This window comes from Microbacterium sp. (assembly GCF_029263575.1).
GTDB lineage: Bacteria > Actinomycetota > Actinomycetes > Actinomycetales > Microbacteriaceae > Microbacterium.
On record NZ_JAJUFV010000001.1, the window covers coordinates 1 to 57,671 of the forward strand.

Consider the following 57,671-nt stretch of genomic DNA (forward strand, 5'->3'; position numbering starts at 1 on the left):
CGAATGCGAAGCTCCTGGGCTTTGCTACAGGGGGCGAGGTACGTTCCCTCAGTCAAAGGAATGTGAGTCACATGTACTCCGACTATGGAACAGCTTATGCAGGGATGCTGGCGTTGTTCGCCCTGTTCGGCTTCCTCCTGATCGCCGTCGTCTACGTCCTCGGCTCCCTCTTCTACATGAAGATCTTCGAGAAGGCCGGCGTGCAGGGAAAATGGCGCGCCTGGGTCCCGATCTACAACAACATGATCTTCCTCAAGCTCGGCGACATGAGCCCCTGGCTGATCCTGTATGCCATGGGTGCGACGATCCTGCTGAGCTGGTTGCCGGTCATCGGTCAGCTCTTGGGGCTCGCCTCTGCCGTGCTGATGGTCCTCGCTGCGTACCGCGTCGGGCAGAAGCTGCAGAAGGAGGGCGCATGGGTCGTTCTCTACATCTTCCTCTCGCTCGTCTGGCTCGGTATCAACGCCTTCGACAAGTCGCGTTGGAACCCGCAGATCGCTCCCGCTCCGTGGGCGGGTAACGCCTTCTTCGGCGACCGCACCGTCTGGGATGGCGTTCCCTCGCAGCCGTCCGCTGCGCCGCCCGCCCCCGGCTACGGCGCCGCCCCGCAGGGCTACGCGCCTCCGCAGGGCTACGCGCCGCCGCAGGGTCAGCAGCCCGGCTACCAGCCCCCGGCAGCGCCCGGCTACCAGCCCCCGGCAGCGCCCGGCTACCAGCCCCCGGCAGCCGCTCCGGCCACGCCTCCGGCGGCACCGAACCCGCCCGCAGCTCCGACGACTCCGCCGGCAGCTCCCGCGAACCCGCCGGCCGCTCCTCCGGTCACTCCGCCGGCACCGCCTGCGCCTCCGGCGAACCAACCGCCTGCTGACCCGAATCAGCCTCCGGCGTGATGATGTGAACGATGGGCCCTCTGACTTCGGTCGGGGGCCCATCGTCTGTCATGGCCTCGATCTCCGATAGCGTGGAGGTATGGTCATGTCGCAGCGCCGTGTCGGAGCATCAGGTCTCGTCGTATCGGCAACCGGACTCGGTTGCAATAATTTCGGTCGCTCATCGACAGCGACCGAGTCGCTGGAGGGCACGCGCGAGGTCATCGACGCGGCACTCGCGCACGATGTCTTCTTCTTCGACACGGCTGACATGTACGGCATGGATCCCGGCCTGAGCGAGAGCCTGATGGGCGAAGTGCTGAGGAACCGCCGTGATCGGGTCGTGCTGGCGACGAAGTTCGGTCACACGCGTGACATGGGATACGACTTTCCCGCTGGGCTCGGGTCGCGTCGCTATGTTCGCCACGCGGTGGAGGAGTCGCTTGCACGGCTGCAGACCGACTGGATCGATCTCTACCAGCTGCACCTGCCCGATGCCGAGACGCCGATCGCTGAGACGATCGACGCGCTCGATGAGCTGGTGCGTGAAGGAAAGATCCGTTACTACGGTCATTCGAATCTGTCGGCCTGGCAAGTTGCCGAAGCAGATCTCACCGCCCAGCTGCGCGGCACGGGTCGCTTCGTCTCCGCTCAGCATCAATATTCGCTGCTCGCTCGGGCTGCTGAGCGAGAGGTGCTTCCCGCTGTCGAACACTTCGGCCTGGGCTTTTTCCCCTATTTCCCGCTCCATAATGGCCTGCTGACCGGCAAGTTCTCCCGCGAGGGCGGGCCGAGCGACAGCCGGATCATGGCTACGCGGCGCCACGTGTGGGAGAACGCGCCCTGGGATGCTGTCGACGCGTATGCGCGCTTCTGCGACGAGCGCGGTATCACCATGCTTGAGGCCACGTTCGGCTGGCTGCTTTCTCGTCCGTCGGTCTCCAGCGTGATCGCGGGGGCGACGTCCGCCGCTCAGGTCGAAGCCAACGCGCGGGCAGCGACAGCGTGGACGCCGACGGCGGATGACCTGAGCGCTCTCGACGCGATCTTCCCGCTTCCCGCCGATCCTGGCGCGCAGGTGTGATCGGGTTCTACTACGATGTGTGAGAATCCTGTGGCCGATCGAGCGGACGCAGTCAATCCGGAGGCCGCATTTGTCTGAGACGACCACGCAGACCCATCGCGTCGCCGTCGCCGAGGGTGACGACATCACTCTTTCCTGGGCAGGTATCACAGACACCGGGCTCCGGCGTGACAACAACCAGGACGCCTTCCTCGCCGAATACCCGCTTTTCGTCGTGGCGGATGGCATGGGCGGACACGCGGGCGGTGAGATCGCGAGTCAGAGCACGATCGCACGGCTGCATGAGGCCGTCGGCACCGGAGGTATTACCACGAGCGCGATCGAGAGTGCGCTCGAACAGGCCGTCAGCGACATCGCAGCGCATCCGGAGACGACAGACGAGGGAACAGGCACGACGCTCACCGGTGTGTTGTTCGACGTCGCCGAAGACGGACCGCGATGGATCTCGTTGAACATCGGCGACTCTCGCGTCTATCTGCTGCGTGATGATCGGCTCGTCCAGGTCACCACGGACCATTCGGTGGTGCAAGAGCTGATCAGCTCGGGGCGTCTGAGCCCCGAGGAGGCGGAAGGCCACCCGTACAGCAATGTGATCACACGGGCTGTGGGCGCCAGTGAGCTCACCCCGCCCGACTACCTCGGCATCGAGGTGCAAGACGGCGACCGATTCGTGATCTGCTCAGACGGGCTGACCAAGGAACTCACCGACTACGGCATTCAGCATTTCCTTCGCGAACACGCGGATCCGGCCACCGCCGTCGATGCCATGCTCGCGGCGGCGTTGGAGAACGGCGGTCGTGACAACGTCACGCTCATCGTGGTGAAGGTCGAGCGGACCAGTGGTGCTCCCGAGGTAGACAACGCGCCGACCGCAGAGATCGCGGTGGTCGATGACTCTTCCTCCACAACAGACAAGACCGTCGAATAGCCGCCGCCGGCTGTGGATAACTGCCGGTGACACGCGTGTATGGCGTGAGATGGGGGCATGGATCTTGAGCCTCTGACGCTTCCAGCGATTCCGGCCGCCCCGCGTCGGCAACCCGTTCCGGTGCTGGCGGCCGTCGTTCCGATCGGAGCCGGCCTGGTTCTCTGGCTCGTGACAGGGTCGATCTTCTCGCTCTGTTTCGCAGCGCTCGGCCCGCTGATGATCGGGGCGTCGTTGCTCGACGGCGTTCGAACACGCCGCCGCGACAGACGAGCGGCGGCCGAAGAGGAATCAGCCGGCTGGGCACGAGTCGAGCACGATCTCACGAGCCGCCATGAGCGTGAGCGTCGGGAGCTGCGCCGTATGCACCCAGACGCCGCGAGCTGTGTGCAGGATCCGCCATTGCGCGATCTGCGACCCATTGACGAGACGACGCCGCTGGTCATCGGATCCGGCGTGCGTCGCAGCGCGCTTCGCGTGACCGGAGCGGATGGTGAGCGAGAGCGGGCGTTTCGCGAGCGAGCGGCCGAACTGAGGGATGTGCCGATCGTTGTGCCAATGGGGCGCGGTATCTGTCTGCGCGGTCCGGCTCCGGTGACCGCCGCCATCGCACGAGCGCTCATCGTGCAGCTGTGCCTGCGGCATGCACCCAGCCAGCTCTCCCTCGTCGGGGACGAGCTCGAACATCTCGGTCTCGCTGGGTTCGCTCACAGCGGGCGTCCACGCCGTGGGGCGTGGAAACTCGCGGTCACGATCGGTGACGGCGAATCCGTCGACGCGGCGACCGAGCTGAGGCTGTGCGGTGCCGACGGTGAGGTGCCCGAAGGGGTGACGACGGTGATCGACTGTACAGATCCCTCGCGGGCGCGCCTTCGGACGACGAGCGGCGTCGAGCAGGTGAGCGCTGAATGCCTGTCGCTGCACCAGGCACTCGCGGTCGCCGCTGACAGCAGGGAACGAGAAGGAGAGGTGGCGCAGTTGCCCGACGGTGTCGCGCTGTCAGAGCTCAACACATCGGCGGAGAGCACGCGCAACGGGCTGTGTGCGGCGATCGGGCGCACCGAGAGTTCTGAGGTGGTGCTCGATCTTGTCGAGGACGGGCCGCATGCGATCGTCACCGGCACGACCGGATCTGGGAAGAGCGAGTTGCTGGTCACCTGGGTCACGGCGATGGCGGCAGCGCACGCACCCGCCGAGGTCAGCTTCGTGCTGGCTGATTTCAAGGGCGGCACGGCGTTCGATCCGCTCCGTGATCTGCCGCATGTCGCGGCGGTCATCACCGATCTCGATGACGAGGGTGCGCGGCGTGGCGTGCTCACGCTCACCGCTGAGCTGCGCCGCAGAGAAGCCGTGCTTCAAGAACTGGGTGCCCGCAGCATCGCCGAGAGCGCGGGGCGCCTGGGCCGTCTCGTCATTGTGGTCGATGAGTTCGCGGCGCTGCTGCAGGAGCATCCTGATCTGGGTGCCGTGTTCACCGACGTCGCGGCACGCGGAAGAGCACTGGGGATGCACCTCATTCTGGGCACGCAGCGTGCGGCCGGAGTGATTCGCGAGGCACTGGCTGCCAACTGCCCCCTGCGACTCAGCCTGCGCGTGACAGAGGCCGCCGACAGCCGGCTGGTCATCGGCTCTGACGACGCGGCGGAGCTGCCGGGCGGAGCAGGTTCGCGCGGGCTTGCGTTCGTGCGACGCCCGCAGGATGCGGCGGCGGCCGCCGTGCGGGTAGCTCTGACGGGGACGGCCGATCTGCGCGCCGTGGGAACCCGCTGGTCAGGAGCGATCCCACCGGAGAGTCCCTGGCTGCCTCCGCTGCCACGTCGGCTCCCACTGGCCGATGCGCAGCTCACGTACGCCGCCGCAGACGCGATAGTGCTGGGACTTGCTGATGAACCCGAGCTGCAGCGGCAGCGGCCCGTGCTGCTTCGCCCAGGAGAAGATCGCGGGCTCGCCATCATCGGCGGAAGCGGCTCCGGACGTTCCACGGCGTTACGCGCGCTGGCAGCGCAGAGCGATGACCTCGTCATGATCGAGCCCGACCCTGAGCGAGCCTGGGACGCTCTCGCGGCGCTCTCAGCCCCGGGAGCGCGGGCACCGCGGCTCGTGGTGTGCGACGACCTGGATCAGCTCGCAGCGGCGTTTCCGACGGAGCACGCCCAGGTGTTCCTGGAGCGTATGGAGAAGCTGGCACGCGCGGCGTCAGCGCGTGGCTGCACGGTGGCTGTCGCGACCGGTCGACTCTCGGGGCAGATCTCACGCGTCATCGAGGCTCTGCCGACGCGGGTGCTGCTGCGGATGGGGACGAAGATCGAATACATCGCCGCCGGCGGTGAGAACGACGGATACCGTCGCGACCGGGCGCCGGGACGAGGCCGGATCGACGATCGCGAGATGCAGATCGTCTGGACCGAGCCGCAGGCGCCGGGGAGAGACGATGCACGCACGACGCAGTGGCAGCCGGGCGCACGCGTCGTCGGTGTCGTGGCTCCCGGCGTGCGGCACACGATGGATGCCCTGCGGTCGGGGTACCCATCGTGCGATGTGCTGCGCGTCGGCGAGCAGCCGAGCGATGCCAGCGAAGCAGAGCCGAACGCTGCACCGTCGATCCTGGTCGGCGATGCGGAATCCTGGCAGCGGCACTGGGCGCTGTGGCAGCGCATCAAAGCGGAAGGCGAGATGCTCGTTCTCGCTGAAAGCGCGGGAGAGCTGCGTGCCTTCACCGGCTCGCGGGAGCTGCCGCCTTATGCCGAACCGCACGTGGGTCGTGCCTGGAGCATGCGCGACGGGCGCGCGGCGCAGCGGGTCGTGATTCCGCAGCTCGATCCGCGGGCCGGGTGAGGAGACCGCGTCAGATGCCGGCGCCCGGACGAATCGAGCCGACGGGTCTGCCACCGCCGAGCACACCGAGATTGAGCGCATCGGCCAGCTTTGCCACCACGGCGTCGTCGAGGGCGCCCGCACGCGCGAGCAGCGTCGCTGCGACGATCGTCGCAGCGCGTCCGGAACCGTCGAGCATTTTCAGCGCCGCGGTCGTGCCGTCGGGGGCGACCATGACCATGATGCCCTCGGCGCCGCCCTTGGCGAAGACGCCGAGCGTCTCGATCGCGACCGTGTCGGGCTGATCAGGTCCCTCGATCGTCCAGGGGTTCTCTCTGACCGTGCGCACGAGGGTGCCCGCGACGCGGTGCAATGCGAAGGGCGACCGCTCCGAGGCAGATCCGATGCGGTGGATACCGCGGGCGAGGCCGCTCAGCGTGATGGCGTGCACGGGGGCGCCGCATCCGTCGACGGCGGTGTGCGCGATCTTCTCGCCGGTGAGGCGCTCGACAACGTCGCGAATGTGCTGCTGCAGCGGATGCGACGGATCCAAGTAGCCGTCTGTCGGCCAGCCGGTCGCGACGCATGCGCGGAGCATCGCGGCGTGCTTGCCCGAACAGTTCATGCGGATGCGGGCCTTCTGGCTGTGCTCACGCACCATCTCGTCGCGCGTGGCCGAGTCGCTCGGCCATGCGGGCGGGCAGGCGAGGTGATCTTCTGTGAGCGAGCCGGCGGTGAGGATCTCGCGCACCACGTCGGCATGGCGGTCGGTTCCGACATGACTCGCCGTGGCCAGGGCGAGCTGCTCGCCGGCGAGTTCGGCACCCGCTGTGACACAGGCCACAGCCTGAAGCGGCTTCAGACTCGAGCGGGGAAGGATGAGCGCGTCGGCATTGCCCAGGCGCGTGACGACGTCGCCGTCGGGGGAGAGCACGGTCGCGGCGCCAGCGTGGCGGGATTCGATGAACCCGCTTCGCTCGACGACGGCAAGTTCAACAGCATCCGAGGCAGTGAAAGTCTCCAGCACCACTCCACCCTAACGCCGCGTGCCAGACTGGCCATATGAAGCTCGGCGAACACCACTATGCGCTCACGGCGACCTGGACCGGCAATCTCGGCACCGGCACGAGCGGGTATCGCCAGTACTCCCGGGACGTCACGATCCAGATAGACGGGAAGAGCGACCTGCTGGCGTCGGCCGATAAGCCCTTTCGTGGTGACCCGGCACGGTGGAACCCCGAAGACCTCTTGATCGCGGCGCTCGCCGAGTGCCACCTGCTGTCATATCTGCACGCGTGCGTGACGCGCGGGGTCATCGTGGTGTCATACCGCGACAGCGCGACGGGCGTCATGACCGAGCGCGGGGCTGGGTCGGGAGCATTCACCGAGGTGCGGCTGCGCCCCGCGGTCGTCGTCGCGGATGCCTCGATGATCGAGGCTGCGCAGCAGGCACACCATGACGCGCACGAGATGTGCTTCATAGCGAACTCGGTGAACTTTCCCGTCTATCACACGGCCACCGTCTCAGCGGCGTGACACCGGGGGCGCGGGTCAACGCCGTTCGTGCGGCAGCGCCTGTTTGATCTTCTCGATCGGTCCCTGCGGCGCGGGCTCGTTGTAGACACCGGCGAGTTCCTGCCCGCTGAGCGCATGGATGGACGCCATGATCTGGTCTGTCGCCAGGCGCCGTGCCTTGCCGCTGTTCGGGGCTCCGTGCACCGACACGTCGATCGGCTCGCCGAAGCGCACGGTGATGCGCTCTCGCATCGAGGGCATCTTCGCGCCCTTCGGCATGGCCTTATCGGTTCCGATCAGACCGACCGGCACTACCGGCGCTCCCGTCTGCAGCGCGAGAAACGCCACACCGGTTCGCCCTTTGTACAGGCGTCCATCCGTCGAGCGGGTTCCCTCCGGATAAAGCGCGACGGCGAGCCCGTCATCGAGAAGCTGGCGTTGCTGGTCGAGCGCGTCAAGAGCGGCCTGGCCGGCGCCCCGGCGCACGGGGATCGCCCCGATCGACTGAAAGAACGTCCGCATCACGGCCCCGGTGAATCCCGTTCCTTCGAAATACGATGACTTGGCCAGAAAATGCACCGGCCGGGGAGCCGCCACGGGAATGGCAACCGAGTCGATGAACGACAGGTGGTTGCTCGCGAAGATCACCGGACCGTCGAGGGGGACGTTGTCGCGCCCTTCGACCCGTGGGCGATAGATTGTGCGGGTCAGGGCGCCGATCACGGCCCGGCCGAACGCGTAGGTCGCGCCAGCGCGTCGGGGAGTGATGGAAGTCTCTGACTGCTGCTGTGCGTCTGAATCGGAGGATGCTTTCGGCGCCGCGGACTCGTCAGAGGTCATCAGACCAGGTTACTGCGCTTTCTATGCTCCTGACGGCATGCGGCCATCGGCCGCCGGTCACAGACACAGCGTGTCTCTCCCAGCGAGGGCAAAGGCGAATGCGAGATGATGGTGTGTCCGCTTCACGATTCCGAGGTCTCACTGTGCGCACCCGCCCACTCATCGCTCTGTCCGCATTCGCTGCTACCGCTGTGCTGCTGTCTGGGTGCGCTGCCGCTGACGATCCCGACGCCGATTCCGGCGACACGGCCGGAAGCGATCTCTGCTCCGCCACGGTCGAGTCCGGGGCGGCGTCCGACGAGGTCACCGTTGACGGCGAGTTCGGCGAGGCCTCGACCGCGACCTTCGAGCTCGGCCAGACGGTCGACGAGGCCGAGCGCTCGGTGCTCAGCGACGGCGACGGCGACGCCATCAGCGATGGCGACTACGTCAGCTACGCGTTGAGCGCCTTCGACGGTGACAGCGGTGAGCGCCTGGGCGATGCCGGCTACGCCGAGGGCGAGCTCCTGCCGACGGCACTGACGGCGGATGCACCGCTCGGTCAGCTGATCGGCTGCGCGAGCGTCGGCTCGCGTCTGTCGATCGTCTTCCCGACGACGGAGGAGGCCGCGGCGCAGTTCTACATCCTCGATGTGCTTGACGTCGTGCCGACGGCCGCCTGGGGCGAGGAGCAGGAACCTGTCGAGGGCATGCCGGCGGTCACTCTCGGTGACGACGGTGCGCCGTCCATCGAGATCCCTGACGCGGAGGCGCCGACCGAGGTGCAGATCTCGGTGCTCAAAGAGGGCGATGGCATCCTCGTCGAGGCGGGTGACACTTCGCTGCTGCAGTATCACGGTGTGAGCTGGGATGACGGCGAGACGTTCGACTCGTCCTGGGAGAACGGCGCGCCGATCTCGATCGACGGCAACACCTATGTGCCCGGCTTCGTCGAGGCGCTCGAAGGTCAGAAGGTCGGCTCGCAGATTCTCGTCGTGATTCCGCCGGCACAGGCGTACGGCGAAGAGGGCGAGAGCGATCACGAGCTGGCTGGCAAGACGCTCGTCTTCACGATCGACATTCTCGCGACGATGCATCCGGCGGTCGCCGCGCAGTAGCTTATGCCCGCCTCCGGCCGGGCATAAGCTGGTGGCATGCGGCGCATCATCGTTCTCGGCTCCACCGGCTCCATCGGCACGCAGGCGCTCGAGGTCATCCGAGCGAACCCGCGCAGCTTCGAGCTCGTCGCTCTTGCGGCCGGCAGCAATGCCGAGCTTCTCGGCGAGCAGGCTGCGCAATTCCGCATCGATGACACGGCGCTGGGTGCTCAGCAGGCGGAGCAGCTCGTGCGCGATGTCGATGCTGACGTGGTGCTCAATGCGATCACGGGCTCGATCGGACTCGGTCCGACGCTCGCCGCGCTGAAAGCGGGCCGTACGCTCGCACTGGCGAACAAGGAATCGCTCATCGTCGGCGGTGAGCTCGTCACACAGGCCGCGGCCGAGGGGCAGATCGTCCCGGTCGACTCCGAGCACTCCGCCCTCGCGCAGGCGCTGCGCTCGGGCACCCAGGCAGAGGTGCGACGTCTCGTGGTGACGGCATCCGGCGGGCCGTTCCGCGGCCGCTCACGCAAGGAGCTCACATCCGTCACACCAGCCGAGGCGCTTGCCCACCCGACGTGGGATATGGGACGGGTCGTGACCACGAACTCGGCGACGCTGGTCAACAAGGGCCTTGAGGTGATCGAAGCCCACCTGCTGTTCGACGTCGATTACGACGACATCGAGGTGGTCGTGCATCCGCAGTCGATCGTGCACTCCATGGTCGAGTTCGTCGACGGCTCCACGATCGCCCAAGCATCTCCGCCCGATATGCGCCTGCCGATCTCGCTCGGCCTGGATTGGCCGCACCGCACGGCCGGTGTCGGCGTGCCGCTCGACTGGACGAAGGCCTCCAGCTGGGACTTCGAGCCGCTCGATGACGACGCCTTTCCTGCCGTGGCGCTGGCGAAGAGCGTCGGCCGCGCCGGGAGAACCTTCCCTGCGGTGTTCAACGCAGCCAATGAGCAGGCTGTCGACGCGTTCCACGAGGGGCGGCTGCCGTTCCTCGGCATCGTCGACACGGTCGCGCGCGTCGTCGAGGCGCACGACTCACCGGATCAGCTGAGCGTGGAGTCTCTCAGCGAAGCAGAGGCCTGGGCACGCGCGACGGCGGATCAGTTCATCGCAGCCGGCTGAGACCGGAAGCAACTCCGAGACAACGTCAGTCGGGGTAGGGAACGGGCCAGTGCGGCTCGGGAACCGGCCACCCGGCATCGCGGAGAGCCCGCCGCGCCAACTCCCGTGCCGAGTACGGGGTGCGCACGCCGCGGATGTCACGGTAGTCCTGGTGTCCTGGCCCGGCCCAGAGGATCGCGTCGCCCTCGCCGACCATGCCGACGGCGGCCACGATGGCAGCCTCTGGGGGGGAGTGCTCGTGGATCTCGGCATCCGGCTGCGCTCTTCTGGCGCTGCCCACGAGTGTCGCGCGGATCGATGCCGGATCCTCTAGCCGCGGGTGGTGGTCGGTGACGACGAGGATGTCACTGCCCTCGACGGCTGTGCGCGCCATGTCGGGCCGTTTGGTGGCATCACGGTCGCCGTCAGCGCCGAAGAGCATGAGGGTCTTCCCCGGGGTGACGTGGCGGATCGCGGCGAGCGTCTTCTCGAACGCATCGGGGGTGTGACCGAAGTCGACATAGACGGCAGGGCCCTCGTCGCCGGAGACGAGCTCCGTTCGCCCTGGCAGGTACGCGTTGATCCTGCCGTCGCGGTCAAGGGATGCGGTGATGCGCTCCCACGTGTAACCGCCCTCGAGGATCATGACGATGGCGAGCGCGGCATTGGCTGCCATGTGCGCGCCGATGACCGGGACGGTCGTGGTGAGTGTCTTGCCCTCGGGCCCGGTCATGGTGAACAGGGTGCCGCGCTGGTGCTCCTCATCGATCGTGACAACCCAGTCGGCGGTCTCAGCGACGGACGGATCGGCGGCGATCTCCGGCGTTCCGACCGTGACCACCGGCACCTCGGATGCCGCGACGACGTCGACCCCGGAGGCGGAATCGAGACAGATGACCGCGCGACGTGCGCGGTCGGGGCGGAACAGCGGCAGCTTCGCTGCGAAGTACTCCGCCATGTCCGCGTAGTCGTCGAGGTGATCGTGCGAGAGATTCGTGAAGCCGGCGACATCGAAAACGATGCCGTCGACGCGTTTGCGTGACAGCGCCTGTGCGCTGACTTCGACGGCGACAGCTTCGACATCGCGTTCGCGCATGAGCGCGAGCAGCGCGTGCATCTCGGAGGCCTCGGGCGTCGTGAGCCGGGAGACGATCACTTCGCCGGCGATGTGGCGTTCGGCGGTGGATGACAGCCCCGTCACGACATCGAGCTGCGTGAGGATGCCCTCCAGCAGGTGAGAGACGCTGGTCTTGCCGTTCGTGCCGGTCGTCGCCAGCAGCAGCGGCAGCGTGTCATCGGCACCCGTGCCGTACACCCAGGCGCTCAGGGCGCCCAAGACACCGCGCGGGTCGTCGACGACCACGATCGGAAGGCCCGTATTGCCGGCGATATCGGCCCCGGCCTCGTCGGTGATGATCGCGACGGCGCCCTTCTCCGCGGCTGTGGATGCGAAGACGGCGCCGTGCTGATTCACGCCCTGGATAGCGACGAACGCCTCACCGGCTCGGAGATCGGCGGTGGCGAGAGTGATGCCTGTCACCGTGACGTTCGCGGTGTCGCCACGGGTGGCGGTGGCGAAACGTGCGGCGAGATCGGCGAGCGATCGCTGTGGCGGATGCTGCGGACGAAGCACGGGAGGAAGGCTGGGCTGAGTGGTCGACATGTCCCTTTCATGATCTCACGGGCAGCTCTCTGGAGCGTGCCTCCCGACTCGTGTTGTATGCGTGTCGGGGCACGCCCCAGAGAACGCCGTCAGCCGTGCCGGCCGGATGCGGTTACGCTGATCGGCGGTACGCCACGATGGCGACGATCAGAGCGGCCACGGCGGCGACGAGCCCCGCCGCACCGAGTGTCGTGCCGAGCGGGTCGATTGTTGCCGCGGTGTCGGCGGTTGACTGCTGGTCTGCCGGGTCGTGCTGGTCTGCATGGTCGCCGTGCGCGGCATCCGACGAGGTATCGGCGTCACCCGTGACGGTCACGACCGGAGCGGGAGAGTCGAGATCGTGCGGGTCGGCGCCGTCCTCCGCCACCTCGACCCATTCGTTCACCCCGCTCTCGCACTGCTGCACGACGGGGAACACGAGACTCTCCGGTGCGTCTTCGCCGAGACGCACTGACATGCTTGCCGTTGCTTGCAGTCCGCTCGGTACGGGTGTCACCGCCGTATAGGTGACAGCCGAGACCAGTCCGTTGTCGGCATGCTCGACGGCGATCTCCCAGTTGCTGTCGACCGTCGGGGCGACCGACGCCAGTCCCTCGGGCATCGTGATGCGCAGCGACGTGGTGGGCGATTCCTCGCACCCGTGTGTGAACGCGAAGGTGAGATCGGCCGAGCCGTCCGGCTCGACGGTGTCGGGGGAGACACCGACGTGTGCTGATGCGGCGGCGGGGGCGGCCAGCACGAGGCCGGCAGCCAGGGCGGCGGTGATGATGCCGCGGCGGGTGAATCGGGTAGAGGTCGTGCGAGAGGACATGTTTTTCTCCTGTGTTCGTGTGCAGCGCGCGACTGCGTGCGGGCGCACCGATCGGGGCCCGCGAATGGATGCCGTGTGACGGCGGTGATCACATGCGGCTGATCAGCCGCGGAGAGACAGCGGTGGGCCCCGCAATGAGAGATCGCCCACGCGCAGCACCGAGACGAAGCGTCGTGCGGTGGCTTCCAGTGCGGCAGGGCGGGGAAAGTCCGCGAGCGGCCGGGGTGTCCACCGGCGCAGCGTTGTGCGCACCCACTGCGCGATGGTGCGCGCCAGCTGCTCACCGCGCCAGAGCATCGCGATCGTCGCGACCGCAGCGACCAGGTGGGCGGTGAGCATTCCGGCGTCGGGTGCGACGGCCGTCAGTGTCTGACCGTTCAGCGCGAGAGGAAGGCTGTGATGGTGGTGGTGCCCGGTGACCGTCCCGCTGGATGTCAGCGTCGCGCCCAGGGCTGAGAACAACACGTGGAACACGGTCTGCGACAGCAGCACGGCAGCGCTCAGCTTGCCGAGGTGGAGCGTGCGCCCGACCAGGACAGCCGCAACAGGCGTCAGGAACACGCACAGCGCGATCACGAGCAGCGGATGCGGGGGAGCACCTCCGCCGAGCGTGTGCGAAACGGCCGCCGTGACAGTGGCGATCGACGACGCCGCGGCTCCCCGCAGGAGTCGCAGCTGCCGAGAAGTCACCACTCCAGCCTATGCGGCGGATTCCTAGTTCGCGCACAGTAGCGTTGGCATGTGGAAATCCTGCTCTACGTCGTCGGCATCGTTTTCATGCTGATCGGCCTCGGACTATCGATCGGGTTGCACGAGATCGGCCATCTCGTCCCGGCGAAGCTGTTCGGTGTGCGCGTGGGGCAGTACATGATCGGCTTCGGTCCGCGGCTGTGGTCCAGACGCATCGGCGAGACCGAGTACGGCTTCAAGGCGCTGCCGCTGGGCGGATTCATCTCGATGTCGGGGATGTACCCGGCATCCGACGGCAAGCGCGCCAAGGGGATCTTCAGCACGCTGGTGCAGGATGCCCGCTCCGCCAACGACGAGACGATCGCCCAGGGCGATGAAGACCGTGTCTTCTACCGGCTCTCGATGTGGAAGCGCATCGTGGTGATGCTGGGCGGTCCGGTCATGAACCTGATCCTGGCTGTTGTGATCTTCACCGTGCTGGCCTCGGGAATCGGCATCCAGCAGGGCACCACGACGATCGCGAGCGTGAACGAGTGCGTACTGCCGGCAGGGACCGCGCAGACCGAATGCGAGCCGGATGATCCGGCGACTCCCGCGGCGGAGGCTGGTGTGCTGCCCGGTGACGTGCTGGTCTCGATCGGCGGTACGCCCGTGTCGAACTTCGCGGAGGCGACGGCGCTCGTGCAGGCCGCTCCCGGTCAGCGGCTGGACATGGTCGTCGAACGCGACGGTCGGCAGGAGACTCTCATGGTCACCCCGATCGCCGCGGAGCGTGTGCTGACGGACGCATCGGGGCGACCGGAACTCGACGCAGACGGTGAGCAGATCGTCGCCGAGGTCGGCTACGTCGGTATGAGGTCGCAGTTGGCGTTCACGCCGCAGCCAATCGGCACGGGCGCTGTGATGGCAGCAGAGAACGTGGGCCGGGTCTCGAGCATCATCGCGACGTTGCCGGTGCGGCTGTGGGATGTCGGCGTCTCGCTGTTCACCGGGTCGGAACGCGACCCGGACAGCCCGCTCAGCGTCGTCGGCGTGGGCCGACTCGCCGGTGAGGTCGCCGCCACGGATGCGCCCGTGCTGGAGCGTTTCGTGGTGCTGTTGAGCCTGCTCGGCTCGCTCAACATCGCGCTGTTCGTGTTCAACCTGATCCCGTTGCTGCCGTTGGACGGCGGTCACATCATCGTGGCGATCTGGGACGGCGTGCGCCGTGCCTGGGCGAGGCTCTTCCGCCGGCCGCCGCCTGATCCGGTAGACGCGACGCGGCTGGTGCCGTTGACGGTCATCGTGGCGGTGCTGCTGATCGGCATGTGGGCGCTGCTGATGATCGCAGACGTTGTGAACCCGATCGTGCTGTTCCCGTAGCTCAGGCGAGCGCGTGCGCGGCGAGTCGCTCGAGGGTGCGGATGCCGTCGCGCGACAGGATCGACTCGAGGTGCCCCTGGACGGACGCGAAGGATGCTCCGCGGAGGGCGTAGACGTCACCGGTGTCGGCGTCGGCGGAGACCTCGGCGGCACCCGCTGCCGTGGTGCCCGCCACGACGCGGGCCGTGAACGTGTTGTAAAAGCCGATCGAGGCGGCTTCCCCGAAGATCGGCACGGTCTTCTGCAGGCCCTGGTGCGGTGAGTCGAGGGGCGTCAGCGCGATGCCGAACCGATCGGCGAGAATCTGATGGCTCAGGCACACGGCAAGCAGGGGTGAGCCGCTGTCGAGCCTGCGGGCGATGATCGCACGCAGGCGTGCGATGCGTGGGGTGTCGGCGTCGCGGGGGTCGCCGGGGCCGGGTCCGGCGACGAGAAGCTCGGCGGCGTCGATGTCGGCATCGGACGCTTCGCTCCACAGCTGAATCGTCGCGTCGAGGCCGAGGTGGCGCAGCTGGTGGGCCAGCATGGTGGTGAAGCGGTCTTCCGCGTCGATCACGAGGACGCTGCGTCCGGCGAACGGGCCCGTGGAGCCGTCCTGCTGGGGGTTGATCCAGAACTCGGCCAGACGGGAGTTGCGTGAGGCGAGCAGCGCGCTGACCTCGGGGTCGTCGGCGAGCGCTGTGTCCGCTGCGGGCTCATCCGGGTCGTCGTCCTTCGCCGGCGCGCTCTCGCGTTCGATGGCTCCGATCGCGCCGAGCACGCCAGCGGCTTTGCCATGGGTCTCGCTGACTTCGCCGTGCGGGTCGGAGTGGCGCACCAGAGTGGCGCCGACCGGCACGCGCAGGTGGCCGCCTTCCAGATAGACCGTGCGAATGAGGATGGGCGCATCGACGTCGTGGCCGCCGTCGTCGTTCGGCGTGAAAAGTGCGGCGACGCCGGAGTAATAGCCGCGCGGCTTAACCTCGTGGCGACGGATGACGGCGCAGGCGTTCTGCATCGGGGAGCCGGTGACGGTCGGGGCGAACATCGTCTCGCGAAGGATGTCGCGCGGGTCGAGGCGGCTGCGACCGCGCAGCATGTACTCGGTGTGCGTCAACCGTGACATCTGTTTCAGATGCGGGCCAGTGATGCGTCCGCCATCAGAGCAGACGGCGCTCATCATCTTGAGCTCCTCATCGACGACCATGAAGAGCTCTTCGGTCTCTTTCGTGGACGACAGGAACTCGACCAGGGTGTCTTTGGTTGCGCCCCCTGCGGGATGACGGAAGGTTCCCGAGATCGGGTTCATCGTGACGATGCCATCGCGTGCGACCACGTGCGCTTCCGGGCTCGCGCCCACCGCGATGTGGCCGGGGGTGACGACAGCGAAGGTCCAATAGGCGCCGCGTTCGTGCTCGACAAGCGCTCGGAACCAGGTGAGCGCGGCGATGCGTTCGTCGGCGTTCACGCGGGCGGTGTAGTCGCGGCGGATGACGAAGTTCGCGCCTTCGCCGTGGCCGATCTCGTCGTCGATGACCCGGCTGACGATCTGGGCGTAGTCGTCGTCGCTGATGTCGAAGCCGGCGTCTTCCAGGGCGATCGGATCGCTGGGAAGCGCGCCGACGACGTCGGCGAGGGGGAGGTGCTCGTGGCGGTCGACCAGCAGGCACCGCAGCGGTGTGCCGTCGTCTTGTGCGTCGAAGCCGCGCTCGCGCACCTGGCGGTAGGGAACCATCGCGAATACCTCGCGGGCTGTGCCGTCAGCGGTGAGAGGAATGTCAGCGAGAAGGTCGACGTCTTCCACGTCGCCGGTGAGGATCTCGACGGTCTCGGTGCCTTCTCTGGCGATCAACACGAACGAAGCATCGGCATTGCGCGCCAGCGCGTCGAGCAGGGCTGCGGTATTGGTCATCGAGATCTCCTGTGCAGGTCTCCGGCTCGGCTCGACGAAAAAACCGCCGAGGTCGGCGGTCTGGTTTCGTGGGAACGCGAACACCGCCTAGAAGGCGGGCCACCAGGTGAGGTTCGCGGGCATGGCCTGAAACTATCACACGGCGAGCATCCAGCCCTGCCGCGTGGCAGCGGCGTAGGCTGGAGGTGTGCCAGCCGTGAATCTTGGGATGCCGAGCATCCCCGAAGTCCTCGCTCCTCGCCGCAAGTCTCGCCAGCTCAGCGTCGGCAAGGTCCTGGTGGGCGGTGACGCGCCCGTCAGCGTCCAGTCGATGACCACCACGAAGACGACCGACATCAACGGCACGCTCCAGCAGATCGCCGAGCTGACCGCGTCGGGCTGCGAGATCGTGCGCGTCGCTGTGCCGCATCAGGATGACGCCGATGCGCTGAAGATCATCGCGATGAAGAGCCAGATCCCGGTCATCGCCGACATTCACTTCCAGCCCCGCTACATCTACACGGCGATTGACGCCGGATGCGGTGCGGTGCGCGTGAACCCGGGCAACATCCGTGAGTTCGACGGAAACGTCGGCAAGATCGCCGAGGCGGCCAAGGCCGCGGGAGTTTCACTGCGCATCGGTGTCAACGCCGGCTCACTCGACAAGCGGCTCCTGCACAAGTACGGCAAGCCGACGGCCGAGGCGCTGGTCGAAAGCGCCGTGTGGGAGGCGTCGCTGTTTGAAGAGCACGACTTCCACGACTTCAAGATCTCGGTCAAGCACAACGACCCGATCGTCATGGTGAAGGCCTACCGGCAGCTCGCCGAGCGCGGTGACTGGCCCCTGCATCTCGGCGTCACCGAAGCGGGCCCCGCGTTTCAGGGAACCATCAAGTCGGCGACGGCGTTCGGCATCCTGCTGTCAGAGGGGATCGGCGACACGATCCGTGTCTCGCTGTCAGCGCCCCCCGCGGAAGAGGTCAAGGTCGGGCATCAGATTCTGCAGTCGCTGAATCTGCGCGAGCGCAAACTCGAGATCGTGTCGTGCCCATCGTGCGGTCGTGCGCAGGTCGACGTGTATACGCTCGCCGACAACGTGACCGAGGGTCTCAAAGAACTCACGGTTCCGCTGCGCGTCGCCGTGATGGGCTGTGTCGTGAACGGCCCGGGTGACGCGCGCGAGGCCGATCTGGGTGTCGCTTCCGGAAACGGCAAGGGCCAGATCTTCGTCAAGGGGGAGGTCATCAAGACCGTGCCCGAGGAAGACATCGTGCAGACACTCATCGAAGAGGCGAACCGGATCGCCGAGGAGATGGGGCCGGACGCGAAGCCCGGCACAGCACAGGTGATCACCGCATAGGCCAGGAGAGACTTTCTTGAATCCCACGGCAGTGACGTTTCCTCAGCGCGCAACGACAGCGGAGGCGCCGGTGGTTCTCGCCGTGTCGTCGCCTGACGGCGCCGTCATCGTGGTCGATGAGACACCGTTTCATCCTGTCGATCACACCTGGCCCGATCAGCCCGGTGACACGGGGAGTGTGCGCATCGGCGAGGAGCGCGTCGACGTCGTCGAGGCAGTGATGGCGGCTGTCAGCGACGATGGCGTCCTCGCCGTCGGCGGCGATATTCCGGTCAAACGCGGTGCGGAGGGGTGGACGTGGCTGGTCGGCCACCGGATCGACACCCCTGCCGTTCCGGCGTGGGCGGCTCCGGGCGCCACGGTGGTGCTTGACGTGGACGGCGCACGACGCGATGCGCTCAGCCGTGGTCACACGGGCTGCCATCTCGCCTCCCTCGCGCTCGATATGGCACTTGCCGATCTGTGGCGCAAGGCCCCGGGCGTCGACGCACTCGGTTCGCCCGATTTCGAAGGGCGGGCGAACCAGATCAGCCGCATCCACGAAGACGGCGCGATTGACGACTATCGACTGGGCAAGAGTCTGCGCAAGGCCGGTTTCGACACGGAAGCGCTCGCCGCGTCACTCGTCGATCGTGAAGTGCGCATCAACGCTCAGTTGGCACAGTGGGTCGCCTCGGGCGCGCGAAGCGTTGTCGAGACGGACGGTGCGACCATCATCGACCATCGCCGCTGGCGCTGCGAGCTGCCGGAAGGCGAGGCGGTGATCCCGTGCGGCGGCACACATGTGTCGTCACTCGCTGAGTTCTCCTCGATCTCCGTGACGCTGGAGCTTCCTACCCCGCAGCTGCTGGTGATGACGACGACCACGGTCGCGGCGCAGAGCTGACGCGCGCAGAACCGGCGCTCAGTACTCGGCGAGCACCTCGGCCAGCATCCGATGGCCCTGCGCCTCGAACTGCTCGTCGCCGACCTGGAATGCCCAGCACGCCGTGCCGACGGCCTCCTGCAGCCGCTCGAGCCGCCAGTCGTCCCGATCGCGCGGGTCATCGCCGTATCCGTCGAAGAAGGCCGCCTCGAGATCGGGCCTGCCACGCCATTGCTGCGCGGCGAGCCTCGTGAAGTCGGTCGCCGCTGGCCGAAACGCGAAGCGCCCGAAGTCGATCACGCGCACCGTCTCACCGTCGATGAGCCAGTTCCGCGGCTGCCAATCGCCATGCGTGGGTACGACAGCGACCGGCTTCGCCGCGGCCGAACGCAACACATCCCGGGTCTTCTGCTCAGTCTCGGGCTCGACCCGGTGCGGCTGATCGAACCACGCCAGCGCACGCGCGATCGTGCGGGGCCAGTAGTCGGCATCCGTGCGCGTCTCCTGCTGATGCAGCGCCCGAAGCAGCGCCCCGGCTTGCATATAGGTCGGGGTGTGGGTCTCGGCATCCGTTCCCTGCACGAGCTCACCCGCCAGGAAATCAAGGATCATCACGCGCAGGGATGCATCCGAATCTCGCAGCGGCGCCGCGAGAGCGGATTCGACGAGCGACCGGGTGTACTCGGGGTGCGCGCTCAATTCGCGCCCAATGTGGTGATTGTTCCTGCCGCCGGCTTTGACCACCACGTCTTCATCGCCCGAGCGCACACGCAGCACGATCGATTCGACGACGTTCCACGACATGTCCGTGACGACATGCGCGTCAGCAAGCCGCTCCTGCACCCAGGCGCGCTGCGCCGCGCTCAGCCGTTCCCAGCCGCTCACAGGGCGAACTCGACTTCGCCCTTCGCGATGTCGGCCCGCACGAGCTGCACCGAGACTGTATCGCCTGGCTTCGTCCCGACCGGCACGGGCGCCGATGCCGTGACAGCGGGATCCGCGATCTGGATGCCCGCGCGATCACCGTCCTCGCCGCGCAGCTCGATCACAGTTGCGTCGATGCGCGAACCCACCAGGGGAGTGAGCAGCGCAGCCTCGACACGGTTGACGGTGTCGGCGTTCAGACGAGAGGCCCGCTGCGACGATGTCTGCATGAGCGCGGGCAGTTCGCTCAGCGATTCGCGCGCCCACGTCGGTACCTCGGATCCCTCCGAGATGGCGAGGCAGATCGCCAGTGACCAGCGATCGACGAGTCGGCGCAGGGGAGCGGTGGCGTGCGCGTATGGCGCGGCGATCGCGGCCTGCTCCAAATCGGCCGGTACGGACCCGTCGAAGCTCACATAGCCGGCGCCGCGGAACAGCGACGCCGCTGCCTCGAGCACCGGAAGCGTCAGCGGGTCATGGCGGTCGAGTCCGCGCAGATACTCGCCATACTCTCCCGTTGTCCACGGGCGCCCGAGCGCCTCGGTCTGCCGGCGGAAAGTATCGAATGCGGCACGGTCGGGAGCGGGCATGGTGCGCAGCACCCCGATCTTCGCCCCGACCATGAGCTCGGCTGCAGCCATCCCTGTCATCAACGACAGCTGAGCGTTCCACTCCTCGATCGGCAGAGGGTTACCGCGCACGATCGAATACGTGCCGTCGTCGTTCTGCACCACTTCTTCGTCAGGCATGTTCAGACTCGCCCCGCCGCGCTCCTGCTCTTTCACGATGCGCAGCTCGCCGATCTCCCGCAGCAGTGCGATGCGCGCGTCGTCATCGCGATCGAGCGCCTCCTGTGCGCTCACGTAATCGAGCTGGGCGCGTGAGCGGATCAGCGCGCGCTCGAGTCGGAAGTGCGACACGGATGCGTCAGCGCTCAGCTCGAACGTCCACACCAGCGCCGGGCGATCAACGTCGGGCAGCAGCGAGGCGTGATTCTCGCTGAGCACGCGCGGATGCAACGGAATCGACCCATCCGCGGCGTACAGCGTCTGTCCGCGCTCACGTGCCGCGGCGTCCACCGCCCCGGTGGGTGCGACGAACCCCGGCACATCGGCGATGGCGTAGCGCACGGTGTACCCCGAATCCGTGCGCGCGAGATGGAACGCCTGATCGAGGTCTTTCGCCCCCGCCGGGTCGAGCGTGACGAAGTCCACATCGCGTAGGTCGAGCTCGGGCGTCGCCGGCACGGCGGCGGATGCCTCGGCCTCTGCCGCCGCTGAGAAGTCGACGGGGGCATCGACGGCGTCTCGCAGGGCGGCGAGGGCTCGGGCGAGCTCACTCTGAGCGGCGGATGGAGCAACATGGGCGCGACGCTGAGGCATGCCCTCAGCCTAACGACGGCCACCGTTGACGCGTGTCACAGATCGACCGAATCGGCCCGGATCCCGACCGGGAGAGATAGCGTGAAACCATGACCAATGCAGACAAGGCTCAGACCCTCGCCGCCCTCTACAGCGCTCCCGAGATCCTCCGCGTCGTGAACGTGTGGGACGTCGTCTCCGCTCAGGCCATCACCGCCCTCGACCAGACCGCAGCGCTGGCGACGGCCGGGCATTCCATCGCCGCGACTTACGGCTACCCCGATGGGCAGATCCCGCGCGAGCTGATGATCGACATGGTCGGTCGTATCGCCGCATCCACCGAGCTCCCCGTCAGCGCCGATCTCGATGACGGATATGACGACGCGGGCGAGACCACGCGGCTCGCGATCGGCGCAGGCGTCGTCGGCGCGAACGTCGAAGATCGGCTCAAGCCGCTTGCCGAGTCTGTCGCGGTCGTGGAAGCGATCGTCAAGGCTGGCGAAGCCGAGGGTGTGCCCTTCGTGCTCAACGCCCGCACCGACGCCTTCGTCCGCGGCGGCGGTCGTCCGGTCGACGAGAGCATCGCCGACGCGATTGAACGGGGGCGCGCATTCCTCGACGCCGGCGCGACAAGCGTCTTCGTCCCCGGCATTCTCGATGCCGATGTCACCCGCAGGCTCGTCGAGGGGATCGGCCAGCGCAAGGTCAGCGTCATCGGGCTGCCCGGTGCCCTCACCGCCGCGGAATATGAGGCGCTGGGTGTCGCCCGTATCTCGTACGGGCCCACGACACAGCGTGTCGCACTCACCGCCCTGCAGGACGTCGCCACGAGCCTCTACGCTGACGGCGTGATCCCCGAGGGCACCCGGGCTCTCAACTGATACGTGCGGCCACGGGTCACTAGACTGGGCCCGTGGTCACTCGTCTCTCGAAATTCTTTCTCCGTACGCTGCGTGAAGACCCCGCCGAGGCGGAGGTCATCAGCCATAAGCTCCTGTTGCGCGCGGGATATATCCGCCGACAGTCCGCAGGCGTGTTCGCCTGGCTTCCGCTGGGGCTCAGGGTCAAGGCGAAGATCGAGACCATCGTCCGGGAAGAGATGGCGAACGCGGGGGCACAGGAGGTGCATTTCCCCGCGCTCATGCCGCGGGAACCGTACGAAGCGACCGGTCGTTGGGAAGAGTACGGCGACCTGCTGTTCCGTCTGCACGACCGCAAGGGCGGCGACTATCTGCTCGCGCCCACGCACGAAGAAGCGTTCACGCTCCTGGTGAAAGACCTGTACTCGTCGTACAAAGATCTGCCGCTGACGCTCTTCCAGATTCAGGACAAGTACCGCGACGAGGCGCGGCCCCGCGCCGGCCTGCTGCGCGGCCGCGAGTTCACGATGAAGGACGCCTACTCCTTCGATGCCTCCGACGCAGGTCTCGAAGCCTCGTACATGAGCCAACGCGACGCCTACGAGCGGATCTTCCAGCGCCTCGGCCTGGAATACGTCATCGTGCAGGCGGACGCCGGCGCGATGGGCGGTTCGCGGTCAGAAGAGTTCCTGCACCCCACACCGGTCGGCGAAGACACCTTCGTGCGCACCGACGGAGGGTACGCGGCGAACGTCGAAGCCTTCACCACGGCGATTCCGGATGCGGTGCCGTTTGACGATGCCCCCGAGGCCACGATCTTCGACTCACCCGACACGCCGACCATCGAGACGCTCGTCGAGCACTCGAACGCGATCCTCGACGGCGAGTACACCGCTGCCGACACGCTGAAGAACGTCGTGCTCGCCCTCACCCACCTCGACGGTACGCGCGAGCTCGTCGTCGTCGGCATCCCGGGCGATCGCGAGGTCGATGACAAGCGTGCCGAGGTCGCCTTCGCGCCGGCCGAGGTGTCGACCGCGACACCGGAGGACTTCGCCGCCAACCCGCAGCTCGTGAAGGGCTACATCGGGCCGTGGTCACCCGACGGCGCCGTGCTGGGCGAGAAATCGGCTACCGGCATCCGCTACCTCCTCGACCCTCGCGTTTCGAAGGGCACTCGCTGGATCACCGGCGCGAACATCGACCAGAAGCACGCGCACTCCGTCGTCGCCGGCCGAGACTTCGTCGCCGACGGCATCGTCGAGATCGCGAATGTTCGAGATGGCGACCCCGCCCCCGACGGCTCGGGCCCCGTCACGCTCGCGCGCGGCATGGAGATCGGTCACGTCTTCCAGCTCGGCCGCAAGTACGCTGAGGCGCTGGGTCTCAAGGTGCTCGACGAGAACGGCAAGCTCGTCACCGTCACCATGGGCTCGTACGGCATCGGCGTCACCCGCATCCTTGCGATCATCGCCGAGCTGAGTAACGACGATAAAGGACTCATCTGGCCGGAATCCGTCTCACCGTTCGACGTGCACGTCGTCGCTGCTGGCCGCGACCAGCTCGCTTTCGACGTGGCAGAGAAGGCTGCCGCAGACCTCGAGGAGAGCGGGCTCGACGTGCTCTACGACGATCGGCCGAAGGTATCGCCCGGTGTGAAGTTCGGCGACGCCGAGCTGATCGGCGTCCCGCACGTTCTGGTCGTGGGTCGCGGGGCAGCCGAGGGCCAGGTCGAGCTATGGGATCGCCGCACGGGACAGCGTGACATCCTGGCGCTGGCCGATGCGATCGCGGCATTGACGAGCTGATCATGACCGAGCAGCAGCGCGAGGCGCTCAGAGCCGACGTCGAGCGGATCATGACCGAGGCCGGAGTCCTCGCCAACCGATCGTTGATTCGCCGCATCGTGCACACCGGCGTCGGGCTGGGCGAGGACGGCACCGACCGGCTCAACCTCAAGATCGCCTCGGCGGCGCTCGCCGAGATGCGTGACGCGTTCCGACTGTTTCAGCCCTACGCTGACGTGCCCAAGGTCACGGTGTTCGGCTCCGCCCGCACGCAACAAGACGACCCGCTCTATGACCAGGCGCGCTCGGTCGCCGAGGTGCTTGCCGAGCGAGGCTGGATGGTCGTCACGGGCGCTGGCCCCGGAATCATGCAGGCGGCGGCCGAGGGAGCGGGTGAGAAGATGGCGCTCGGCGTCTCGATTCGCCTACCCTTCGAGGAGAAGCCCAGCGCGGTCGTCGCAGACGAGACGCACTCGGTCGAGATGAAGTACTTCTTCACCCGCAAGCTCATGCTCGTGAAGGAATCCACCGGATTCATCTGTCTTCCCGGCGGCTTCGGCACGCTCGACGAGATGTTCGAGCTGCTCACCCTGCAGCAGACCGGCAAGGCCGAGCCCATGCCCATCGTGCTGCTCGATGAGCCTGGGGGGACGTTCTGGCGGAACCTGGAGCACTTCGTGCTCGAGACGCTGGTTCCGGCGGGAGTGATCTCGCCGGATGACTTCGATCGCGTGCTCGTCACCGACTCAGCTGCGGATGCCGTCGCCGAGATCTCCGTGTTCTGGAAGAACAAGGACTCGCTGCGCTGGCTGTACGACGTGCTCGTGCTGCGGTTGAAGAATCGCCCGACCGCCGACGAGGTGGCCCAACTCAACAAACAGTTCACCTCGGTCATCGCGGCGGGGAGAATCGAACTGGTCGATGCGTTGCCGCAAGAGGTGTCTGACAACGACCGGGTCGAGCTTCCCAGACTGGCGCTGCAGCTCGGCCAGCGTGAAGTCGGCGGGCTGTATCTCCTCATCGACGCGATCAACGCCCTCCCGTCCGCTGACTGATCGCGTTCGCGCCACGGCCCCGCCGATGTGGGACCTCACGCTGACAGATGACGACGGGGCCGACCGCGCTGGCACTTGCCGCGGTCGGCCCCGTGTCGTGATCGGATCGGGGTGGGTGATCAGGTGTGTGTGCGCCGACGGATGCTGAAGGCGACCAGACCACCGCCGGCCAGAAGGGCGGCGACTGCCGCCGAGAGGGCGACCCAGAAGCTTCCGTCCAGCCCGGTAGCGGGAAGGGTGCCGTCGCCGCCAGCGGCCGAACCGCTGTCGTCACGGGGCAGCTCACCGGGCTCTTCGTCTGATCCGTCACCGGGCCCGTCCACAGCGGGCGGATCGGTCGGTGCGGCGGCAATCTCGAACGAGACCGACAGCGGATCGCTCGTGCGAGCGCCCAGCGCCTGCGCGACAGTGACGTCGTAGGCTCCGGCGGCGAGCTCGGAAAGCGCGAACGTCCACGTGCCGTCATCGTTCACCGTTGCCACGGTGGCTGAGGTGTCAGCGGCGGAGGCGAAGCTCGCGCGAGCGATGCCCGGCGTCGACGATGACACGACGATCTCGGCGCCGGGGAATCCGGTGCCACTCAGCTCAACAGAATCCGTACCGATCGGCAGGGCTCCGGACGGTGCCGAAGCGATCTCCAGACCGCTCAGGTCGGCACGTTGCGTGAGCCACTCATCGGGCGTCGTGGGGCGATCGATGATGCGGGTCTCGCCGATGCATCCGTGCCAGCCGTTGCGGGCGGCGTCATCGGACCAGTCGGCGCCGATGATCCACGGCATGCCCTCGTTCCACGTCATCCCGACCGTGTCGACGGCGTTGCGCAGCACCGGAGCGCCATCGACGTACATCGTCGTGGCCTTCGTCTGCGGGTCGTTCACGATCGCGACGTGCGACCAGGCGTCGGGCATGATCTCACCCGACCAGTTGACACGATCGCCCTTGGTGGCGTCTGCCGACAGGCTCGTGTACTGGAACTCACGCAGGTTCGAGATGCCGAGCGCGGTCGGCGATGCGGTGTAGTCCCACTGGCTCGGCGGCATGTCGGTGTGCGAACGGTTGCCCGTGCGCACCAGAGCTTTCGACCAGCCGTTGGCCGAGGCATCCCACTCGGCGTCCAGCTTCACGAAGGTCTCGATCGTGTATCCGCTGGAGAGATCGGCGTCGTTGATGGCAGCGTCGGCCGCGGTCGTGAGGTAGCTGTAGCGCTCGGCCGACGAGTCGGCGAAGCAGACGGCCGCACCGTCCGATGAGTATCCGTGCACGTCGGAGCTTTCGATGGTGACGTCCGACCACTCGGCGCCGACGGCGTTCGTCTCGGCGGGGTCGACGCGGTGCAGATCGTTGTCGCCGGCGATATCGGCGACGACGGTGTCGGCATCCACGTCGCCGTCCAGTCCGTTGAAGCGCCAGTGCGCGAGGGTACCCGGCGCCTCGGGGAAGTCGAGCTCGTTGCCCGGGTATGCCGTGTCGCGGGGATCAGGGCCCTCGAAGCCGTCAAGCAGAATGTCACGTGCGCGCTGCGTCAGCGACGGCTCATCCGCTGTGGTTCCGGCACCGAAGTCGGGGTTGAACCCGGCGAAGCGCGCGGCGAAGTCGATGTCGATGCTGTACTGCTGCTGCGGACCTTCCAGGAACGGCTGATCGTAGCTGGTCAGCGTCTCCTGCGGCTTGGAAACGACCCACGGCGACGCCGTCTGCGCGTTGATCTGTCCGTTGGTCAGGTCGAACTCGAGCAGCCCGAGATAGCCGTTTCCGCCCTCGTACGCCATCTGGTAGTCGATCAGGACCTCATGGACGTCGTGACCGAAGTTGTTGACCTTCGTCAGCCGCGTCGCGCCGTGGAAATGCCCGTTGAAGGTGAGGAAGATCTGGTCGTTGTCTGCGATGAGCTTGTCCCAGAGCATCAGGCCGTACTCCGTCTCGCGCGGGCTCTCTCCGTCGGCATCGATGTTGAGCACCTCATGGCTGGTGAGGATCACGGGAACGGTCGGATGCTCCGCCATCACTGAATCCGCCCAGGCCAGTGTCGCCTCAGACACCCGCCAGGGGAGCGTCAGCACCATGAACTCCTGCCCTTCGGCTTCGAAGATGTGATACCGGCTGAGACCTGTGGGGTCGCTGCCCTGGTAGGACGGATCAGCGGCGGCTCGCTCGACGGGGAACCACTTCAGGAACGGCTCGGCGTCGAGGTCATAGTCGGTGTCGACGAGGCTCGCGCTGCTGTTGAGGACATCGTGGTTGCCCGTGAGGATCGAGTACGACTGTCCGGCGTCCTCGAGATTCTGCATTGCGCGGTCGGCGGCCTGCCACTCCGCCTCCACAGTGGCGCGGTCGACGATGTCGCCGACGTGAGCGGTGAAGGGAATGCGCAGCTCCGACGCGTTCTCGGCGATCCACGCGGTCTGCGTCGCGAAGGGGTCTGTCCCGTATCGAGGCTGGAACTGCTCGGCGGAGTACCGGGAGTAGAACTGGGTATCGGGCAACACCGGGAGGGTGAAGCGCGAGGCGAGGTCGGTGTCCTCGGCGGCGGCCGACGCAGGTAGCGCGGTGGATGTCGAGAGGAGGCCAGCGGCGAGGCCGACCGCGAGTGCGCCGGCGACGCAACCAGCGGCGCGTCGTCGGCGAGAGACAGAGAGGGTGGTTGACGGACGCAACGAATGATCCTTCGAGTCGGGGGGAGGGGGATTTCACCTCTCGTCCGATCGTCGCGGATCGGCCGAAGCAGGCGTGTGCACGCCACAATGGCCCCGGCAGGTTGCCGAAGAGTTGCCAGCAGACGGACGCGAGGTTGCACAGCGGCAACGAGCCCACAGCGTCTCAGCGGCGGCCCCCGCTGTGACCGGGTATCGTAGAACGGTGCCGCGCGTGCAGGATGCTGCGGCGAGAGCTGAATACGGAGGCCGTTATGGAAATCGAACTGGGGCTGCTGCGCGGGATCGAGAAGGAAAAGGCGATTCCTTTCGAAGAGCTCGTCGCCATCATCGAGCAGGCCGTCCTGACGGCGTACGGTAAGCACGTCTCCGAAGACGGCGCTGTTCCGGTCGGCGTCCGTGTGAAGCTCGACGAAGCGAGCGGGCACGTGGCCGTGCTGCAGGCGGTGACCGACGCCGAGGGCGCGATCATCGGCGAAGAGGATGCCACTCCCGAGGATTTCGGGCGCATCGGCGCCTTCGCCGCGAAGCAGGTCATCAGCCAGCGTCTGCGCGACATCGCCGACGACGCCGTGCTGGGCGAGTTCAAGGGCAAAGAGGGCGACATCGTCGCCGGTGTCATCCAACAGGGCCCGAACCCGCGCATGATCCACATCGACCTGGGGTCGGTCGAGGCCATCCTCCCTCCCGAAGAACAGGTCCCTGGCGAGGACTACGCCCACGGTTCGCGCCTGCGCGTCTACGTCACGAGCGTCGCGAAAGGGCTCAAAGGTCCCCAGATCACTGTTTCGCGCACGCATCCCGGATTGGTGCGCAAGCTCTTCGCGCTGGAGGTGCCGGAGATCGCTGCCGGACTCGTCGAGATCGTCTCGCTCGCCCGTGAGGCTGGCCACCGAACCAAGATCGCGGTGAAGGCCAATGACCCGTCGATCAACGCCAAAGGCTCATGCATCGGCGAACTCGGCCGTCGTGTGCGTGCTGTGACCGAAGAACTCGCCGGCGAGAAGATCGACATCGTCGACTACGATTCCGAGCTCGCTGCGTTCGTGGCGAATGCGCTGTCGCCGGCGAAGGTCACCAGCTCCTTCATGCTGGATGCCGGCACCAAGGCGGTTCGCGCGCTGGTGCCCGACTACCAGCTCTCGCTGGCGATCGGCAAAGAAGGTCAGAACGCCCGACTCGCGGCCAAGCTCACGGGCGCGAAGATCGATATCCAGCCCGACAGCATCCTCGACTGACCGGCAACGCGCAGTTGCCTCTCCGGTAGGCGGTGTAGGATGGAACCTGTACGAACATGCGTCGGTTGTCGCGTGCGTGCTTCCCGATCTGCTCTGATCAGAGTGGTGGCAGACCATGGTGTCCTCATCGTCGATGAGCGTGCCGTGTTGCCGGGGAGGGGCGCGTGGCTGCATCCGACGCAGGAATGCATGGAAACCGCGCTGCGGCGCCGTGCTTTCGCACGAGCCCTCCGTGTGTCCTCACCGCTGGACACGCAGACCATCGAGAAACGGCTGAACGGCTATGGAAACAAAGTGAACGGCTCGAAATGAGACCCGTCCGCAACTAGTGGTCTGCCCTGTCTGGGCAGACCGACCCAGACAGGAGAATTGTGGCTGCCAAACCACGCGTACATGAGATTGCCGCTGAACTCGGCGTCGACAGCAAGTTCGCACTTGCCAAGCTGAAGGAGATTGGCGAGTTCGTCAAGAGTCCTTCGTCGACTGTCGAGCCGCCTGTGGCACGCAAACTTCGCGCTGCCATCGAGGCCGACGCGGATGCGAAACCCAAGGCAGAGGAGAAGCCTGCTGCCGCCAAGGGCGCAGCGACTGCCAAGCCCGCAGCGGCTAAGCCCGGTGCTGCGAAGTCCGGTGCTGCGAAGCCCGGGCCCAAGGCTCCGACCCCTGGCCCTAAGCCAGGACCGAAGCCTGCCCCCGAAGCGAAACCGGCCGCCGAGGCGCCGACCCCGGAGGCACCGGCGAAAGATGCACCGGCGCCAGCGGCTGAGACCGCATCTCAGGCTTCGCCCGACAAGGGTGCTCCGAAGCCTGGTGCGCCGCGTCCGGGGAACAACCCCTTCTCCACTTCGCAGGGCATGGGCCAGCGTCCGTCCGGCCCTCGCCCAGGAAATAACCCCTTCGCTTCCTCGCAGGGCATGGGCCAGCGCCCGACGCCGGGCAACATCCCCCGTCCGCAGGCTCCGCGCCCCGGTGCGCCGCGTCCCGGTGCACCGCGACCTGGCTCTCCTCGTCCGGGCGGCGCCCGCGGCGGACAGGGCGGTCGTCCCGGCGGCGCTCCGTTCCAGCAGCGCTCCGGCGGTCCCGGTCGTCCCGGTGGCGGTGGCCCTGGTGGCGCTCCGGGTCGCGGCGGCTTCGCCGGTCGTCCCGGTGGTGGCGGTCGCGGCCGTGGCCCCGGTGGTGGTACCGCGGGTGCCTTCGGCAAGGGCGGTGGCAAGTCCAAGCAGCGTAAGTCGCGTAGGGCGAAACGGCAAGAATTCGAGATGCGGTCGGCACCCGTTGTCGGCGGCATCAACGTCACCCGCGGCAACGGTGAGACCATCCGCATGCGCCGCGGCGCATCCATCGCCGACTTCGCAGACAAGATCGAGGCGCTGACCGGCTACACGGTTCAGCCCAGCACCCTGGTGACGATTCTGTTCAACCTCGGCGAGATGGCCACAGCCACCGAGTCGCTGGACGAAGCGACGTTCGAGGTGCTCGGTGAAGAGCTCGGCTACAAGATCCAGATGGTCTCGCCCGAGGACGAGGACAAAGAGCTCCTTGAAGGGTTCGGTCTCGATCTCGATAAAGAGCTCGAAGCCGAAAGCGATGAGGATCTCGAGATCCGTCCTCCGGTGGTCACGGTGATGGGCCACGTCGATCACGGTAAGACGCGACTGCTCGACGCGATCCGCAAGACCAACGTCATTGAGGGAGAAGCCGGCGGCATCACCCAGCACATCGGTGCGTACCAGGTCTGGACCGAGCACGAGGACGTCGAGCGTGCGGTCACCTTCATCGACACCCCGGGTCACGAGGCATTCACCGCCATGCGTGCGCGTGGTGCCCAGGTCACTGACCTCGCGATCCTCGTGGTCGCGGCCGATGACGGGATCATGCCGCAGACGGTCGAGGCGCTGAACCACGCACAGGCTGCCGAGGTTCCGATCGTCGTCGCCGTGAACAAGGTGGACAAGCCCGAGGCGAACCCGGCCAAGGTGCGTCTGCAGCTGACCGAATACGGCCTGGTCGCCGAAGAGTTCGGTGGCGATGTCATGTTCGTGGACGTTTCGGCGCGCAAGGGCACCGGAATCCAGGAGCTCCTCGACGCTGTGCTCCTGGTCGCCGACGCGGGTCTTGACCTGACGGCGAACCCGAACAAGGCCGCGCGCGGTGTCGCCATCGAAGCGAAGCTCGACAAGGGCCGTGGTTCGATCGCGACCGTGCTCATCCAGTCGGGAACGCTTCGCGTGGGTGACTCGATCGTGGCAGGCACCGCCTACGGCCGCGTGCGCGCCATGCTCGACGAGAATGGCGTGGCGGTCGAAGCGGCCGCCCCCTCGCGTCCGGTGCAGGTGCAGGGGCTGAACTCCGTACCGCGCGCCGGCGATGTGTTCATCGTCACCGAAGAAGACCGCATGGCTCGCCAGATCGCTGAGAAGCGTGAAGCTGTCGAGCGCAACGCGCTGCTGGCCAAGGCCCGCAAGCGCATCTCGCTGGAAGACTTCACCCGTGCGCTCGAAGAGGGCAAGGTCGAGACGCTCAACCTCATCATCAAGGGTGACGTGTCTGGTGCCGTGGAGGCGCTGGAAGAGTCGCTCATGAAGATCGAGGTCGACGAGTCGGTGCAGCTGCGTATCATCCACCGCGGTGTCGGTGCGATCACCGAGTCGGACGTCAACCTGGCCACGATCGATGACGCGATCATCGTCGGGTTCAACGTTCGTCCCGATCCCAAGGCACGCGAAGCTGCGGCACGCGAAGGCGTCGACGTTCGCTTCTACTCGGTCATCTACTCCGCGATCGACGAGATCGAGGGCTCCCTCAAGGGCATGCTCAAGCCGGAGTTCGAAGAAGTGCAGTCGGGCGTCGCCGAGATCCGCGAGGTGTTCCGCTCCTCGAAGTTCGGCAACATCGCCGGTGTCATCGTGCGCTCGGGAACCATCACCCGCAACGCGAAGGCTCGCATCATCCGCGATGGCGTCGTGCTGGCCGATGGCCTGGCCATTGAGTCGCTGCGCCGCTTCAAGGACGACGTCACCGAGGTCCGCACGGACTTCGAAGCTGGTATCGGACTCGGCAAGTTCAACGACATCCAGGTCGGCGACGAGATCGAGACGACGGAGATGGTGGAGAAGCCTCGCGGCTGACCGTCCCCGTGAGGAGATGGATGCCTCGTCCTTCGCAGAGCGGGGACCCCGCCTCGCTTCGCGAGGCACCCCGATGCTCAGGACCGAGGCATCCATCTCCTCACTCGGCTCACCGCGAGTTGAACAGGAGTAGAAGAAATGGCTGGAGAACGACAGGCGCGCCTTGCGGACCGCATCCGCGTCATCCTGGCTGAGCGCCTGGAGAAGGGCCTGCGCGATCCGCGCCTGGGCTTCGTCACCATCACTGATGTGCGCGTATCCGGCGACCTGCAGCATGCCTCGGTGTTCTACACGGTGCTGGGAACAGACGACGAGCGTGCCTCCAGCGGCGCTGCGCTGGCCTCAGCGACCGGCATGCTGCGTAGCGAAGTCGGTCGTCAGCTCAGTACGCGCCTGGTGCCGACGCTTGAGTTCATCGCAGACGCCCTCCCCGAGAACGCAGACAACATCACGGCGCTGCTGAACGAGGCGCGCCAACGTGACGCCGAGGTCGCAAAGCTTGCGTCGTCGGCTACCCACGCCGGTGACGCCGACCCCTATCTGCGCGCAGATGACGCAGATGACCCAGATGACGTCACACAGTAGATCGGTGAGCCTCCGCTTGCTACTGTGATCCCCGTCGCCAACACGGCGTGGGTGTAGCGCGTCCTCAGGGGGAATTCGAAGATCGTGACAACAGCGTGGCTGAACGCTGTCTCGGTGCGCCCTCGAATCTCCGACGCGCATGGGATCGTCACGGAGCTCACCGCCGCTCTGCTTGAGCAGAGAATCGAGACCGCACCGCACGTCGTGGCACAGCTGGCGAAGCGACTGAACAACGACACGCGAACGGTGTGCGAGGTGGCTGCCGCTTTGACACCGTCGCAGCGGCGGGGGCACAGCGCACTACCGCGAGTTCTGCCCGCTACACGCGCAATGGCCGGGCTCTTCGAGCCGCTTGAGCTCAGCGATGATGAGCGCCGTCTGCTCGTGATCGCCGCGCTGTGCAGTGTCGATGACGTGGAGGTTCTCGCGCAGGCAGCCGAGATCACCGTCGAAACCCTCGCGATGGGTGCGAACGGCGTGCACCTGAAGATCTCTCGCGGCCGATTCGCCTTCGTCGATCCGCGTCTGGGCGAATGGATGCTTCGAACGGCGCACGTCGAGGAGTCGGCCCGGGCCCATGACCGACTCAGCCGGGCTCACCTCGCACGGGATGAACCGGTGCTCGCTGACTGGCACCGTGCCCGCGGGGCGCAGCTGCGCATTCCGGCGGTTGTCCCGACACTTCTCACCGAAGCTCGTAGCCTCGTGAACCGCGGACATCCGCTGTGGGGGTGCCGTGTTGCGGCCGAGGCGGCCGAGCACTCCGGCGCTGGGGAAGGGGAACAGGCCTATCTCATCGCGGGGGCGTCGTCGGTTGGAGCCGGCTATGTGAACGACGGCGTGGAATGGTTGCGTGCGCTCTTTCCGCGTGGGCGGCGAGAGTCGCGCGCGCAGGCACTGGCGAACGTGTTCATCGCCGAGACGTGCCTGCACGGCACGGTGCCGGTGATCGATCCGGCCGAGCATCGGCCACGCGGCGAGGATGTCGCGCACTGGCGCCGCTGGGGGCGCGCGGCAGGTGTCGCCGCGGCCCTGTGCGCCGAGCGTGCGGCGCACTCGGCCATGCGTCTCTGGCTGGCAGAACTGCGCGAAGCGGATGCGCGAACCGGGGCGAACGGCACACTTCGCGATCCCGTTGTCACGCTGTGCTGGATGCTCACAGGAGAGACCTCTCTCGCGGCCCCGTGCGGCACCGGGCCGTTCTCCGGTGGTGTCATCGCCGCACTGCGCCACGCGCTGGACGGCGATATCGATGAGGGGCTGCGCATTATCGCCCGGGCTCGGGCGGGTCTGGTCAGCGAGCCGGATCCGCTCCTCGTCGGGCTGGAGAACAGCCCGCTCGTGGAGGCGTACCTGGTCGTCACCGAAGCATTGCTGTACTTCTGGCACGGTGACATCACGACCGCGAGATCCGCGCTCGCAGCCGCCCTGGTGACTCTCCCCGTCGGACTGCCCTTCGCCGGTATGGGGTCGACACTCGCGCATCGCCTCGATATCGCCGTTGATGGGGCCCCCGGCGTGTTGGCGCGCGCGGTAGCGGCGACATTGCCACGAGGCATCCGCGTCGATCGGCTCGTCGACCACGGGCTGGTGGCATATCTGGCGGGACGCAACAGCAAAGCGGCGCGCATGCTGACGCTGTGGCGCGATCGGGGAGCGCCCGAGCATCCGCTTGCCGTACCCGGCTTTGACGAGATCGGGCCGCTTGACGAGCGCGCGAACGTCGAACCTCCGGAGCAGACCACAGCGCGTGCGCTGCGCCATCGCATTCGGCAGCTTCCCGATGCGGCGTGGCAGCGCGAGCACGCCGCCATCGCACGCGCCGGTCGAGCACTGCGATCGCCATTCGAACGGGCGCGTGTCGAGGCCATGCTGGGTTCGGTGAGCGTCATCCGCGGCGAGCGCGCCGCCGGGCGTCGCCATCTCGACATAGCGCAGAGCCTGTTCGAAGACGCCGGCGCCGAGGCGTGGGCGGCAGCTGTCGCCGAGCGTCTGCGACGCGTCGACGTCCGCGAGGCCGCCGAGACCGGGGCCGTGGTTGTCACGCAGGAGCCGGCTACGACGCCTGACCCGCATCACGCCAGTCGCAGCGCCTGGGCGCCGCTGCTCACCGCTCGTGAACTCGATGTGGCGATGCGGGTCGTCGAGGGGCTTCCCAATCGAGAGATAGCGGAGCTGTTGGGAATCACGGTGCGCACGATCGAGGTGCACACCGGACGCATCTTCGCCAAGCTCGGGGTTCGCAACCGGGTTCAACTGACAGTGCTCGCGCATCGCACGGCGCGACATCTCTGATCCCGGACCCGGCCAGGAGGGACTCGCCGAGGGCTCTCGTGCCGGAATGTAAACCTTGCTAACATAATGCCGCGGTCGATCCAATGAGCGGAGGCAGCATGGCAGCGACATTCGCCGTACCAATGGAGGTGCGTCGGGCTTCGGTGCCTCCGGTACGCCGCAGCAGGTCCCTGTCGATGCCGAGCAAAGCGCAGACGCTGTGGATGTCGCCGGACGTCGCGCACACAGTGTCGGAAGCCTGTGCAGGGGATGAGCGGACGATCGCTGAGATCGCCGCGCGCTTGTCATCACAACAGCGTCACGGCTTACGGGCGCTGCCTGATCCGCTTCCGCTGGTTCCCTCGATCGCTGCCCTGGGAAGCTCACTCGCTCTGAGCGAGTGGGAGCGGGACGCCCTGCTGCTCGCGGCGATCTGCATCGACGATCGCATTGATGTGCTGTTGGAGGCCACGGGCAGAAGCATGAGTGAGGTGCTCGGTGGTTCGCTGTCGACGCAGCTCGCACTCGTGGCCAGCCGGTTCTCATTCGCAGATGCGCGTGTGCGCATCTGGGTGCACGAGGGGGCATCGCTCAGCGAGCGGACACGCGCGCACGAGCGCCTTGCCGTCGTGTACGCACGAATCGGCGACGCCGAACGCTCGCTGTGGCATCGTGCGTTGAGTGCGGTGCAAGGCGATGCGTCGTTGACGGGGTCGCTGCTGTGCCTGTCAGCGGATGCGACACGTCGTGCGCAGGTGACGTTGGCGTATGCGGCTGCCCGCGAGGCGGCCAGCCATGCTGATGCACGCGATCTCGATCGCGCCCGAGTCGTCGCCGGCAGCTGTGCCCTGGCCGGCGGCTGGCTCGACGACGCGCTCGACTGGCTGGGGTCGGTGATCGATGGCGACGATCCTCAGTCGGTGTCGGATGCGTTGCCGGGGTTCGTCGTGGCGGCTACGGTGCGAAACGGCGCCGTGCCGACGGCGGATCTGCGCCAACAGCGGCCGACGGCGGCAGAGGATCCCCGATGGCTCGGCTATGCCCGCGCGGCGCTGTTGGCAGCGGCGTTCAGTGCCGAACGGGCGCTACCGGTTGAAAATCGAACGTGGTTCGCCGAGGCTCAGGAAGCGGCTACGCACGTGGACCGCCCCATTCGGCTGACAGCCGTGGCAACAGCGTGGAGTGGGCTGTTCATCGATTCGCGAGACGAGGGCGAGAGCGCGCAGTGGCCGCTGTGCGCGGCGCTGCGACAGGGGCTCGACGGCGATTCGGCCGCCGGGCTGCGTCTGCTGGCGAGCAGCGAGCGCCTGTCGAGATGTGCAGACGAGGGACCTATTGCGGGCGGTGAACGCAGTCGGTTCGTCCGCGCACACCGGGCGGTGGCCGAGGCTTTGCTGCGTATGTGGGATGGTGACCTGCATGCGTCGCTGCGCGGACTCGAGCACACGGCACGCGAGCTTCCCGTCGGCCTGCCCTTCGGCGGGATCGCCGTCTCTCTGGCGCGGCGCCTGGAAATGGCCATCGACGGACGCCCGGGTCCCCTCTCGATGGCTCTGGATGCGGCACGCCCCGTCAGCTCACCCGGCGACAGACTCGTTGACCGCGGAATCGACGCGTACCTGACCGGCGACTCGGAGCAGGCCGCCGTCCACGTGCGGCTGTGGGCAGAGCGCGGCGGGCCGGGGCCGGTGTTCGCCCTGCCGGGGCTTGACGAAGTCGGCCCCATCGACGGCCCCGATGCGTCGATCGCGCCGCCCGATGCCGTGCGCTCGCGCGCGCTGTTGTACCGCATCCGCGCTGCGCGCGAGAGCGCGTGGGAGAACGACTACCAAGACGTCGCTGACTCGAGCAGGCAGATCGTCTCGCCTTTCGAGCGAGCCCGGGTCGAGGCGCTTCTCGGCACGGCTTTCGCAACCCGCGGAGACCGTGCGGTCGGGGTCCGGCACTTGCGGACGGCGCGCACACTCTTCGCCGACGCAGGCGCGACGGCCTGGGCTCGTTCGGTCGAAGCACGTATCGCGAAGCTCGGCGCGGGATCCGAGAGATCGTCGTTGCCGACGACGACTCCGATTCCGGTGCCGGATGATCCGCTCTGGGTGTGCCGGATGGCGTGGGAACCCCTGCTCACCGTCCGCGAGCTCGCGGTCGCGATGCTTGTGGCGGACGGGCGTACCAATCGTGAGGTCGCAGAGCGTCTGTTCGTGTCGGTTCGCACGGTCGAAGTGCACATCGGACGGATGTTCACGAAGCTCGATGTGCGCAGCAGGGGCGAGCTCATCGCCCTCGCGCACCGGACGAATCAGCTCATCTGACCGGTCGGCGAACGCGGCGGGCGCAGGTATGTGGAAAGCACGGATGCTCCGCTCGGCCGGTTTCAATAGCGTCAGCAGTGCTGCGATGTCGCAGTGTGCACTGTTCGAGTAAGCACGGAGGCAATGATGTCTTTTCGACGATCGACAGTAGGGATGCGCGTCGCAGCGGTGGGCGTCAGCGCGCTCGTGGTGGCGGCGCTGATGAGCGTGACGCCGCCGGCCGTTGCTGCAGAGGAATGTGCTGCGTCATGGGAAGTCGACGCGGTGTACACCGGCGGCGATCTGGCATCCCACGACGGTGAGAACGTGCGCGCGAAGTGGTGGACGACAGGGGAGGAGCCGGGCTCGTCGGCATGGGGACCGTGGGAGTCCCTGGGGGCCTGTGACGACGGCTCGGCCCCCGACCCCGATCCTGAGCCCGACCCGGAGCCTGACCCGACGCCGGAGCCTGACCCGACGCCGGAGCCTGACCCGACGCCGGAGCCTGATCCGGGAACGGGTGAGACGTGGACAGACAACCCCGATGAGATCTGCCGCCCCGACGGCCTGTACCAGACGCCGGGCGTGGACGTGCCCTACTGCACCGTCTACGACGACGATGGCAGAGAGATGCTGCCCAACGGCCTGGAGCACCGGGTGATCGGTTACTTCACGAGCTGGCGCACAGGTGTCAACTCTCAGCCGACGTACCTCGCTGACGACATCCCCTGGAACCAGGTGAGCCACCTCAACTACGCGTTCGGGCACATCGACGCCAATGGCGAGCTTTCGGTAAATCAGGATGTCGAAGACAACCCGGCCACCGATATGACGTGGCCGGATGACCCGGGCGCAGTCATGGACCCGCAACTGCCCTACACAGGGCACCTGAACATGCTCAACTCGTTCAAGCAGGACCATGAGGGTGTCAAGACGCTCATCTCGGTCGGCGGTTGGGCTGAGACGGGCGGCCACTTTGACGGCGACGGCAACCGTGTCGCCGATGGCGGCTTCTACACGCTCACGGATTCTCAGGCGAAGATCGATGCCTTCGCGGAATCGGCGGTGGAGTTCATCCGCACGTACGGTTTCGACGGCGTCGACATCGACTACGAGTACGCGAACAGCAACGCCAAGGCGGGAAGCCCCGATGACTATGCGTTCTCCGACCCGCGTCGTGCGACGCTGTGGAGCGGGTACGAAGCGCTCATGAAGAGCCTGCGCGAACACCTCGACCGTGCCGGAGCCGAGGACGGCCAGCACTATATGCTCACGGTCGCGGCGCCGGCATCCGGATGGCTGCTGCGCGGGGCCGAGGTCTACCAGGTCGCGCAATACCTCGACTACGTGAACATCATGAGCTACGATCTGCACGGCTCGTGGAACTCCTACGTCGGCGGCAACGGTGCTCTCTTCGACGACGGCCAGGACCCTGAGCTCGTCGCGGGCGGGGTGTACAACGCCTATGACGACATCGGCTATCTCAACGCCGATTGGGCGTACCACTACTTCCGCGGGGCCATGCCCGCCGGACGCATCAATCTCGGCGTGCCGTTCTATACGCGCGGGTGGGAGGGGGTGCAGGGCGGCACGAACGGTCTGTACGGCTCTGCGCCGATGGCCGATCAATCGCAGTGCCCGCCCGGCACGGGACCATCGTTGGGTGGTAACTCCACGTGCGGCGCCGGAGCGCGGGGAATCGACAACCTCTGGCACGATCTCGACAAGACCGGTGCTGAAGTGGGCGCTGGCGCCAATCCCATCTGGCACGTGCTGAACCTTCAGAACGGAATCGTCGGCGACTACACCGCGTCATATGGCGCTCCGACCACGATCACCGGAACCTACGAGCATCACTTCGATGCGACGACGAAGGTCGAGTGGTGGTGGAACCCCACGACGCGTACCTTCCTGTCGGGCGACTCGGATCAGGCCATCACAGCCAAAGCTGACTACGTGGCGGATGAGGGCATCGGCGGCGTGATGATCTGGGAGCTCGCGGGCGACTACGCCTATGACGAGCAGAAGCAGCAGTACGGCATGGGATCGACGCTTGTCACCCTGCTGCACGACAGGCTGTCGCAGTCGACGCCCTATGGTGCGACCAAGGCAGACCAGCCGATGCCGAGCCAGATGATCGATCTGCAGGTGAATTTCAGTGAGTTCGCGCTAGGCGACAACAACTACCCGATCACGCCGAAGATCACGTTCACCAACGGTTCGGAGGCTGACATCCCTGCCGGGTCAACGATCACCTTCGACACCGCCACCAGCGATACCGGCGAGATGGGAGAACAGAACGGCTGGGGCATCGCCTGGGTCGACTCCGATCACACCGGTGACAACATCGGCGGACTCGATGGCGATTTCCACACCTACCAGCTGACGGTTCCCAGCGGCGGCATCCCCGCAGGAGGCAGCGCATGGACGACGCTGTCGTGGAGCCTGCCGATGGCGTCGATCTCGAATTTGCGCATCGAGATCGACGGTCAGGAGTACGCCGCCGTATACGACCTTGCGCGCGGAATGACCCTGGTGACGCCCGGCGGAGGTGCCGACGGCGGAACCGGTGGTGACGACGGCGGAACCGGTGATGAATGCACAGCCGCGACGTGGGACCCGGCCGAGGTTTATACCGGTGGCGACACGGTGTCGCACAACGGACGTGCCTATGTGGCGAAGTGGTGGACGCAGGGGGAAGCTCCCGGAAGTGGGTCGGTCTGGGGCGACGGGACGGCATGTTGACGAGGGGCGTGGCGCCGAGCGCCCCGACCGAAGACATCTTCTCGACGAATCGATCGGGAAGAGGACAGGCGGCGACTGCGGTCGCCGCCGGAGAAGAGGAAAAATGATCGGGAGAAGAACACGAAGGCGCGGCATCGTTGCCGCCCTCGCCACAGCTGTGACGGCCACCTCGCTGGCGCTGACCGCCCCGATGGCGGCATCGGCGCAGGCGCCGGAAGTGAGGACGGCCGTCGACGCGGATGAAGCCAGTGCGCTGAACGGCTATCGCAACGTCGGATACTTCACGCAGTGGGGTGTCTACGGGCGCGACTTCCAAGCCAAGCAGCTCGATGTCTCGGGTGTCGCCGAAGACCTCACACACATCAACTACGCGTTCGGCAACATCCATTACCAGAGCCTTGAGTGCTTCATCGCGAACAAGGCTCAGGGGACCGGACCCAACGGCTCTGACGGCGCGGGCGATGCGTGGGCCGACTTCGGCATGGGATACACCGAGGCCAACTCTGTCGCCGGTGTCGCAGACACCTGGGACCAGCCGTTGGCGGGGTCGTTCAACCAGCTCAAGCAGCTCAAGCAGAAGAATCCTGATCTGAAGGTCATGCTGTCGCTGGGCGGCTGGACCTGGTCGAAGAACTTCTCCGCGGCCGCGGCGACGCCTGAGTCTCGACAGAACTTCGTCGAAAGCTGCATCGACATCTACATCAAGGGAAATCTGCCCGTGATCGATGGGCGCGGCGGTCCGGGCGCGGCTGCTGGGGTGTTCGACGGTTTCGACCTCGACTGGGAGTGGCCGGGTTCACTCAACGGCGAGGTGGGAAACATCGTCGACGTCGAGAACGACGCGGCGAACTTCAAGGCACTGATTCATGAGTTCCGCACGCAGCTCGATGCCCTCTCGACGACAACGGGTAAGCAGTACCAGCTCTCGGCCTTCCTGCCGGCGAACGTCGCCGACATCGAAGCCGGTGGTTGGAACGACCCGGAGATATTCGAGGATCTCGACTTCGGTAACCTGCAGGGCTACGACCTGCACGGCGCGTGGGACCCGACGCTGACCGGACATCAGGGCAATCTGTACCCGGACCCGGCTGACCCTCGGCCAGCAGACAGGAGCTTCAGCATCGACCAGGCGCTGCAGAGCTATCTGGGCGCGGGGATCGACTCCTCGCAGATCGGTCTGGGACTGGCGATGTACGGCCGAGGCTGGACGGGCGCGAGTTCCGCTGACCCGTGGGGTTCGGCGACCGGTCCCGCCCCCGGCACGTGGGAAGCGGGTATCGAGAACTATGATGAGCTGAAGAACCGGGGCACCGACTACTTCGACGCGGCAGTCGGGGCGGCCTGGGTGCACGATGGCAACACCTGGTGGAGTTACGACAACCCGCAGTCGGTTGCGCAGAAGGCCGACTACATCGTCGACAACAACCTGGGCGGCGGAATGTGGTGGGACCTTTCGGGCGACCGTCAGGGAGATCTGACCACCGTGCTCTCCGATGCGCTGCGCGCGGCTCCTCCGGGAGGCGCGACGGACCCGACGGACCCGACGGACCCGACGGACCCGACGGACCCGACGGACCCGACGGACCCGACGGACCCGACCGATCCGACCGATCCGACTGACCCGACCGACCCCACGGATCCGGGCGACTGCTCGGCCGCTGCTTGGGACTCCTCGGCCGTCTACACAGGAGGTGACAGCGTCTCCTACGAGGGCGTCGAGTACACCGCCAAGTGGTGGACGCAGGGAGACACCCCGGGTGCATCATCGGTCTGGGAGCAGAACGCCGCGTGTGATGATGCGGATCCCACTGATCCCACCGATCCGACAGATCCCACCGATCCGACAGACCCGGGCGACTGCTCGGCTGCGGCCTGGGATGCGTCAACGGCCTACACCGGCGGTGACACCGTGTCGTATGACGGCTCGGAGTACACCGCGAAGTGGTGGAACCAGGGCGAGACTCCCGGATCCCAGCAGTGGGGAGCCTGGGAATCGGTCGGAGCCTGCGCATAGGACAGCCGACCAACACCCCAGCGGCGGCGGTGCCTCCGGAGCACACTCCGGGGGCACCGCCGCTGTCAGCGCGGCAGACGCAGCACCGTGTCGGTGGCCTCGATGAGCCCATCGGCGATGAGGGAGTCCACAGCCCGTGCCCGCTGCATCTCATCGGCCCAGTCATGCAGCACAGCATCCACCGACGCTGTGCCATCGGGAGCTTCGCGCAGATGACGCAGCACGGCCCCGCGCGCCTGACGATCCGAGCCCTCGTAGCGCGCCTGGCGGGGACGCCTGTCACCGGTATCGGGGCAACCGGCCGCCAACCACGCGCAATCGGTCCGCAGTGGGCAACTTTCACAGGCGGGCGAGCGTGAAGTGCAGACGGTGGCGCCGAGCTCCATCATCGCCGCGTTGAACACGGCGGATTCGGCATCCGCCTCCGGCAACAGCGATTGCATCATCGCCAGATCGCGACGCGCAGCCGGGCCGGGGTAGGAGGCGCCCTCGATCGCGCGAGCGAGCACGCGGCGGGTGTTGGTGTCCACGACCGGATGCCGGTCGCCGAACGCGAACACCGCCACCGCTCTGGCGGTATAGTCACCGATTCCCGACAGTGCGAGCAGGGCGTCGACGTCGCGGGGAACCTCACCGCCGTGTCGCCGAGTGATCTCCACCGCCGCACTGTGCAACCACAGCGCCCGGCGCGGATAACCGAGATTCGCCCACTGCTGCACGACCTCTGCGGGTGTCGCCCCGGCAAGCTGCGTCGGTGTCGGCCATCGCTCCAACCACGCCTGAAGACGGGGAATCACCCGCGCCACCGGGGTCTGCTGCAGCATGAACTCACTGACCAGGGTGCCCCACGCGCCGAACGATCGATGAAACTCCGGGCGGCGCCAGGGCAGGTCACGAGCGTTCGAGCGATACCACGAGGCAAGCGCAGGCGCGAGCGAGGAAGACGATGGCGCGGGCACCCTCTCAGCCTAGGCCTCGGTAGGCTGGAACGATGGTCGAACCCGGCATCCTTCTCGTCGACAAGCCCCGTGGGCTGACCAGTCACGACGTCGTCGCCCGCACACGCCGCGCCTTCGGAACGCGCAAGGTCGGCCACGCCGGAACCCTCGACCCGATGGCCACCGGACTGCTGGTCATCGGCATTGAGGCGGCCACGCGGCTTCTCACCTATGTCGTCGGCGCTGACAAGACCTATCTCGCGACCATCCGTCTCGGGCAGAGCTCGACCACTGACGACGCCGAAGGCGAGATCGTCGATGTGGCCGAGCCCGCAGCGGTCAGCGGCATCACCCCAGCGGGCATCGCCGCGCACCTGCAGGCGCTCACGGGGGAGATCTCCCAGGTTCCCAGCTCCGTCTCGGCCATCAAAGTCGACGGACGCCGCGCCTATGACCGCGTGCGTGCCGGGGAGCAGGTGGAGTTGAAAGCCCGAACCGTCACGGTGTCGCGCTTTGACGTGCTCGCGGAGCGTTCGGGCGACGGCCACCTCGACCTCGATGTGATCGTGGACTGCAGCTCCGGCACCTACATTCGCGCGCTGGCCCGCGACCTCGGCGCTGCGCTGGGCGTCGGCGGCCACCTCACGGCACTCCGACGCACGCGGGTGGGGCCATTCAGTCTCGACCACGCAGCCGAACTCGAGAACATCTCTGAGGCATCCCTGCTGACGCCGGCCGTGGCTGCCGGGCAGGTGCTGACGGCGATCGAGGTATCGGCGGACGAGGCACGAGACCTCCGCCACGGCAAGCGCCTGGCCGGTCAGGCTGCTCGCGTCTGCGGTGCGCTCGCCGCAGCCATCGATCCCGACGGCACGCTCGTGGGAATCGTGGCGAAGCGTGGTCAAGACATGAAGAGCAGCATGAACATGCCGGAGGAGTCGCGATGATCGGGTGGTTCACCATCGTGTTGATCGGCGTCTCCGTGGCGGCCGGACTGTTCTGCGTCATCGCCGGCTTGGCGGGTCGGCGCCCCAGCGATTTCTCCGTCGGTGCGCTCGCTCTCGTCGAGGCGCTGCTGATCGTGCAGGTCGTCCTGGCGATCATCGCACCGCTGGCCGGAAACCCACCCACCGGCGACCTGTTGGAATTCTGGGTCTATCTCGTCTCGGCAGTTGTCCTTCCGGTCGGCGGAGTGTTCTGGGCACTGATCGATCGCTCACGATGGAGTACCGTCATCCTCGGCGTCGTCGCGTTCGCGATCGCCATCATGGCGTGGCGCATGCAGGTGATCTGGACGATCCAGATTGCCTAGGCACGGCGTTGGGCATGCGCCGTCGCACGTAGAATGGGAATCGCTATGAGCATCACCCAAACGCGCGCGCGGATGACCGGTATCGGCCGTGTCCTCGTCATCGTCTACGCCGTGATGGCCCTCGCGGCCACGGGCCGCAGCTTCGTGCAGATCGTACGCCGATTCGACGAGGCGCCAGTGGCGTATTCGCTTTCGGCTGCCGCTGCGGTCGTGTACATCGTCGCGACGCTGGGCCTGATTCTGGCCGGGCGGCGTGGCTGGTACACCGTCGCCTGGGTGGCCATCGTCTTCGAACTCGCCGGTGTGCTCGTCGTGGGTACGCTCAGCATCGTTCTTCCCGAGCTGTTCCAGCACGATTCGGTCTGGTCGGTGTTCGGGCGCGGTTATCTGTTCATCCCGCTGGTGCTGCCGATATTCGGAATCTGGTGGCTCATCACGCACCGACCGGCCGAGGAGGTGACGCCGTGAAGATCTTTCGCCACCCCGGTGAGGTGCCACCCGATTTCGGTCGCTCCGCCGTCGCGATCGGCAAGTTCGACGGTGTGCACGCCGGTCACCGCGCGGTCATCGAAAGGTTGAAGGCGGATGCCGCGGCATCCGGCGCCCGCACCGTCGCGGTCACGTTCGACCGCAATCCTCTTGCGGTGCTGCGGCCAGAGCTGTGCCCGGAGAACGTCACGACGGTGGAGCGCAAACTGGAGCTGCTGGGCGAGCTCGGCCTCGACGCGACGCTGATGTTGACCTTCGATGAGGCACTCGCCTCGCAGTCAGCCGAAGACTTCGTCACTGACACGCTCGTCGGCGCCCTGCGCGTGTCGACCGTGCTGGTGGGCAATGACTTCCGGTTCGGGCACCGCGGCGCCGGAACCCCCGAGCTTCTTCGCGAGCTTGGGCCGATCTACGGTTTCACGGTCGATGTGGTCGGCGATGTGTTCCTCGATGATTCCGAACGGCGCGTTTCGTCGAGCTGGGTTCGCGAGCTGCTCATGGCGGGGGATGTCAAGGCGGCAGCGGCGGTGCTCGAGCGGCCTGTGGACGTGCGCGGCGAGGTCGTGCACGGACACAAGCGCGGCCGCGAACTGGGCTTTCCCACCGCAAACCTTTCCGAGATCGTCGACGCGCTCGTTCCCGCTGACGGTATCTACGCGGGCTGGCTCGTCGACCACGACACCGGCATCCGGCACCCGTCCGCGATATCGGTGGGTACCAACCCGACATTCGACGATGTGCTGGTGCGACAGGTCGAAGCACACGTGCTCGATGAAGATGCGCTCGATCTCTACGGGCACGATGTGACGGTCGAGTTCACCGAACGTCTTCGCGGCATGGTGGCCTTCGACGGGCTCGATGCGTTGCGAGCACAGATGGCTGCCGATGTGACTGCCGCGCGTGCACTGCTCACCGGCGAAGTGCGCGCATAACGATTCCGCGCCGTCATGGCGTAAGATATCGGCGAGTCCTCTTTCGATGTGCGCCGGCTCGGTGCCACGACGAGGGCGAAGCACTGTCCGCACGGTCCTGGCTGGCGCCACACGCGGACGATTCGCACGACACGGATCACCCTCTCCGACGGCGATCCGATTCTCACGCTCAGGAGGAGCATGCCGACTACGGCAACGGCCGCGACGCGGCGTAAGAAGACGTCTCGCAAGCTCGACGAGGCCCCGCTGATCCCGATTCTCGCTCGTAAGGTACGAGAGATCGAGGCCAAGGCGCAGCGCGGAAAGCTGGGCCCGACGAACCGAGTGAAGTTCCAGGTCATCGCCTTCCTGGTGCGTGAGGAGCGCGCCAGGGTGAGAGTAGCCGACGATTTCACCGATGCCGCGCGCGTGGAACTGCTCAAGCGCCTCGACGGCGTCGCCACCATTCTCGCCAAGACGGCAGCACGTGACACCTCGCTTATTCAGCTGCTTGAGGCAGACCAGGCGACGAGCCCGGTCGCGAAGCGGATGCGCCGTGACTGGCTGCTCGAATCGGGCGCCGAGCTGGCGCCGGAAGAACTCATCATCACCGATGCCGCCCCCGTTCAGGCTCCTGTCGTTCCGGCGGCCCTCGCTGACCGTCAGGTGACCCCGCCTGCGGTTGAATCTCGGCAACTGGCCAATCCGTTCCTTGCACCCGACCTCACCCCCCGCGCGAACACGACACCGCGCCGGCGTCTCGACGGCTGGGAGCTCATGGGCCCGCTTTACAAGGCCTTCGAATCCGGGGCGGGTGGATCGTCGGCGACCATGGAGCTGCCGGCCGTTCCCGAGTACGATCACGTCTCGCCCAAGGGGCTCGAGGTCATGGTGCACCAGTCGCGCCTGCTCGAAGCTGTGCGCGCCGGGCATCGCAGCTTCCTCCTGGCGGACGAGCCAGGCCTTGGCAAGACCGCGCAGTCTGTGCTGGCCGCCTCGATCGCCGACAGCTATCCGCTCCTGGTGGTCGTCCCCAATGTCGTGAAGATGAACTGGGCGCGTGAGGTCGAACGCTGGACACCCCAGCGTCGCGCGACCGTGATCCAGGGTGACGGAGCCGACATCGACGCTTTCGCGGATGTCTTCATCGTCAACTATGAGATTCTCGACCGTCACTTGTCCTGGCTCGGTTCCATCGGGCTGCGCGGCATGGTCGTCGACGAGGCGCACTTCATCAAGAACCTCACCTCGCAGCGTTCGCAGAACGTGTTGGCGCTGGCGTCGCGCATCCGTGAGCGCGTACGCGATCCGCTCATGATGGCGCTGACGGGTACTCCGCTGATCAATGACGTCGAGGACTTCGACGCGATCTGGCGCTTCCTCGGTTGGACCACCGGCGATAAGCCCGGCGACGAGCTGATGCGCAAGCTCGATGACACCGGGCTCACTCCGGCAGACAAGGCCTTCTACAGTGAGGCACGCGACGCCGTCATCTCGATGGGCATCGTCCGGCGCAAGAAAAAGGATGTCGCCGCTGACCTGCCCGACAAGCTCATTGCTGACCTCCCCGTGCAGCTGGATGACGAGTACGGTCGCGGCATCCGCGAGGCCGAGCGCGAGCTCGGCGAGCGGCTCGCAGCGAAGTACCGTCGCATCATCGAAGCACGCGGTGATCGCGGTGACGCTCGCTCGCTGAGCCGGGCGAATGGGGAAATCGACGAGGACATCGTTCGTCTGGTCGCCACGGGCGAGCTGGAAGAGTCGAAGGCGGCCGGAACCAGCGGAGACAACGTCTTCACCATGGTGCGCAAGATCGGCGGGGCCAAGGCACAGCTTGCGGCAGACTACGCGGTGCAGCTGCAGCGCTCGGTCGGCAAGGTCGTCTTCTTCGCGAAGCACATCGACGTCATGGATCAGGCGGAAGAGCACTTCGCCGCATCCGGCATCCGCTACGTGTCGATCCGCGGCGATCAGACGACCCCCGCGCGCCAGCAGGCGATCGATGACTTCAACGGCGATGAGGAAGTGGGAATCGCTGTCTGCTCGCTTACCGCAGCCGGTGTGGGACTCAATCTGCAGGCGGCGTCGAACGTGGTGCTGGCGGAGCTGAGCTGGACCTCCGCCGAACAGACGCAGGCGATCGACCGCGTTCACCGCATCGGGCAGGATGAGCCCGTCACCGCGTGGCGGATCATCGCCGCCCATACGATCGATACGAAGATCGCCGAGCTCATCGATCAGAAGCAGGGCCTCGCCGCCCGTGCGCTCGATGGTGAGGCGACCGAGATCAGCGCCAGCGAGTCGGTGCAGGTGGCGGCTCTCATGCATCTGCTGCGCGAGGCGTTGGAGGCCTGACCTCGCCGCCCGTTCGAGGCTGGCAAGAATGGGGATTCTTGCGGTCCGTCGGGCGGGATTGTGGCCGCCAGCTCACAAGAAGAGCGAATGTGCTCTTATGACGACGTAAGATCGGCGGTTTTCGCGACCCTCGAATGGCGTCGTGCCCGGATGCCCACTAGGGTCGAGTCCAGGCAGCGTCGCCCGTCCCCCTCCCGAAACCTCTAAGGCTCCCTCATGAAGATCGGTATCCTCACCAGCGGCGGCGACTGCCCCGGCCTCAACGCGGTCATCCGCGGTGTCGTGCTCAAAGGCACGACCTCGTACGACCTCGAGTTCGTCGGCATCCGGGACGGATGGCGAGGCGCCGTCGAGGGCGACTTCATGCCGCTGACTCGCCACGAGGTCAAAGGCCTGTCGAAGGTGGGCGGAACGATCCTCGTCACCAGTCGTACGAACCCCTACGAGGGCGAGCGAGGAGGCGCCGAGAACATCGCCAAGACGCTGTACGGACACAAGATCGACGGCATCATCGCGATCGGCGGCGAGGGAACGCTCGCGGCAGCTGACCGATTGTCGAAAGATGGTGTGAACGTGCTGGGCGTTCCGAAGACCATCGACAACGACCTGCGCGCGACCGACTACTCGTTCGGCTTCGACACCGCGGTCAACATCGCCACCGACGCGATGGACCGCCTTCGCACCACGGGTGACTCGCACCAGCGTTGCATGGTCGCCGAGGTCATGGGTCGCCACGTCGGTTGGATCGCGCTGCACGCCGGCATTGCGGCAGGCGCTCACGTGATCTGCATCCCCGAGGTTCCCATGTCGATCGATGAGATCGCGGCACAGGTGACCAGTGCCCATGACCGCGGCCGTGCCCCACTGGTCGTCGTTTCTGAGGGCTTCACCCTCACCGGCATGGACGAGGCATACAGCGACAAGGGGCTCGACGCCTTCAACCGCCCGCGCCTGGGTGGAATCGGCGATCAGCTGGCTCCCGAGATCGAGCGCATCACCGGTATCGAGACCCGTGCCACGATCCTCGGTCACATTCAGCGCGGCGGATCGCCTTCCGGCTTCGACCGCGTGCTGGCGACGCGGCTCGGCTTGCATGCCGCAGATGCCATCGTCGACGGCGCCTGGGGCAAGATGGTCGCGATGCAGGGCACCGAGATCGTGCGGGTGCCGTTCGAAGAGGCCCTCGGCGAGCTGAACACCGTGCCGCGTCACCGCTATGACGAGGCCGCCGCGCTGTTCGGCTGAGGTATTTCCGAAAACAGGACGACTGCCCGAGAACAGGACAGGTCTGTAGAAAGTTTCCTGATCTGGAGCGCTTGTCCTGTTCTCGGACGTCGTCAGGTAGCCGGGTGAAGGCCCGAAGCCCGGCGGAGCGGCTCAGCCGGCGAGGCCCAGGCAGTCCAGCAGCCACGCGATCTCGAAAGCGCGATCTTTCCACGCGTTATAGCGTCCGCTGACGCCGCCGTGGCCCGCTGACATCTCGCATTTCACAAGCGCGTCGGATGCTCCGGCTTCACGCAGACGTGCCACCCACTTGGCGGGTTCGACGTACAGCACGCGTGTGTCGTTCAGCGACGTCACGGCGAGGATACGGGGATACGCGACGCCGTCTCGCACGTTCTCATAGGGGCTGTACGACTTCATGTATTCGTAGACGTCAGCGTTGTGCAGCGGGTCGCCCCACTCGTCCCACTCGATCACCGTCAGCGGCAGCGAGGGGTCGAGGATGCTGGTGAGCGGATCGACGAACGGCACAGCGGCGAGAACGCCGGCGAAGGTCGTCGGTGCCAGGTTCACCACGGCGCCCATGAGCAGCCCGCCCGCGCTTCCGCCCTCAGCGACCATCTGAGCGCGCGTTGTCACGCCGGTCGCGATCAGATGATCAGCGCACGCCACGAAGTCGGTGAACGAATTGCGCTTGTTCAGCATCTTGCCGTCTTCGTACCAGTTGCGGCCCATCTCGCCGCCGCCGCGCACATGCGCAACCGCGAAGATCACACCGCGATCGAGCTCGCTCAGCCGCGCGACGGAGAATCCGGGATCGATGGAATGCTCGTAGGATCCGTAGCCGTAGAGGTGAAGGGGGCGGGGAGCGGAGCCGGGCTCACCGAACGAGCGCTTCCACACCAGCGAGATCGGGACGCGGGTGCCATCGGCTGCGGTCGCCCAGGCGCGTTCCTGCGCGTACTCTTCCGGCGCATATCCGCCGAGCACGCGCTGACGCTTGCGCAGCACGAGCTCACGCGTCGACAGTTCCAGGTCATAGACGGTGCTCGGCGTCACAAACGAGGTGTAGCCGAGCCGGAGGAAGGGGGAGTGCCATTCCGGGTTGCCCGTAGGCCACGCTGAGAACAGCGGTTCGTCGAACGCCAACTCATCCACGCTGTCGTCGCGATACTCGAGCAGACCGATCCGTTCGAGGCCGCCTGCGCGATACGCGACGACGCCGAAGTCACGGAAGCAGTTGACATCGAGGATGCGCCGGCCCGACTCATGCGCCATGATGACGTGTCGCTCGCCCTGCGGATCGTTGGCGGCAACCGATACCAGCTCGAAGTCGAGCGCGCCCTGATTGTGCAGGATCAGCAGACGGTCTTCTCCGTCGATCACGGCGTGCTCGAGAGAGTACTCGACGCCCTCGGTACGGGGCCACACCAGCTGCGGAGCAGAGGTGATCTCACCGCGGAGGTCGACAAGATACTCCTCGCTGGTGATGCTCGATCCGACGCCGATCACGAGATAGCGACGACTGCGCGTGATGCCGGCGCCCAACCAGAAACGCTCGTCGGGCTCATGGAAGAGCTGCACGTCATCGGCAACTGCGGTTCCGAGGCGGTGCAGCCACAGCGTGTCGGGCCGCCAGGCCTCGTCACGAGTCGTGTAGATGATGCCGGTACCGTCGGGGGTGAAGAAGCCGCCGCCGGTACGGGGGATCTCATCGGCCAGCACCTCGCCGGTGACGAGGTCACGCACGCATATCGTGTACAGCTCATCGCCCTCGTAATCGGGCGCCCACAATAGTTTGGTCGCATCGTCTGAGGTGTCGAAGGCGCCGAGCGAGAAGAAGTCGTGCCTTTCGGCCTCGCGGTTACCGTCGAGCAGGATCTCTTCACCGGGTACGGGGACGCCGGGCTCGAGTGTGGGCGGCGTCCAGTCCTCGGGGTCTGCGGCAGCGCGGCAATGGATGCCGTACTGGGCGCCCTCTTCGCTGCGGGTGTAGTACCACCAGTCGCCGCGGCGCGTCGGCACGGACAGGTCGGTCTCTTGCACGCGCCCTTTGATCTCCTGGAACAGGGTCTCGCGAAGTTCCGCGAGATGTGCGGTCGCCGATTCGGTGTGCGCGTTCTCTGCGTCCAGATGCGCCAGTACCTCGGGCGATTCCTTCTCACGAAGCCACTCATAGGGATCGTCGAAGCTGTCTCCGTGATGAGTGCGAATCTGGGAACGGCGGGCTGCGAGAGGAGCGTTGGTCACCCTGCCACGCTATCCCAGGTCGAGTTGACCGAGGCGGGGGAGGGTGCAAGGATCGATCGGGGCCGGTTAACGGAAGAAAAACCCACGGTGAACTCTTCGTTCGTCACGCTGATCACGTCAGCATCTCCTTTCCTCCACACCAACCCGAAAGCGCATGGTGGAAACCGCAGTTCTTATCGTCGTTCTGGTCATCGCACTGGCCCTGTTCTTCGACTTCACCAATGGCTTCCATGACACCGCCAACGCCATGGCGACGCCGATCGCCACGGGGGCGCTCAAGCCCAAGACCGCGGTGCTCTTGGCCGCGGTGCTCAATCTGGTCGGCGCGTTCCTGTCGACCGAGGTGTCCAAGACGGTCTCCGGCGGCATCATCCAAGAAGATGCCATCAGAGAATCCGGCGCCGAGCTGTTCCTCGCGCTGATCTTCGCCGGGCTGATCGGTGCGATCACGTGGAACATGCTCACCTGGCTGCTGGGTCTGCCGTCGAGTTCATCGCACGCGCTGTTCGGCGGTCTGATCGGAGCCACGCTCGTCGGCGCAGGTCTGGGCGGGATCGACTTCGGAATGGTGCTGTCGAAGGTCGTGCTTCCCGCGCTGATCGCGCCGCTGACCGCCGGGATCATCGCTTTCGCCGCGACGAAGATCGCGTACTCGATCACACGTCGTTACGACGGCAAACCCGATGGTCGCGACGGCTTCCGCTGGGGTCAGATCTTCACGTCTTCGCTCGTCGCGCTCGCGCACGGAACAAACGACGCGCAGAAGACCATGGGCGTCATCACTCTCGCGCTCATCACCATCGGCTGGCAGTCCGGCGCGCACCACGAGCCGCAGCTCTGGGTCATCGTCGCCTGCGCCGTGACGATTGCGCTCGGCACCTATCTGGGCGGATGGCGAATCATCCGCACGCTCGGCAAGGGGCTCACCGAGGTCAAGCCGGCGCAGGGCTTCGCCGCCGAGAGTTCGACGGCGGCGACAATCCTCGCCTCTAGCGCGCTCGGCTTCGCCCTGTCGACCACGCAGGTCGCCTCAGGGTCGGTGATCGGCTCCGGGCTGGGCCGACGGGGCTCCACGGTGCGCTGGCGGACGGCTGGGCGTATCACGATCGGCTGGTTGCTGACGTTGCCGGCGGCAGCCGCAGTCGGCGGCCTGGCCGCGCTGTTGGTCGTCTGGTTGGGCAATGGCGGCGTCGTGATCGACGCTGTGATCGCGCTCATCATCATCGTGGGGCTCTACGTGCGCTCACGCCGAAACGCCGTGACGTCGGAGAACGCAATGAGCGATGTCGCCGAGTCCGGCCACGCTGTCGAGCTTCCCGATATGCCCCCGCCGACCCGGCGCCAGCAGCGTATCGAGCAGGCACGTGCCGAGGCAAAGGCGCGGAAGAAGGCCAGAGCCGATACGAAGGCGCTCAAGAAAGCCGACGCACAGGCGAAGGCACAGAAGACGAAGGCGCCGAAGACGAAGGCGCAGCAGTCAGCTTCCACGGACGGTCGAGGGGAGAAGAGCGAATGAGTATCGAGATCGATTGGCTCGCGTTCCTCGCGGTCTTCGCTGTGGCTCTGATCGCCGCGAGTGCGATCGTGACGTTCTACGCGCTTGGACTGCGACTGCTCGTGCGCTCGGGACATGCGCCCGTCGTCACGCCGGCGGAGTTCACGGATGCGATCACGGTCATCACCGAGAAGGAAGCGGCCCGAGCCGCGAAGCAGGCAGCCAAGGCTGCCCGCAAGAGCCCGCTCAGCGCGCGAGCTAAGCGGGTGTCACTGGTGGGCGCTTACGCCTGTTTCGTGCTGTGCGGTCTTGCCGTGCTCGGCGGAATCGCCCTGCTGGTGATCGGTCACTGAGCCTGCGGTCGGCGTAGGATGGGCATATCCCCCACCACTGTTCGCCACGACCCACAAGGATGTGACATGGCCTCTGCCGCGCCCGGTCCCACTCGCACCGAAAAAGACTCCCTCGGGAGCATGGAGATTCCTGCTGACGCGTACTGGGGCATTCACACCGCCCGCGCTGAGGCGAACTTCCCGATCACGAAGCGACCGATCTCGGTGTACTCCGATATGGTGCGGGCGTTGGCGATGGTCAAGCAGGCCAGTGCGCGTGCGAACCGTGAGATCGGCGTGCTCGATCACGAGCGTGCTGATCTGATCGATCGCGCCGCGCAGCGCATCATCGACGGCGAGTTTCACGATCAGTTCACGGTCGGTGTGATCCAGGGCGGGGCGGGCACCTCGACGAACATGAACGCCAATGAGGTCATCACCAACGTCGCGTTGGAGATGGCCGGCCGTGAGAAGGGCGATTACGCGTTCCTCTCGCCGATCGATCACACCAATCGCAGTCAGTCGACCAACGACGTCTATCCGACGGCCATCAAGATCGGGCTCTCGCTGACCCTGCAGTCGCTCCTGGACGAGCTGGAGCTGCTGCGGCGCTCCTTCCTCAGCAAGGCCGCGGAGTTCCACGAAATCCTCAAGGTCGGTCGCACGCAGCTGCAGGATGCCGTGCCGATGACTCTCGGTCAGGAGTTCCACGGATTCGCCACCACGCTCGGCGAAGATCACACCCGACTCACCGAGAACGCTTCGCTGATGTTCGAGATCAACATGGGCGCGACGGCCATCGGAACGGGCATCACCACGCACGCCGACTATGCGGCGTCGGTGCTGCGCCACCTGCGTGAGATCACCGCACTCGATCTGCAGACGGCATCCGATCTGGTCGAATCCACCAGCGACACCGGTGCGTTCATGTCATTCTCATCGTCGCTCAAGCGCAACGCGATCAAGCTCTCGAAGATCTGCAATGACCTGCGGCTGCTCTCGTCTGGTCCACAGGCCGGGTTCGGCGAGATCAACCTCCCGGCCAAGCAGGCAGGCTCCAGCATTATGCCCGCGAAGGTCAACCCCGTCATTCCCGAGGTCGTCAACCAGGTGGCCTTCGCGGTTGTCGGGGCCGACACCACGGTCACGATGGCGGTGGAAGCCGGGCAGTTGCAGCTCAATGCCTTCGAGCCGGTCATCGCCCATTCGATCTTCCAGTCGATCACCTGGATGCGGCAGGCGATATGGACGTTGCGCGTCAATTGCGTCGATGGCATCACCGCGAACGACGACCGCTTGGGCGCCATGGTGGGCGCTTCGGTCGGCGTCATCACGGCCCTCACGCCCTTCATCGGCTACGCGGCGGCGGCGGCACTGGCGAAGACAGCGCTGCTGACCAAGCGCAACGTCGCCGACCTCGTGGTCGAGGCGGGCCTGATGTCGCGTGAAGAGGTGACCAAGCAGCTGTCGCCAGCGCGCCTGTCGGGCCTCGAAGCCGTGACAGCCGCCGTCAGCGTGATTCCGCCAGAGGGCCTGATCGAGATCTAACCGGTGATGCGGCAGTGCGTCGTCAGCTCGCCGATGCCGTCGATTCCGACGGTGACGGTCGAGTGATCGCGCAGGAAGATCTGCGGGTCGCGTGAGTATCCGGCGCCGCCGGGGCTGCCGGTTGAGATCAGCGTGCCCGGCTGCAGCGTGAGTGACTGCGACAGGTGAGCGATCAGCGTCGACACAGGTCGCACCATCTGTCCCGTTGAGGCATCCTGCACGGTGTGTCCGTCGACGACTGTCCAGATGTGCAGATCCTGCGGATCGGGAACCTCATCCGCCGTCACGACGAACGGGCCGGTCGGGGTGAACCCGTCGAAGGATTTGCACCGAGACCACTGGGCCTCGGAGAACTGGATATCGCGCGCCGTGATGTCGTTGACGACCGTGTATCCCCAGACGTGGTCGAGGGCATCGTCTGCTGTCACATCTTTCGCCGCGGTGCCGATGAGCACGCCGAGCTCTGCTTCGTAATCGACGGATTCACTCAATGCGCGAGGCCACGCCGTCGTCGACTCGTGCCCCGTCAGCGAGTTGGGCCACAGCGTGAAGACGGTCGGCGCTGTATCGGTCTTGAGCCCCAGCTCGCTGGAGTGCGCGGCGTAGTTCAACCCGACGGCGAGGACCACTGGCGGGCCCAGCACGGCCGAGGCGAACGCATATCCTTCGAGCGGATGCCGCGGCGCATCGCCGTCGGCGAGCGCCTGACGTACCTGGTCGAGGGCGTCGTCACCGCCCTGAATCAGCTCTTGCAGTGACGCGGGAGCGGGGGAGAGCAGGTCGGAGACCAGCACGGCTTCGGACCCCTCGATGACGGCCAGGTGGATCTGCGCAGAATCGGATCGACGGAGATGAGCGAGTCGCATGTTCTCTACGCTACCGCTCACGTGTCTGAGTGATGGCACCTCATCCGTCTAGGCTTTGGGGATGACACATGGGGGATCAGCGCAGTACACGCCGCCGCACTTCAACCAGCAGCCGAGATACGAATCCGCGCTCGCGCAGCCGACGAGCTACTCGCCACCGGCCCCGGCCGCTCCCGCGCCGGCGCCGGGTCTGCCCTCGCTTCCCGTGCCGTCCAAGCGTGGACGGACGGTGTCGGTGTGGGTCTTCGGCGTGCTGGGGTTCGTCTTGCTCGCGCTCATCGGCTATTTCGTCTGGGCGCTGGGGGTCGCGGCATCCGGTGTCGGCATGGTCTTGGCGCTGGTTCCGTTCGCCATCGTCTTCTTCGGTGTGCGTCTGATCGATCGGTGGGAACCCGAGCCCAAGCTGTTGATCGCCTTCGCGATCGCCTGGGGTGCGATCGCCGCGGTGGGAATCACGCTGCTGGTCGACCTCGCGCTGACGCTCGCGGTCGGGGTGCGCTCGGATGCGTTCTCCTCGGTCATTCAGGCCCCGGTCGTGGAAGAGATCGCCAAGGGTCTCGGCATCCTGGTCATCTTCTATGCGGGGCGGCGGGTGTTCGACGGTCCTGTCGACGGGATCGTCTACGGTGCGCTGGTGGGGGCCGGTTTCGCGTTCACCGAGAACATTCAGTACTTCGCGATCAGTCTGATCGAAGGAGGCGGAGGGCAGCTGACGGCGACGTTCGTGATGCGGGGACTCCTCTCGCCGTTCGCGCACGCGATGTTCACCGCGCTGACCGGCTTTGCTATGGGGTTGGCAGCGCGCCGCGGTGCCTCGTCGGCATCCGTGCTGGGAGCGGGAGCACTGGGGCTCATCGGTGCGGTGCTGCTGCACGGCTTCTGGAACGGCTCAGCCATCTTCGCGGACTTCTTCGCTCTGTATGTGACGCTCCAGGTTCCGCTGTTCATCGGATTCATCATCGCGATCGTCGCCCTCCGCAAAGAAGAGGCGCGACTGACCGAACAGCGGCTGGGAGAGTACGCGACTGCCGGGTGGTTCACCCCGGAGGAAGTCGCCATGTTGGCAACGCCCGCGGGGCGAAAGACAGGCATGAACTGGGCTGCCTCGCTGCGAGGAGATCGACGGCCGCTCATGAAGCAGTTCATCAAGGATGCGACGGCGTTGGCGGCTGTTCGACAGCGTGCGGTCACGGGGCGCGACCCACTCGCGGCCGAAGATGAGCGGGCGCTGCTGACGCGCGCCCGGGCGACGCGCGCCGCGCTGCTGGCTTACTGAGCGGCGGTCCGATCGCGGCGCTGATGGCAAGACTCAGCGCCCGGTGCTGCGGCGATGCCTGCGAGTCTCCCGGGCGCTGAGTTGGTATGAACCCAGGGTGCACCCGGTCTCGCCGGGTGTCAAGACCCAGTTGGGCAAATCGACGTGATCTGTTCGCTGAGGGCTGGTGCGTGCGCATTGACGCGCTTGTAGGCGTCAGGTTGGATGGGATCATGACTGAGCGCACCAAGCCCGAGTTCGACGCCCCTACCGGTCCTGCCCCCAGCGAGTTGGCGATCCGAGACATCATCGAAGGCGACGGTGCCGCTGCAGCACCCGGTGACACCGTGACGGTTCACTACGCCGGTGTCGAGTTCGACTCGGGTGAGGAGTTCGACTCGTCCTGGGGTCGTGGCGAGACGATCCAGTTCCCGCTGCGCGGCCTCATCCAGGGCTGGCAGGAGGGCATTCCGGGCATGAAGATCGGTGGTCGCCGCGAGCTGATCGTGCCGCCGCATCTGGCATATGGTCCGGCCGGCGGAGGGCACTTCCTCTCCGGCAAGACGCTGATCTTCATTATCGACCTGGTCGCTGTCGGCTGATCGTCTTTCTTCGGGCCCCATCTCGTGAATCGAGAATGGGGCCCATATTTTTCTGCCTTCTCGGAATACATGCAAACGTATATGAGTTGTGCTTCTGTGAACCGCCGCTCGACGGCCTGAGATCTTCAAGGAGAAACGCATGACCACGATCGACATCCCCGGCTACCGCGCAGGAACGTGGGTCCTCGACCCCTCGCACAGTGAGGTGACGTTCAGCGTCCGCCACATGATGATCTCAAAGGTTCGCGGCACATTCGGCGTGAAGAGCGCGACCCTCACCGCGCCCGAGAACCCGCTCGAGGCCACCGTGACGGCAAG

At 66.5% G+C, this 57,671-nt stretch carries 45 protein-coding genes (1 of these 45 running past the window's edge); 33 read left to right on the plus strand and 12 right to left on the minus strand.

The features are described 5' to 3' along the window. The first annotated feature begins 71 nt into the window (after positions 1 to 71). The 4 genes from Q1J95_RS00005 to Q1J95_RS00020 all read left to right on the plus strand — a co-directional run bounded on the left by Q1J95_RS00005 (position 72) and on the right by Q1J95_RS00020 (position 5,713). Positions 72 to 890: a DUF5684 domain-containing protein gene (locus Q1J95_RS00005; protein WP_300264690.1), complete on the plus strand. Its 819-nt coding sequence runs from the start codon at positions 72 to 74 to the stop codon at positions 888 to 890. Between the two features lie 79 nt (positions 891 to 969). Then, the gene (locus tag Q1J95_RS00010; protein ID WP_300264693.1) at positions 970 to 1,953 is read left to right on the plus strand and encodes an aldo/keto reductase; all 984 of its coding nucleotides are present in this window, start codon (positions 970 to 972) and stop codon (positions 1,951 to 1,953) included. A 70-nt stretch (positions 1,954 to 2,023) separates the two neighbouring features. Then, positions 2,024 to 2,881 carry a protein phosphatase 2C domain-containing protein gene (locus tag Q1J95_RS00015; protein ID WP_300264695.1) on the plus strand — a complete coding sequence of 286 codons (858 nt, stop codon included), beginning with the start codon at positions 2,024 to 2,026 and terminating at the stop codon, positions 2,879 to 2,881. A 57-nt stretch (positions 2,882 to 2,938) separates the two neighbouring features. Next, positions 2,939 to 5,713 (plus strand): FtsK/SpoIIIE domain-containing protein, encoded by a 2,775-nt coding sequence (locus Q1J95_RS00020; RefSeq protein ID WP_300264698.1) that lies wholly within the window; start codon positions 2,939 to 2,941, stop codon positions 5,711 to 5,713. Positions 5,714 to 5,723: 10 nt separating this feature from the next. On the opposite strand, the gene Q1J95_RS00025 is transcribed toward Q1J95_RS00020, so the two are convergent. Continuing rightward, complete coding sequence (locus Q1J95_RS00025) at positions 5,724 to 6,719, minus strand: asparaginase (protein WP_300264701.1); 996 nt, start codon at positions 6,717 to 6,719, stop codon at positions 5,724 to 5,726. A gap of 35 nt (positions 6,720 to 6,754) precedes the next feature. On the opposite strand from Q1J95_RS00025, the gene Q1J95_RS00030 reads away from it, so the two are divergent. Beyond that, complete coding sequence (locus Q1J95_RS00030) at positions 6,755 to 7,228, plus strand: OsmC family protein (RefSeq protein ID WP_300264704.1); 474 nt, start codon at positions 6,755 to 6,757, stop codon at positions 7,226 to 7,228. Positions 7,229 to 7,243: 15 nt separating this feature from the next. On the opposite strand, the gene Q1J95_RS00035 is transcribed toward Q1J95_RS00030, so the two are convergent. Further along, positions 7,244 to 8,047 (minus strand): 1-acyl-sn-glycerol-3-phosphate acyltransferase, encoded by an 804-nt coding sequence (locus Q1J95_RS00035; RefSeq protein ID WP_300264707.1) that lies wholly within the window; start codon positions 8,045 to 8,047, stop codon positions 7,244 to 7,246. 143 nt (positions 8,048 to 8,190) lie between these two features. Here Q1J95_RS00035 and Q1J95_RS00040 point away from each other — a divergent pair, with 143 nt between their 5' ends. Continuing rightward, entirely contained in the window at positions 8,191 to 9,144 is a 954-nt protein-coding gene (locus Q1J95_RS00040; RefSeq protein ID WP_300264709.1) for an FKBP-type peptidyl-prolyl cis-trans isomerase, read from the plus strand. A 36-nt stretch (positions 9,145 to 9,180) separates the two neighbouring features. Beyond that, the gene (gene dxr, locus Q1J95_RS00045) at positions 9,181 to 10,263 is read left to right on the plus strand and encodes a 1-deoxy-D-xylulose-5-phosphate reductoisomerase (protein WP_300264712.1); all 1,083 of its coding nucleotides are present in this window, start codon (positions 9,181 to 9,183) and stop codon (positions 10,261 to 10,263) included. Between the two features lie 25 nt (positions 10,264 to 10,288). On the opposite strand, the gene Q1J95_RS00050 is transcribed toward dxr, so the two are convergent. From Q1J95_RS00050 to Q1J95_RS00060, 3 genes are all read right to left on the minus strand, one after another. Further along, a complete protein-coding gene (locus Q1J95_RS00050) occupies positions 10,289 to 11,905 on the minus strand; it encodes a UDP-N-acetylmuramoyl-L-alanyl-D-glutamate--2,6-diaminopimelate ligase (RefSeq protein WP_300264715.1) in 1,617 nt (538 codons plus the stop codon). Between the two features lie 112 nt (positions 11,906 to 12,017). Beyond that, on the minus strand, positions 12,018 to 12,716 hold the full coding sequence (locus Q1J95_RS00055) for a YcnI family protein (protein WP_300264718.1): 699 nt from the start codon (positions 12,714 to 12,716) through the stop codon (positions 12,018 to 12,020). Positions 12,717 to 12,818: 102 nt separating this feature from the next. After that, a complete protein-coding gene (locus Q1J95_RS00060) occupies positions 12,819 to 13,406 on the minus strand; it encodes a hypothetical protein (protein ID WP_300264720.1) in 588 nt (195 codons plus the stop codon). 51 nt (positions 13,407 to 13,457) lie between these two features. Between Q1J95_RS00060 and Q1J95_RS00065 the strand changes: the two genes are divergently transcribed. Further along, positions 13,458 to 14,768, plus strand: a complete 1,311-nt coding sequence (locus Q1J95_RS00065) for an RIP metalloprotease (RefSeq protein WP_300264723.1) — start codon at positions 13,458 to 13,460, stop codon at positions 14,766 to 14,768. 1 nt (position 14,769) lies between these two features. Here Q1J95_RS00065 and Q1J95_RS00070 read toward each other — a convergent pair whose 3' ends face one another. Beyond that, on the minus strand, positions 14,770 to 16,659 hold the full coding sequence (locus tag Q1J95_RS00070; protein WP_300264726.1) for a chorismate-binding protein: 1,890 nt from the start codon (positions 16,657 to 16,659) through the stop codon (positions 14,770 to 14,772). 187 nt (positions 16,660 to 16,846) lie between these two features. On the opposite strand from Q1J95_RS00070, the gene ispG reads away from it, so the two are divergent. Together ispG and Q1J95_RS00080 are read left to right on the plus strand one after the other, a co-directional pair. Continuing rightward, positions 16,847 to 17,998 (plus strand): flavodoxin-dependent (E)-4-hydroxy-3-methylbut-2-enyl-diphosphate synthase, encoded by a 1,152-nt coding sequence (gene ispG, locus Q1J95_RS00075; protein WP_300264729.1) that lies wholly within the window; start codon positions 16,847 to 16,849, stop codon positions 17,996 to 17,998. Positions 17,999 to 18,029: 31 nt separating this feature from the next. After that, the gene (locus tag Q1J95_RS00080; RefSeq protein ID WP_300264732.1) at positions 18,030 to 18,884 is read left to right on the plus strand and encodes a hypothetical protein; all 855 of its coding nucleotides are present in this window, start codon (positions 18,030 to 18,032) and stop codon (positions 18,882 to 18,884) included. 18 nt (positions 18,885 to 18,902) lie between these two features. Here Q1J95_RS00080 and Q1J95_RS00085 read toward each other — a convergent pair whose 3' ends face one another. Further along, a complete protein-coding gene (locus tag Q1J95_RS00085) occupies positions 18,903 to 19,748 on the minus strand; it encodes a phosphotransferase (protein WP_300264735.1) in 846 nt (281 codons plus the stop codon). Continuing rightward, complete coding sequence (locus Q1J95_RS00090; RefSeq protein ID WP_300264738.1) at positions 19,745 to 21,169, minus strand: RNB domain-containing ribonuclease; 1,425 nt, start codon at positions 21,167 to 21,169, stop codon at positions 19,745 to 19,747. The genes Q1J95_RS00085 and Q1J95_RS00090 overlap by 4 nt, the downstream gene beginning before the upstream one ends. An 89-nt stretch (positions 21,170 to 21,258) precedes the next feature. Between Q1J95_RS00090 and Q1J95_RS00095 the strand changes: the two genes are divergently transcribed. From Q1J95_RS00095 to Q1J95_RS00105, 3 genes are read left to right on the plus strand one after another with little or no spacing between them, the layout of a single operon-like run. Continuing rightward, positions 21,259 to 22,029 (plus strand): isocitrate lyase/phosphoenolpyruvate mutase family protein, encoded by a 771-nt coding sequence (locus Q1J95_RS00095; protein WP_300264741.1) that lies wholly within the window; start codon positions 21,259 to 21,261, stop codon positions 22,027 to 22,029. A 32-nt stretch (positions 22,030 to 22,061) separates the two neighbouring features. After that, positions 22,062 to 23,816 (plus strand): proline--tRNA ligase, encoded by a 1,755-nt coding sequence (locus Q1J95_RS00100; protein WP_300264744.1) that lies wholly within the window; start codon positions 22,062 to 22,064, stop codon positions 23,814 to 23,816. 2 nt (positions 23,817 to 23,818) lie between these two features. Further along, positions 23,819 to 24,850: a TIGR00730 family Rossman fold protein gene (locus Q1J95_RS00105; RefSeq protein WP_300264747.1), complete on the plus strand. Its 1,032-nt coding sequence runs from the start codon at positions 23,819 to 23,821 to the stop codon at positions 24,848 to 24,850. Positions 24,851 to 24,969: 119 nt separating this feature from the next. On the opposite strand, the gene Q1J95_RS00110 is transcribed toward Q1J95_RS00105, so the two are convergent. Beyond that, the gene (locus tag Q1J95_RS00110; RefSeq protein ID WP_300264750.1) at positions 24,970 to 27,504 is read right to left on the minus strand and encodes a LamG-like jellyroll fold domain-containing protein; all 2,535 of its coding nucleotides are present in this window, start codon (positions 27,502 to 27,504) and stop codon (positions 24,970 to 24,972) included. 251 nt (positions 27,505 to 27,755) lie between these two features. Between Q1J95_RS00110 and nusA the strand changes: the two genes are divergently transcribed. The 8 genes from nusA (at position 27,756) to Q1J95_RS00150 (ending at position 41,776) form a co-directional block, all read left to right on the plus strand. Beyond that, the gene (nusA, locus tag Q1J95_RS00115) at positions 27,756 to 28,739 is read left to right on the plus strand and encodes a transcription termination factor NusA (RefSeq protein ID WP_300264753.1); all 984 of its coding nucleotides are present in this window, start codon (positions 27,756 to 27,758) and stop codon (positions 28,737 to 28,739) included. 39 nt (positions 28,740 to 28,778) lie between these two features. Beyond that, positions 28,779 to 29,051: a YlxR family protein gene (locus tag Q1J95_RS00120; RefSeq protein ID WP_300264755.1), complete on the plus strand. Its 273-nt coding sequence runs from the start codon at positions 28,779 to 28,781 to the stop codon at positions 29,049 to 29,051. 59 nt (positions 29,052 to 29,110) lie between these two features. Next, positions 29,111 to 31,867 (plus strand): translation initiation factor IF-2, encoded by a 2,757-nt coding sequence (gene infB, locus Q1J95_RS00125; RefSeq protein WP_300264758.1) that lies wholly within the window; start codon positions 29,111 to 29,113, stop codon positions 31,865 to 31,867. A gap of 138 nt (positions 31,868 to 32,005) precedes the next feature. After that, entirely contained in the window at positions 32,006 to 32,452 is a 447-nt protein-coding gene (gene rbfA, locus Q1J95_RS00130) for a 30S ribosome-binding factor RbfA (protein ID WP_300264763.1), read from the plus strand. A gap of 84 nt (positions 32,453 to 32,536) precedes the next feature. Beyond that, complete coding sequence (locus tag Q1J95_RS00135; protein WP_300264766.1) at positions 32,537 to 34,747, plus strand: helix-turn-helix transcriptional regulator; 2,211 nt, start codon at positions 32,537 to 32,539, stop codon at positions 34,745 to 34,747. 98 nt (positions 34,748 to 34,845) lie between these two features. Further along, complete coding sequence (locus Q1J95_RS00140; RefSeq protein ID WP_300264768.1) at positions 34,846 to 37,038, plus strand: LuxR C-terminal-related transcriptional regulator; 2,193 nt, start codon at positions 34,846 to 34,848, stop codon at positions 37,036 to 37,038. 126 nt (positions 37,039 to 37,164) lie between these two features. Then, positions 37,165 to 39,762 (plus strand): glycosyl hydrolase family 18 protein, encoded by a 2,598-nt coding sequence (locus Q1J95_RS00145; protein WP_300264771.1) that lies wholly within the window; start codon positions 37,165 to 37,167, stop codon positions 39,760 to 39,762. A gap of 103 nt (positions 39,763 to 39,865) precedes the next feature. Then, positions 39,866 to 41,776, plus strand: a complete 1,911-nt coding sequence (locus tag Q1J95_RS00150) for a glycosyl hydrolase family 18 protein (protein WP_300264774.1) — start codon at positions 39,866 to 39,868, stop codon at positions 41,774 to 41,776. Between the two features lie 65 nt (positions 41,777 to 41,841). Here the strand turns inward: Q1J95_RS00150 and Q1J95_RS00155 are convergent, their stop codons facing one another. Next, positions 41,842 to 42,735 (minus strand): A/G-specific adenine glycosylase, encoded by an 894-nt coding sequence (locus Q1J95_RS00155; protein WP_300264777.1) that lies wholly within the window; start codon positions 42,733 to 42,735, stop codon positions 41,842 to 41,844. A gap of 32 nt (positions 42,736 to 42,767) precedes the next feature. On the opposite strand from Q1J95_RS00155, the gene truB reads away from it, so the two are divergent. The 6 genes from truB (at position 42,768) to Q1J95_RS00185 (ending at position 49,026) form a co-directional block, all read left to right on the plus strand. Next, complete coding sequence (gene truB, locus Q1J95_RS00160) at positions 42,768 to 43,661, plus strand: tRNA pseudouridine(55) synthase TruB (RefSeq protein ID WP_300264780.1); 894 nt, start codon at positions 42,768 to 42,770, stop codon at positions 43,659 to 43,661. Next, a complete protein-coding gene (locus Q1J95_RS00165) occupies positions 43,658 to 44,026 on the plus strand; it encodes a hypothetical protein (protein WP_300264783.1) in 369 nt (122 codons plus the stop codon). The genes truB and Q1J95_RS00165 overlap by 4 nt, the downstream gene beginning before the upstream one ends. A gap of 45 nt (positions 44,027 to 44,071) precedes the next feature. Next, positions 44,072 to 44,494: a hypothetical protein gene (locus Q1J95_RS00170; RefSeq protein ID WP_300264786.1), complete on the plus strand. Its 423-nt coding sequence runs from the start codon at positions 44,072 to 44,074 to the stop codon at positions 44,492 to 44,494. After that, the gene (locus Q1J95_RS00175) at positions 44,491 to 45,447 is read left to right on the plus strand and encodes a bifunctional riboflavin kinase/FAD synthetase (protein WP_300264789.1); all 957 of its coding nucleotides are present in this window, start codon (positions 44,491 to 44,493) and stop codon (positions 45,445 to 45,447) included. The genes Q1J95_RS00170 and Q1J95_RS00175 overlap by 4 nt, the downstream gene beginning before the upstream one ends. 180 nt (positions 45,448 to 45,627) lie before the next feature. Beyond that, positions 45,628 to 47,781 (plus strand): DEAD/DEAH box helicase, encoded by a 2,154-nt coding sequence (locus tag Q1J95_RS00180; RefSeq protein WP_300264792.1) that lies wholly within the window; start codon positions 45,628 to 45,630, stop codon positions 47,779 to 47,781. 216 nt (positions 47,782 to 47,997) lie between these two features. Further along, positions 47,998 to 49,026, plus strand: a complete 1,029-nt coding sequence (locus tag Q1J95_RS00185) for an ATP-dependent 6-phosphofructokinase (protein WP_300264794.1) — start codon at positions 47,998 to 48,000, stop codon at positions 49,024 to 49,026. Between the two features lie 132 nt (positions 49,027 to 49,158). Here Q1J95_RS00185 and Q1J95_RS00190 read toward each other — a convergent pair whose 3' ends face one another. Further along, positions 49,159 to 51,255 carry a S9 family peptidase gene (locus tag Q1J95_RS00190; protein WP_300264797.1) on the minus strand — a complete coding sequence of 699 codons (2,097 nt, stop codon included), beginning with the start codon at positions 51,253 to 51,255 and terminating at the stop codon, positions 49,159 to 49,161. Positions 51,256 to 51,412: 157 nt separating this feature from the next. On the opposite strand from Q1J95_RS00190, the gene Q1J95_RS00195 reads away from it, so the two are divergent. The 3 genes from Q1J95_RS00195 (at position 51,413) to Q1J95_RS00205 (ending at position 54,630) form a co-directional block, all read left to right on the plus strand. Then, positions 51,413 to 52,771 (plus strand): inorganic phosphate transporter, encoded by a 1,359-nt coding sequence (locus Q1J95_RS00195; RefSeq protein WP_300264835.1) that lies wholly within the window; start codon positions 51,413 to 51,415, stop codon positions 52,769 to 52,771. Next, complete coding sequence (locus Q1J95_RS00200) at positions 52,768 to 53,103, plus strand: peptidase (RefSeq protein WP_300264799.1); 336 nt, start codon at positions 52,768 to 52,770, stop codon at positions 53,101 to 53,103. Before Q1J95_RS00195 ends, Q1J95_RS00200 begins: the two co-directional genes overlap by 4 nt. Positions 53,104 to 53,169: 66 nt before the next feature. Further along, positions 53,170 to 54,630, plus strand: coding sequence for an aspartate ammonia-lyase (locus Q1J95_RS00205; RefSeq protein WP_300264802.1), 1,461 nt, complete (start codon positions 53,170 to 53,172; stop codon positions 54,628 to 54,630). Here the strand turns inward: Q1J95_RS00205 and Q1J95_RS00210 are convergent. Further along, a complete protein-coding gene (locus tag Q1J95_RS00210) occupies positions 54,627 to 55,496 on the minus strand; it encodes a fumarylacetoacetate hydrolase family protein (protein WP_300264805.1) in 870 nt (289 codons plus the stop codon). The two genes, Q1J95_RS00205 and Q1J95_RS00210, sit on opposite strands and share 4 nt — an antisense overlap. A 61-nt stretch (positions 55,497 to 55,557) precedes the next feature. Here Q1J95_RS00210 and Q1J95_RS00215 point away from each other — a divergent pair, with 61 nt between their 5' ends. The 3 genes from Q1J95_RS00215 to Q1J95_RS00225 form a co-directional block, all read left to right on the plus strand. Continuing rightward, positions 55,558 to 56,772, plus strand: coding sequence for a PrsW family intramembrane metalloprotease (locus Q1J95_RS00215; RefSeq protein ID WP_300264808.1), 1,215 nt, complete (start codon positions 55,558 to 55,560; stop codon positions 56,770 to 56,772). A 212-nt stretch (positions 56,773 to 56,984) separates the two neighbouring features. After that, positions 56,985 to 57,353 carry an FKBP-type peptidyl-prolyl cis-trans isomerase gene (locus tag Q1J95_RS00220; protein WP_300264811.1) on the plus strand — a complete coding sequence of 123 codons (369 nt, stop codon included), beginning with the start codon at positions 56,985 to 56,987 and terminating at the stop codon, positions 57,351 to 57,353. A gap of 139 nt (positions 57,354 to 57,492) precedes the next feature. Continuing rightward, positions 57,493 to 57,671 carry the start of a YceI family protein gene (locus Q1J95_RS00225; protein WP_300264814.1) on the plus strand. The gene runs 376 nt beyond the window's last position, so 179 of the gene's 555 nt are visible here — the first part of the coding sequence; the start codon lies at positions 57,493 to 57,495; its stop codon lies beyond the right edge, outside the window.

Excerpts from the sequence above, each read along its gene's own strand:
- Q1J95_RS00095 (WP_300264741.1), top strand. The coding sequence starts at position 21,259 with ATGACCAATGCAGACAAGGCTCAGACCCTCGCCGCCCTCTACAGCGCT.
- Q1J95_RS00140 (WP_300264768.1), top strand. The coding sequence starts at position 34,846 with ATGGCAGCGACATTCGCCGTACCAATGGAGGTGCGTCGGGCTTCGGTG.
- Q1J95_RS00210 (WP_300264805.1), bottom strand. The coding sequence starts at position 55,496 with ATGCGACTCGCTCATCTCCGTCGATCCGATTCTGCGCAGATCCACCTG.
- Q1J95_RS00035 (WP_300264707.1), bottom strand. The coding sequence starts at position 8,047 with ATGACCTCTGACGAGTCCGCGGCGCCGAAAGCATCCTCCGATTCAGAC.
- Q1J95_RS00055 (WP_300264718.1), bottom strand. The coding sequence starts at position 12,716 with ATGTCCTCTCGCACGACCTCTACCCGATTCACCCGCCGCGGCATCATC.
- nusA (WP_300264753.1), top strand. The coding sequence starts at position 27,756 with ATGGAAATCGAACTGGGGCTGCTGCGCGGGATCGAGAAGGAAAAGGCG.
- Q1J95_RS00205 (WP_300264802.1), top strand. The coding sequence starts at position 53,170 with ATGGCCTCTGCCGCGCCCGGTCCCACTCGCACCGAAAAAGACTCCCTC.
- Q1J95_RS00090 (WP_300264738.1), bottom strand. The coding sequence starts at position 21,169 with ATGCCTCAGCGTCGCGCCCATGTTGCTCCATCCGCCGCTCAGAGTGAG.
- rbfA (WP_300264763.1), top strand. The coding sequence starts at position 32,006 with ATGGCTGGAGAACGACAGGCGCGCCTTGCGGACCGCATCCGCGTCATC.
- Q1J95_RS00165 (WP_300264783.1), top strand. The coding sequence starts at position 43,658 with ATGATCGGGTGGTTCACCATCGTGTTGATCGGCGTCTCCGTGGCGGCC.
- Q1J95_RS00200 (WP_300264799.1), top strand. The coding sequence starts at position 52,768 with ATGAGTATCGAGATCGATTGGCTCGCGTTCCTCGCGGTCTTCGCTGTG.
- Q1J95_RS00215 (WP_300264808.1), top strand. The coding sequence starts at position 55,558 with ATGACACATGGGGGATCAGCGCAGTACACGCCGCCGCACTTCAACCAG.
- Q1J95_RS00010 (WP_300264693.1), top strand. The coding sequence starts at position 970 with ATGGTCATGTCGCAGCGCCGTGTCGGAGCATCAGGTCTCGTCGTATCG.
- dxr (WP_300264712.1), top strand. The coding sequence starts at position 9,181 with ATGCGGCGCATCATCGTTCTCGGCTCCACCGGCTCCATCGGCACGCAG.
- Q1J95_RS00120 (WP_300264755.1), top strand. The coding sequence starts at position 28,779 with ATGGAACCTGTACGAACATGCGTCGGTTGTCGCGTGCGTGCTTCCCGA.
- Q1J95_RS00220 (WP_300264811.1), top strand. The coding sequence starts at position 56,985 with ATGACTGAGCGCACCAAGCCCGAGTTCGACGCCCCTACCGGTCCTGCC.
- Q1J95_RS00105 (WP_300264747.1), top strand. The coding sequence starts at position 23,819 with ATGACCGAGCAGCAGCGCGAGGCGCTCAGAGCCGACGTCGAGCGGATC.
- Q1J95_RS00030 (WP_300264704.1), top strand. The coding sequence starts at position 6,755 with ATGAAGCTCGGCGAACACCACTATGCGCTCACGGCGACCTGGACCGGC.
- Q1J95_RS00170 (WP_300264786.1), top strand. The coding sequence starts at position 44,072 with ATGAGCATCACCCAAACGCGCGCGCGGATGACCGGTATCGGCCGTGTC.
- Q1J95_RS00020 (WP_300264698.1), top strand. The coding sequence starts at position 2,939 with ATGGATCTTGAGCCTCTGACGCTTCCAGCGATTCCGGCCGCCCCGCGT.
- Q1J95_RS00005 (WP_300264690.1), top strand. The coding sequence starts at position 72 with ATGTACTCCGACTATGGAACAGCTTATGCAGGGATGCTGGCGTTGTTC.
- Q1J95_RS00070 (WP_300264726.1), bottom strand. The coding sequence starts at position 16,659 with ATGACCAATACCGCAGCCCTGCTCGACGCGCTGGCGCGCAATGCCGAT.
- Q1J95_RS00050 (WP_300264715.1), bottom strand. The coding sequence starts at position 11,905 with ATGTCGACCACTCAGCCCAGCCTTCCTCCCGTGCTTCGTCCGCAGCAT.
- Q1J95_RS00150 (WP_300264774.1), top strand. The coding sequence starts at position 39,866 with ATGATCGGGAGAAGAACACGAAGGCGCGGCATCGTTGCCGCCCTCGCC.
- Q1J95_RS00145 (WP_300264771.1), top strand. The coding sequence starts at position 37,165 with ATGTCTTTTCGACGATCGACAGTAGGGATGCGCGTCGCAGCGGTGGGC.
- Q1J95_RS00180 (WP_300264792.1), top strand. The coding sequence starts at position 45,628 with ATGCCGACTACGGCAACGGCCGCGACGCGGCGTAAGAAGACGTCTCGC.
- truB (WP_300264780.1), top strand. The coding sequence starts at position 42,768 with ATGGTCGAACCCGGCATCCTTCTCGTCGACAAGCCCCGTGGGCTGACC.
- Q1J95_RS00185 (WP_300264794.1), top strand. The coding sequence starts at position 47,998 with ATGAAGATCGGTATCCTCACCAGCGGCGGCGACTGCCCCGGCCTCAAC.